46 protein-coding genes and 1 pseudogene (2 of these 47 cut by a window edge) are annotated in these 57,671 nt (G+C 62.3%); 27 read left to right on the top strand and 20 right to left on the bottom strand.

Features of this window, described 5'->3' with window-relative positions; all coding sequences use genetic code 11:
- From C5F70_RS25015 to C5F70_RS24985, 7 genes are all read left to right on the top strand, one after another.
- Nucleotides 1-1,263, top strand: the 3' portion of a protein-coding gene (locus tag C5F70_RS25015; RefSeq protein ID WP_102618756.1) for a sodium:alanine symporter family protein. 189 nt of this gene lie to the left of the window's left edge; only the last 1,263 of its 1,452 coding nucleotides appear in the window; the start codon falls outside the window, past its left edge; its stop codon occupies nucleotides 1,261-1,263.
- A gap of 72 nt (nucleotides 1,264-1,335) precedes the next feature.
- Nucleotides 1,336-2,313 (top strand): asparaginase, encoded by a 978-nt coding sequence (locus C5F70_RS25010; protein ID WP_102618757.1) that lies wholly within the window; start codon nucleotides 1,336-1,338, stop codon nucleotides 2,311-2,313.
- 129 nt (nucleotides 2,314-2,442) lie between these two features.
- Nucleotides 2,443-7,038: a hypothetical protein gene (locus C5F70_RS25005; RefSeq protein ID WP_104904228.1), complete on the top strand. Its 4,596-nt coding sequence runs from the start codon at nucleotides 2,443-2,445 to the stop codon at nucleotides 7,036-7,038.
- A 59-nt stretch (nucleotides 7,039-7,097) separates the two neighbouring features.
- Nucleotides 7,098-8,090 carry an AraC family transcriptional regulator gene (locus C5F70_RS25000; RefSeq protein WP_104904227.1) on the top strand — a complete coding sequence of 331 codons (993 nt, stop codon included), beginning with the start codon at nucleotides 7,098-7,100 and terminating at the stop codon, nucleotides 8,088-8,090.
- A gap of 133 nt (nucleotides 8,091-8,223) precedes the next feature.
- On the top strand, nucleotides 8,224-9,258 hold the full coding sequence (locus C5F70_RS24995; RefSeq protein WP_017850017.1) for a histone deacetylase family protein: 1,035 nt from the start codon (nucleotides 8,224-8,226) through the stop codon (nucleotides 9,256-9,258).
- Nucleotides 9,255-10,346: a polyamine ABC transporter substrate-binding protein gene (locus C5F70_RS24990; RefSeq protein WP_017850018.1), complete on the top strand. Its 1,092-nt coding sequence runs from the start codon at nucleotides 9,255-9,257 to the stop codon at nucleotides 10,344-10,346. Before C5F70_RS24995 ends, C5F70_RS24990 begins: the two co-directional genes overlap by 4 nt.
- A 111-nt stretch (nucleotides 10,347-10,457) precedes the next feature.
- Complete coding sequence (locus C5F70_RS24985) at nucleotides 10,458-15,026, top strand: dermonecrotic toxin domain-containing protein (protein ID WP_104904226.1); 4,569 nt, start codon at nucleotides 10,458-10,460, stop codon at nucleotides 15,024-15,026.
- Here the strand turns inward: C5F70_RS24985 and C5F70_RS24980 are convergent.
- Entirely contained in the window at nucleotides 15,011-16,561 is a 1,551-nt protein-coding gene (locus C5F70_RS24980; RefSeq protein ID WP_104904225.1) for a PLP-dependent aminotransferase family protein, read from the bottom strand. The two genes, C5F70_RS24985 and C5F70_RS24980, sit on opposite strands and share 16 nt — an antisense overlap.
- A gap of 102 nt (nucleotides 16,562-16,663) precedes the next feature.
- Between C5F70_RS24980 and C5F70_RS24975 the strand changes: the two genes are divergently transcribed.
- Genes C5F70_RS24975 through C5F70_RS24965 form a run of 3 tightly spaced genes read left to right on the top strand, consistent with a single transcriptional unit; the run spans nucleotide 16,664 to nucleotide 18,427 of the window.
- A complete protein-coding gene (locus C5F70_RS24975) occupies nucleotides 16,664-17,302 on the top strand; it encodes an FMN-binding negative transcriptional regulator (RefSeq protein ID WP_104904224.1) in 639 nt (212 codons plus the stop codon).
- Nucleotides 17,299-17,745, top strand: coding sequence for a GNAT family N-acetyltransferase (locus tag C5F70_RS24970; protein WP_104904223.1), 447 nt, complete (start codon nucleotides 17,299-17,301; stop codon nucleotides 17,743-17,745). Before C5F70_RS24975 ends, C5F70_RS24970 begins: the two co-directional genes overlap by 4 nt.
- A 10-nt stretch (nucleotides 17,746-17,755) precedes the next feature.
- Nucleotides 17,756-18,427, top strand: a complete 672-nt coding sequence (locus C5F70_RS24965) for a GNAT family N-acetyltransferase (RefSeq protein WP_017850023.1) — start codon at nucleotides 17,756-17,758, stop codon at nucleotides 18,425-18,427.
- Between the two features lie 584 nt (nucleotides 18,428-19,011).
- Here the strand turns inward: C5F70_RS24965 and C5F70_RS24960 are convergent.
- Nucleotides 19,012-19,914: a homocysteine S-methyltransferase family protein gene (locus C5F70_RS24960; RefSeq protein WP_177410567.1), complete on the bottom strand. Its 903-nt coding sequence runs from the start codon at nucleotides 19,912-19,914 to the stop codon at nucleotides 19,012-19,014.
- Nucleotides 19,915-20,026: 112 nt separating this feature from the next.
- On the opposite strand from C5F70_RS24960, the gene C5F70_RS24955 reads away from it, so the two are divergent.
- On the top strand, nucleotides 20,027-20,848 hold the full coding sequence (locus C5F70_RS24955) for an ABC transporter substrate-binding protein (protein WP_017850025.1): 822 nt from the start codon (nucleotides 20,027-20,029) through the stop codon (nucleotides 20,846-20,848).
- Nucleotides 20,845-21,675 (top strand): amino acid ABC transporter permease, encoded by an 831-nt coding sequence (locus tag C5F70_RS24950; RefSeq protein ID WP_017850026.1) that lies wholly within the window; start codon nucleotides 20,845-20,847, stop codon nucleotides 21,673-21,675. The genes C5F70_RS24955 and C5F70_RS24950 overlap by 4 nt, the downstream gene beginning before the upstream one ends.
- A 4-nt stretch (nucleotides 21,676-21,679) precedes the next feature.
- On the opposite strand, the gene C5F70_RS24945 is transcribed toward C5F70_RS24950, so the two are convergent.
- On the bottom strand, nucleotides 21,680-21,961 hold the full coding sequence (locus tag C5F70_RS24945) for a helix-turn-helix domain-containing protein (protein WP_017850027.1): 282 nt from the start codon (nucleotides 21,959-21,961) through the stop codon (nucleotides 21,680-21,682).
- Nucleotides 21,958-22,170 (bottom strand): annotated as a pseudogene (locus tag C5F70_RS24940) (type II toxin-antitoxin system HipA family toxin); the annotation flags it as partial. The gene C5F70_RS24945 and the pseudogene C5F70_RS24940, both read right to left, overlap by 4 nt.
- Before the next feature lie 410 nt (nucleotides 22,171-22,580).
- On the opposite strand from C5F70_RS24940, the gene C5F70_RS24935 reads away from it, so the two are divergent.
- Nucleotides 22,581-23,873: an autotransporter domain-containing protein gene (locus C5F70_RS24935; protein WP_026140406.1), complete on the top strand. Its 1,293-nt coding sequence runs from the start codon at nucleotides 22,581-22,583 to the stop codon at nucleotides 23,871-23,873.
- Between the two features lie 46 nt (nucleotides 23,874-23,919).
- Here the strand turns inward: C5F70_RS24935 and C5F70_RS24930 are convergent, their stop codons facing one another.
- The 3 genes from C5F70_RS24930 to C5F70_RS24920 all read right to left on the bottom strand — a co-directional run bounded on the left by C5F70_RS24930 (nucleotide 23,920) and on the right by C5F70_RS24920 (nucleotide 28,514).
- A complete protein-coding gene (locus C5F70_RS24930; RefSeq protein WP_026139890.1) occupies nucleotides 23,920-25,125 on the bottom strand; it encodes an ISL3 family transposase in 1,206 nt (401 codons plus the stop codon).
- A 153-nt stretch (nucleotides 25,126-25,278) separates the two neighbouring features.
- The gene (gene oadA, locus C5F70_RS24925; RefSeq protein WP_017850030.1) at nucleotides 25,279-27,087 is read right to left on the bottom strand and encodes a sodium-extruding oxaloacetate decarboxylase subunit alpha; all 1,809 of its coding nucleotides are present in this window, start codon (nucleotides 27,085-27,087) and stop codon (nucleotides 25,279-25,281) included.
- Between the two features lie 11 nt (nucleotides 27,088-27,098).
- On the bottom strand, nucleotides 27,099-28,514 hold the full coding sequence (locus tag C5F70_RS24920) for an acetyl-CoA carboxylase biotin carboxylase subunit (RefSeq protein WP_003213442.1): 1,416 nt from the start codon (nucleotides 28,512-28,514) through the stop codon (nucleotides 27,099-27,101).
- A gap of 196 nt (nucleotides 28,515-28,710) precedes the next feature.
- Here C5F70_RS24920 and C5F70_RS24915 point away from each other — a divergent pair, with 196 nt between their 5' ends.
- Complete coding sequence (locus tag C5F70_RS24915) at nucleotides 28,711-29,685, top strand: LysR family transcriptional regulator (protein ID WP_046485919.1); 975 nt, start codon at nucleotides 28,711-28,713, stop codon at nucleotides 29,683-29,685.
- Here the strand turns inward: C5F70_RS24915 and C5F70_RS31260 are convergent.
- The 3 genes from C5F70_RS31260 to C5F70_RS24900 form a co-directional block, all read right to left on the bottom strand.
- Nucleotides 29,615-29,812 (bottom strand): PA3496 family putative envelope integrity protein, encoded by a 198-nt coding sequence (locus C5F70_RS31260; RefSeq protein ID WP_079444958.1) that lies wholly within the window; start codon nucleotides 29,810-29,812, stop codon nucleotides 29,615-29,617. The two genes, C5F70_RS24915 and C5F70_RS31260, sit on opposite strands and share 71 nt — an antisense overlap.
- A gap of 221 nt (nucleotides 29,813-30,033) precedes the next feature.
- On the bottom strand, nucleotides 30,034-30,900 hold the full coding sequence (hexR, locus tag C5F70_RS24905) for a transcriptional regulator HexR (RefSeq protein WP_017850032.1): 867 nt from the start codon (nucleotides 30,898-30,900) through the stop codon (nucleotides 30,034-30,036).
- Between the two features lie 162 nt (nucleotides 30,901-31,062).
- Nucleotides 31,063-33,936: an EAL domain-containing protein gene (locus tag C5F70_RS24900; RefSeq protein WP_017850033.1), complete on the bottom strand. Its 2,874-nt coding sequence runs from the start codon at nucleotides 33,934-33,936 to the stop codon at nucleotides 31,063-31,065.
- 279 nt (nucleotides 33,937-34,215) lie between these two features.
- Here C5F70_RS24900 and uvrD point away from each other — a divergent pair, with 279 nt between their 5' ends.
- From uvrD to C5F70_RS24885, 3 genes are all read left to right on the top strand, one after another.
- Nucleotides 34,216-36,399, top strand: coding sequence for a DNA helicase II (gene uvrD / locus C5F70_RS24895; RefSeq protein WP_017850034.1), 2,184 nt, complete (start codon nucleotides 34,216-34,218; stop codon nucleotides 36,397-36,399).
- 315 nt (nucleotides 36,400-36,714) lie between these two features.
- On the top strand, nucleotides 36,715-37,584 hold the full coding sequence (locus tag C5F70_RS24890; protein WP_017850035.1) for a Tim44 domain-containing protein: 870 nt from the start codon (nucleotides 36,715-36,717) through the stop codon (nucleotides 37,582-37,584).
- A 135-nt stretch (nucleotides 37,585-37,719) separates the two neighbouring features.
- On the top strand, nucleotides 37,720-38,127 hold the full coding sequence (locus tag C5F70_RS24885; protein WP_017850036.1) for an SMI1/KNR4 family protein: 408 nt from the start codon (nucleotides 37,720-37,722) through the stop codon (nucleotides 38,125-38,127).
- Nucleotides 38,128-38,164: 37 nt separating this feature from the next.
- Here the strand turns inward: C5F70_RS24885 and C5F70_RS24880 are convergent, their stop codons facing one another.
- Entirely contained in the window at nucleotides 38,165-39,928 is a 1,764-nt protein-coding gene (locus tag C5F70_RS24880) for a cation:proton antiporter (protein WP_017850037.1), read from the bottom strand.
- 288 nt (nucleotides 39,929-40,216) lie between these two features.
- Between C5F70_RS24880 and C5F70_RS24875 the strand changes: the two genes are divergently transcribed.
- Nucleotides 40,217-40,702 (top strand): acyl-CoA thioesterase, encoded by a 486-nt coding sequence (locus tag C5F70_RS24875; RefSeq protein WP_017850038.1) that lies wholly within the window; start codon nucleotides 40,217-40,219, stop codon nucleotides 40,700-40,702.
- A 68-nt stretch (nucleotides 40,703-40,770) separates the two neighbouring features.
- Here C5F70_RS24875 and pdxY read toward each other — a convergent pair whose 3' ends face one another.
- Nucleotides 40,771-41,643: a pyridoxal kinase PdxY gene (gene pdxY / locus C5F70_RS24870; RefSeq protein WP_017850039.1), complete on the bottom strand. Its 873-nt coding sequence runs from the start codon at nucleotides 41,641-41,643 to the stop codon at nucleotides 40,771-40,773.
- A gap of 119 nt (nucleotides 41,644-41,762) precedes the next feature.
- Between pdxY and C5F70_RS24865 the strand changes: the two genes are divergently transcribed.
- Nucleotides 41,763-42,155, top strand: a complete 393-nt coding sequence (locus tag C5F70_RS24865) for a DUF3301 domain-containing protein (RefSeq protein WP_017850040.1) — start codon at nucleotides 41,763-41,765, stop codon at nucleotides 42,153-42,155.
- On the opposite strand, the gene C5F70_RS24860 is transcribed toward C5F70_RS24865, so the two are convergent.
- Genes C5F70_RS24860 through zigA form a run of 3 tightly spaced genes read right to left on the bottom strand, consistent with a single transcriptional unit; the run spans nucleotide 42,149 to nucleotide 45,008 of the window.
- Nucleotides 42,149-43,111: a GTP-binding protein gene (locus C5F70_RS24860; RefSeq protein WP_104904221.1), complete on the bottom strand. Its 963-nt coding sequence runs from the start codon at nucleotides 43,109-43,111 to the stop codon at nucleotides 42,149-42,151. The two genes, C5F70_RS24865 and C5F70_RS24860, sit on opposite strands and share 7 nt — an antisense overlap.
- A gap of 44 nt (nucleotides 43,112-43,155) precedes the next feature.
- Nucleotides 43,156-43,800, bottom strand: coding sequence for a DUF1826 domain-containing protein (locus tag C5F70_RS24855; RefSeq protein ID WP_017850042.1), 645 nt, complete (start codon nucleotides 43,798-43,800; stop codon nucleotides 43,156-43,158).
- Nucleotides 43,800-45,008 carry a zinc metallochaperone GTPase ZigA gene (zigA, locus tag C5F70_RS24850; protein ID WP_017850043.1) on the bottom strand — a complete coding sequence of 403 codons (1,209 nt, stop codon included), beginning with the start codon at nucleotides 45,006-45,008 and terminating at the stop codon, nucleotides 43,800-43,802. The genes C5F70_RS24855 and zigA overlap by 1 nt, the downstream gene beginning before the upstream one ends.
- 139 nt (nucleotides 45,009-45,147) lie before the next feature.
- On the opposite strand from zigA, the gene C5F70_RS24845 reads away from it, so the two are divergent.
- Nucleotides 45,148-45,516 (top strand): hypothetical protein, encoded by a 369-nt coding sequence (locus C5F70_RS24845; protein WP_017850044.1) that lies wholly within the window; start codon nucleotides 45,148-45,150, stop codon nucleotides 45,514-45,516.
- Here the strand turns inward: C5F70_RS24845 and C5F70_RS24840 are convergent.
- Nucleotides 45,513-46,715 carry an N-acetylmuramoyl-L-alanine amidase gene (locus tag C5F70_RS24840; protein WP_104904220.1) on the bottom strand — a complete coding sequence of 401 codons (1,203 nt, stop codon included), beginning with the start codon at nucleotides 46,713-46,715 and terminating at the stop codon, nucleotides 45,513-45,515. The genes C5F70_RS24845 and C5F70_RS24840 overlap by 4 nt on opposite strands.
- A 129-nt stretch (nucleotides 46,716-46,844) precedes the next feature.
- Between C5F70_RS24840 and folE2 the strand changes: the two genes are divergently transcribed.
- The 6 genes from folE2 to C5F70_RS24810 are packed head-to-tail and all read left to right on the top strand — an operon-like array spanning nucleotide 46,845 to nucleotide 52,054.
- Complete coding sequence (folE2, locus tag C5F70_RS24835; RefSeq protein WP_017850046.1) at nucleotides 46,845-47,735, top strand: GTP cyclohydrolase FolE2; 891 nt, start codon at nucleotides 46,845-46,847, stop codon at nucleotides 47,733-47,735.
- Nucleotides 47,732-48,400 carry a metal ABC transporter ATP-binding protein gene (locus tag C5F70_RS24830; protein WP_017850047.1) on the top strand — a complete coding sequence of 223 codons (669 nt, stop codon included), beginning with the start codon at nucleotides 47,732-47,734 and terminating at the stop codon, nucleotides 48,398-48,400. The genes folE2 and C5F70_RS24830 overlap by 4 nt, the downstream gene beginning before the upstream one ends.
- Nucleotides 48,400-49,266, top strand: coding sequence for a metal ABC transporter permease (locus C5F70_RS24825; protein WP_017850048.1), 867 nt, complete (start codon nucleotides 48,400-48,402; stop codon nucleotides 49,264-49,266). The genes C5F70_RS24830 and C5F70_RS24825 overlap by 1 nt, the downstream gene beginning before the upstream one ends.
- An 11-nt stretch (nucleotides 49,267-49,277) precedes the next feature.
- Entirely contained in the window at nucleotides 49,278-50,156 is an 879-nt protein-coding gene (locus C5F70_RS24820) for a metal ABC transporter substrate-binding protein (RefSeq protein WP_046381599.1), read from the top strand.
- On the top strand, nucleotides 50,153-50,713 hold the full coding sequence (locus C5F70_RS24815) for a DapH/DapD/GlmU-related protein (protein ID WP_017850050.1): 561 nt from the start codon (nucleotides 50,153-50,155) through the stop codon (nucleotides 50,711-50,713). Before C5F70_RS24820 ends, C5F70_RS24815 begins: the two co-directional genes overlap by 4 nt.
- Before the next feature lie 3 nt (nucleotides 50,714-50,716).
- The gene (locus tag C5F70_RS24810; protein WP_104904219.1) at nucleotides 50,717-52,054 is read left to right on the top strand and encodes a dihydroorotase; all 1,338 of its coding nucleotides are present in this window, start codon (nucleotides 50,717-50,719) and stop codon (nucleotides 52,052-52,054) included.
- On the opposite strand, the gene C5F70_RS24805 is transcribed toward C5F70_RS24810, so the two are convergent.
- Nucleotides 52,051-52,572 carry a DUF3617 domain-containing protein gene (locus C5F70_RS24805; RefSeq protein ID WP_017850052.1) on the bottom strand — a complete coding sequence of 174 codons (522 nt, stop codon included), beginning with the start codon at nucleotides 52,570-52,572 and terminating at the stop codon, nucleotides 52,051-52,053. The two genes, C5F70_RS24810 and C5F70_RS24805, sit on opposite strands and share 4 nt — an antisense overlap.
- 130 nt (nucleotides 52,573-52,702) lie before the next feature.
- On the opposite strand from C5F70_RS24805, the gene cls reads away from it, so the two are divergent.
- Entirely contained in the window at nucleotides 52,703-54,142 is a 1,440-nt protein-coding gene (gene cls / locus C5F70_RS24800; RefSeq protein ID WP_046484309.1) for a cardiolipin synthase, read from the top strand.
- 803 nt (nucleotides 54,143-54,945) lie between these two features.
- On the opposite strand, the gene cfaB is transcribed toward cls, so the two are convergent.
- The 3 genes from cfaB to C5F70_RS24785 form a co-directional block, all read right to left on the bottom strand.
- Nucleotides 54,946-56,130: a C17 cyclopropane fatty acid synthase CfaB gene (gene cfaB, locus C5F70_RS24795; protein WP_026140407.1), complete on the bottom strand. Its 1,185-nt coding sequence runs from the start codon at nucleotides 56,128-56,130 to the stop codon at nucleotides 54,946-54,948.
- 87 nt (nucleotides 56,131-56,217) lie between these two features.
- Nucleotides 56,218-57,006, bottom strand: a complete 789-nt coding sequence (locus tag C5F70_RS24790) for a DNA-binding domain-containing protein (protein ID WP_104904218.1) — start codon at nucleotides 57,004-57,006, stop codon at nucleotides 56,218-56,220.
- Nucleotides 56,997-57,671, bottom strand: the 3' portion of a protein-coding gene (locus C5F70_RS24785) for a DUF692 domain-containing protein (protein WP_017850056.1). Its footprint extends 171 nt past the window's final position; 675 of the gene's 846 nt are visible here — the last part of the coding sequence; its start codon lies off the right edge, out of view; the stop codon is at nucleotides 56,997-56,999. Before C5F70_RS24785 ends, C5F70_RS24790 begins: the two co-directional genes overlap by 10 nt.

Raw genomic sequence — 57,671 nt, 5'->3', positions numbered from 1 at the left:
AGCCTGGCCGGCCGCGTCGGTGCCGGTAACATCGCCGGTGTCGGCATTGCCGTGACCCTGGGCGGCCCCGGTGCCGTGTTCTGGATGTGGGTCACCGCGTTGGTGGGCATGTCCTCGAGCTTTATCGAGTGCTCCCTGGGCCAGTTGTACAAGCGCACCGACGCCGAAGGCACCTTCCGCGGCGGCCCGGCTTATTACATCCAGCACGGCCTGCACAAGCGCTGGCTGGGCATGGTGATGGCGTTCCTGCTGCTGGTGACTTTCGGTTTTGCCTTCAACGGCCTGCAAGCCCATGCCGTGACGCATTCGCTGAACAACGCCTTCGGCCTCGACACCACCTACACCGGCCTGGCCCTGGCGGCATTGCTGGGCCTGGTGTTCATCGGCGGGATCAAGCGGATCGCCTCGATCGCCGACCTGCTGGTGCCGGTCAAGACCCTGGTCTACATCGCAGTGACCCTCTACGTGATCGTGCTGCAATTCGACCATGTGCCGGCCATGCTCGCGACCATCGTCAAGAGCGCGTTCGGCCTCGACCAGGCCTTCGGCGGCCTGGTGGGCAGTGCGATCATCATGGGTGTGAAGCGCGGCGTATTCGCCAACGAAGCCGGTTTGGGCAGTGCGCCTAACGTGGCGGCGGTCGCGTCGGTGGAACATCCGATCGCCCAAGGCGTGGTGCAAGCGTTCAGCGTGTTCCTCGATACTTTCGTGATCTGCACCTGCACCGCCTTGCTGATCCTGCTCTCCGGTTTCTACACCCCAGGCTTTGAAGGCGACGGCATTGCCCTGACCCAGAACTCCCTGGCGGCCGTGGTCGGCGACTGGGGCCGGATGTTCATCTCGGTGGCCCTGGCGTTGTTCGTGTTCACCTCGATCATGTACAACTACTACCTCGGCGAGAGCAACCTGCGCTTCCTGGTCGGCAACAACCGCAAGGTGCTGATGGGCTACCGCGCGTTGGTGCTGGTGCTGATTTTCTGGGGTTCGATCGAGAACCTGAGCACCGTGTTCGCCTTCGCCGACATCACCATGACGATGCTCGCGTTCGTCAACCTGTTCGCCCTGGCGTTCCTGTTCAAGATCGCCATGCGTATCCTGAATGACTACGACAACCAGCGTGCAGCGGGGATCAAGACCCCGGTGTTCGACTCCAGCCAGTTCCCCGACCTGGACCTGGACCGCAAGGCCTGGCCGGCCAACCCGGTGAAACCGGAGCCTGCCGCTAAAGCGCCTGCTGAATCGATCGCACTGTCGCAACGCTAAGCGCAGATGACACGCCGCCTGGCCTTGGGCATGCTCTGGGCTTGGCGGCGTTTTTCGTTCAGGAGATTTTCGATGCAAGCAGCTAACAACGTCATGGTGCTCTACACCGGCGGCACCATCGGCATGCAAGCCAGTGCCAACGGCCTGACCCCCGCATCCGGTTTCGAAGCCCGCATGCGCGAACAACTCGCCAACCAGCCAGTGCCTACATGGCGCTTCCGGGAAATGTCGCCGCTAATCGACAGCGCCAACATGACCCCGGCCTACTGGCAGCGCCTGCGCACTGCCGTGGTCGAAGCCGTGGACGACGGTTGCGACGCGGTGCTGATCCTGCACGGCACCGACACCTTGGCCTACAGCGCAGCCGCCATGAGCTTCCAACTGTTGGGCCTGCCGGCGCCGGTGCTGTTCACCGGCTCCATGCTCCCGGCCGGCGTACCCGACAGCGATGCCTGGGAAAACGTCAGCGGTGCGCTGCTGGCCCTGGGCCAAGGCCTGGCGCCGGGTGTGCAGTTGTACTTCCACGGCACGCTGATGGCGCCGACACGCTGCGCGAAAGTCCGCAGCTTCGGGCGTCACCCGTTCGCCGCGTTGCAACGCCAGGGCGGCGTGGCCCGCGCCGCGTCGATTCCTGCAGCGCTGGACTACCGTCAGCCCAAGGCCCTGGCCAATGTCGGCGTGCTGCCGTTGGTGCCGGGTATCGGCGCGCCCCAACTGGACGGTTTGATCGGCAGCGGCCTGCAGGCGTTGATCCTGGAATGCTTCGGCAGCGGTACCGGGCCCAGCGATAACCCCGAGTTCCTCGCCAGCCTCCAGCGCGCTCAGGCGCAAGGCGTGGTCGTGGTCGCGATCACCCAATGCCATGAGGGCGGCGTGGAACTGGACGTGTACGAAGCCGGCAGCCGTTTGCGTGCAGTGGGCGTGCTGTCCGGTGGTGGCATGACCCGTGAAGCGGCGTTCGGCAAACTCAACGCGCTGCTCGGCGCCGGGCTCGACACCCAGACCATCCGGCGCCTGGTGGAACTCGATCTGTGCGGTGAACTGGCCTGAATCGTACAGCCGAACCCGCGTAAAAACCCTCGGCCAACTATATAGTTAGCCTCCTCCCTGCCTTGCCGCTTTCTAGCATGCCGAAGCTGTTCTTCCGGCAGCGTCCATGAAATGGCAAGGCAGGAACCCATGAGCCAACAAACCTCCACCCTTCGTTACAACCCCTCCGATACGCTGGTCACCCAACTCTGCGTCGGCCCCGCCTTCCGGGAAGCCGCCAGCACGCTGTTACGCCGCTCGTTGCAAGAACTCTACCCGGACCTGGGCATCGACCCGGACATCGCCATGGTCGGCACGCCGACATGGGGCATTGTCGACGATGAAATCGTCGCCGGCCCCACCGCGCACCAAACCCTCACTGACATCCTCACCAATCAGGCCATCTCAGGTGAACCCGCGCTCTACATCGAAGGCGCGCACTACCTTATCCAGCCGAAAAACCAGCAACCCACCGCCCACCTGCCGGTACGCATCACGCAGATCGCCACCCTGATCAACCTGCTGGCGCCAGTGATGCTCACCGCCTACCAGGAACAACAAGTGGCGTTCTGGAACTCCAGCAACGGCACCTCCGGCCCCCACTGGCAAGCCTTGTCCAGCACGCTGCGCTCGGTGTGGAACGTGACCCGCGTCGACGGCTGGGACGAGCAGGACTGCGCCATGGCCCGCACGCTGTACGCTGCGCCTGAACTGACACGCCGCCAGAGCGACGATGCATTCGCCTGCCGCGCCTACCTGGTGGACGTCGATCAGATCGACGGCGCGACCGTCACCCACCTGGGCCTGCTGTCGATTGCCGTACTGATCGGCAACCACGACGGCGAGACGCTTATCCTCACGTACTCCCTGTTCAACGGCTACGAGAAATTCGCCACGCTGGAGCAACTGGGCCAGAGCTTGCCCGGCTACGTAGGTCGCCATGCACCCACTGACATCCAATGGCGACTGTTCGAACCCACCGGGCATTTTTTCGATCACCAGGCTTGCACGCTGATTGCCCAACAGCTTGCGTTCATCGGGCAGCTCGACACTCAGCAACTGCGGCGCACCGCCCCCAGCGAATCCTCACTCAACCTGCCACCGGCCACCCAAGAGCTGGTCGGCGAAAAGCAATCCGACCTCAAACCCTACCTCGACGCACTCCCGTCCTGGCTGACGTCCGCCTCCACCACCGACCTGAGTCTCTACGCACGCTACCTGAAAGACCTCGCCGCGCTGCACAGCCTCAACGCGGGCAAGTCCTACGACGATGACATCCCGCACATCCAGACCTACGCGCTCGACAGACTGCACGCCGAAATGCTCAAGGACCACACCGACGCGGCGAACCTGCGCCTGGAGAACATCGAGATTCAGGTACGCAGCCCGATTGTGTGGGGCAGTTTCACCCTGCCGGGCAAGGTCGATACCACCACCTTCAGCCTGGCTGACCTGGCCCTGCAAAACCTGATCGGCCTGCCCCTCGGCGACAAAAGCGTGCGCTTGCGCAACAGCAGCACCGTGCCGGCGTGGCTGACCGTGGCATACATCGAAACGCTGATCCGCAAGGTGGACGTCGGCCAACACTACCCGGCCCTGGCCAAAAGCAAGTTGCTCGACAACCCGCTCGAATCCAGCCGCCGACGCGCCCTGTACAGCAGCCATTTGCGCATCCAACTGCCGCTGCAAGCCTTGCAATACAAGATGAGCCGACACGCCGGGATCGACGAACTGGGGTATCGCTACGTCGCTGCCGTGCTGGCGCCAGAGGCAGCGGACCGTCAGGTCGACGGGCAAGCCATCGTTCTTCGTCCCCTGGCCTTCCTGCCGAAAAACCGCAGCGCCGACACGCAAGACGTGGTGAGCAACATGTTTGTGATTGGCCCCCAGGACGCGAACGCCGGGCCCTGCCTGTTGTATCGCCCGATGGCGGAATTACAACTGCTGCAATATCCGTCACCGGCCGACCTGCTGTATGCGATCCGCCAATCACGCCACCTGCGCGACTCGGTCCTGGCCTGGCTGCCGGACAATGTGCGCGACGACTACGCACGCTACGCATTCCCTGGCGAACTGCCGTCGCCCTGGGCAGTCGTGACGCTGCTGGTGGACCCGGTCAAACTCGTGATGATGAGCGGGCCCATGGACCTGGGCATGCAAGCGCTCAGCGGCGAGCTGCCCGACGAACTGTTCAAGGCCAATGCCAACGCGCTGATCACGCTGGCCGACCGTCAGTCGGCGTCGAATGCCGAAAGTCGCTGGGCCTCGCTCAAGCAGGCGGGCTGGCTGATATTCAACGCAGCCCTGCCGTTCCTGGGCCGCACCGTGAACACCGCCGCCTGGATCTGGCAGATCCTGGATCAGGTGCAAGCGGTCGTCGACGCGCAACAGCAGAAGGACAAACCGGCCGAATGGTCCGCCCTGGCCGGGCTGTTGCTCAACCTGGGCATGGTGTTGACCCTGCACATCGCCAGCCGCGAAGCGCCGTCAGCCCCCGCCTTGAGCAAGGACGAGCCGGCACCGAAACCTGCCGCCAGGCCCGAGGTGATCGCCAAGCCCGTGACAGTCAAACAATTGGCCAACCTTTCGGCAGTTGAGCTGCCAGGCAATCACCCGCATGCACTGCACACCCTGGCCGCGATCAACCGCAGCCCCAGCGACCTGAGCAGCCTGCTGGACAGTTTCAAGGTCGAAAAGCCGAAGGTGCGCAACAAGGCCTCATCGCGCATCGGCCCCCATCGCCACCTCTACCCGCTGCTCGATAAATGGTACGCACAGGTCGGCGAACGCTGGTTCGAAGTGACGGTGGATGAGAATGACGAAGTGCAGATCACCGATCCCCAACAACCCGCGCGCAACGGTCCCTTTCTGATCGGCAATCTCAAGGGCGAGTGGTTCATCGACACCCGGCTGCGCCTGCGTGGCGGCGGTTCAAGAAGCCGGGAGCGCAAAGCCCGGGCGCAAGCCGAACGCCAGGCCAGCCAACTGCGCAGGCAGATCACCGCCTTCGAGCAACAGAAAAAGACCGCCCAGGACACCCTGGAAAAGACTTATCAGGCACTGGTCGACGCACCGCCCACCTCGGCCCAGGCCGCGCAAAGGGCTTACCTCGATCAACTGGAGGCCCAACGCACAGACTACGAGACCGCCCTGAAAAACCTGAAAGAATTGAATGTACTTGCCCCAACGCCGGACTACCTGCACAGCGCCGTGGGGTATCTCAAGGCTCAGTTGAGCCTGAGCTGGGCCGGGCTCAACGAAGTGCTCAAGGCCTTTACGCCCAAACTCCGTACAATCCTCGACCACATCGCGAAGCAGGCCGCCGATGCCCGCGTGCGCAACATCCCCGACGCACTGCAAATGAACGCAATACTGCACGGCATGATCGAGCGCCTGGACTACTTCGAAACGCGGTTCAACGAACTGCGTGACCTGCCCGGCGAAGGCCTGCGCCTGATCAAGAACACCAAAAGCCTGCTGCCTGCCTACAGCAGCGGCGACCTCAAGGCGTTGCAAGTCACCTTGGCCCGCAACCTGTGCCTGCGCGAAACCACCACCCTCAGCGCACCACTGGCATGGGCCGCCATCGACCATATTGTCGACGCCTGCGACATCGCCATCCAGGCCCTGCGCGACACCCTGCGCGAGCGCAGTGACAAGCGCATCGACGAACAGATCGAGACCCTGAGCAGCCTGATCGAACAGTTCACGGTGCTGGGCGAGCGCCTGCAGGACTTTCCCACGGAATTCCCCAGCGTCTCCCTGACGGAACCGTTGACCCGCCTGCGCGACCAACTCGGCGAGTACACCAAACGCGCCAGCACCCATCTTGCGCAAATGGCCGACCGACGCACCGCGCTGAGAGCCACCCCCAGCCCGCCGCCCGTCCCGCCACACCCGCAGAAAAAATTCATCCGCACCCGTTACCACGGCATGGTCGTCGGTGAGCCGCAATTGTCCGCCACAGGCCTGGACACCGGGCTGGTGGATGTTCGCTCGCCCCTGTCCAACACCGTGGTGGCCACGTTTCACGAGAAACCGGACGGCTTTTGGGTGCAACGGGCCAGGAGCGAACAAACGGTGAACACGCCCATCGACCTGCAAACCAGCGTGGACGCCGGCCAGAACCTGCTCGACGGCCTACCGGACTTCAAACAACGGATCACCGGCCTGGCCAGCCAAGCCCAACGCACGCCCATCGGCATCGAATACTTGTACCATCAACACGCCCAGCGTCTGGAGCAAGCCACGCGCAGTATCGAGCAAGCCCTGAGCCAGAAGAACCTCGCGCAAGGCGACGTGGCCCTGGCCAGCACCGTCAAAAAGACCCTCAGCGACGCCACCACAGCCCTCTATCAACAATCCGTAGACAATGTGCTGAGGATGACCCAACAGCACCCGCCGACACCCTCCGGCGTGCAATGGTTGAAGGCCCGCAACGCGATAAGCATCAAAAAAACCATCAGCCGCCGACGCATCAAATCCACCCGGCCGGATTACCTGGACGAATACACCATCACCGACCGCAGCACTCATAAGGTGCTGTGGTATGCACACTTCCACTACTCGACCGACTGGACCACGCCCAGGGCGTTTATCAACGCGCGCCTCAAGACACCGCAGGAACACAGCCTGGGCGCGGCAGCCGACACCACCAAAGACCTGAGCAGCGCACAACGCGTGGCATTCCACCGCAGCGAGATCAACGAGAGTCAGGCCAGTACGCTGTTTTTCAACCTGGCCTGACACACGGCCGACGGCACACAACTTGCTCTTTCACCGTACCTGACACGTTGGAGCCGTCGATGCTGCACGCTCATCTCACCACCCTCAACGCGGTGTCGCTGGTGCTCGACACCTTCAAGGCCCAAGGGCTGCCCAGCGAGGCCTTGCTCGCGGGCAGCGGCATCTGTGCGGCGGACTTGAGCCGCGCCGACACGCGTATTACCACCAATCAGGAAATGCGCGTATGCGCCAATGCCGTGGCCCTGCGCCGGGATGTCGGCCTGGTGCTGGGCCGCCAGATGCATGTATCGGCCTACGGCATGCTCGGTTACGCGCTGCTGACGAGTGCCACCTTCGGTGACGCTTTGCGCCTGGCGCTGCGCTATCCGGCGCTGCTGGGAACACTTTTCAAGCTGAGCCTGGAGGCGGACGGCGAGCGCATCTGGTTTACCGCCGCTGACTATCGCGAAACCCCGGCCATGCAGATGTTCAACGTCGAACTGTGCCTGGCCTCGCTGAAGGTGATCTGCGACGACCTGCTCGGCCAGCCGCTGGCGCTGCTTGGCGCACGCTTTGAATACAGCGCGCCGGATTATCGCGCGCGCTACAGCGAGTGTTTCGCCTGCCCGCTGCAGTTCGACGCCGGCACCAACGCCTTCGCCTTCGACAAGCGCTGGCTGGACCAGCCCCTGCCCCTGGCCGACGCCGTGACCCACCAGGCCATGGCCGAGCGGTGCCGCAAACAGAACCTGGAGTTCACCGGCCGCCAGGCGTGGCTGGGCAGAATCCGCCAGTTGCTCACCAGCCAACTCGGCGCCGCGCCGGGGATCGAAGGCCTGGCCGCACAGATGAACTGCTCGCCGCGCACCCTGCGCCGCCACTTGCACGACCTGGGGTGCAGTTATCAGGAACTGCTCGACGAACTGCGCTTCGAACGCGCCAAACAATGGCTGGCGGCGGATGAACTGCCGATCTACCGCATCGCCGAGCAACTGGGTTTCAGCGAAACCGCCAGCTTCCGGCATGCCTTTGTGCGCTGGAGCGGCGTGGCGCCGAGCCAATTTCGTGCATGACGCCCCATTGATGGGCGAATTGCGGACACACAATTTGGCCCGATTTATCCCCTTTTGGCCGCTCCTGCCGTTCTCATAAAGCGCCCCGCCCGCAAGACTGCAGGCACCGATACCGCCTGCGGAGAACAACAAAATGCTGACGATCTACTCGGACGATCACCACCTGCACCACGGCCGCTGTGAACTGATGGACGGGCAACTGATGCCCTGCTTCGAAATGCCCTCGCGCGCCGACCACGTACTGCAACGGGTCAAAGCCCGTGGGCTGGGCCCGGTCCTTGCCCCGCAGGACTTTGGCCTCGCGCCGCTGCAACGTGTCCATAGTCGCGACTACCTGGACTTCTTCAAAGGTGCCTGGCAACGCTGGACCGCATTCGGCGAGGACGGCGACCTGTTGCCCTACACCTGGCCCGCGCGCACCTTGCGCCGCGTGCTGCCCACCAGCCTGCACGGCCAGCTCGGTTACTACAGCTTCGACGGCGGCGCACCGATTACCGCCGGCACCTGGCAAGCGGCCTACAGCGCCGCCCAGGTCGCGTTGACCGCACAGCAAGCGATCCAGCGCGGCGCCCACTGCGCGTTCGCGCTGTGTCGCCCGCCGGGGCACCACGCCGCCAGCGACTTGATGGGCGGTTATTGCTACCTCAACAACGCCGCCATCGCCGCCCAGGCGTTTCTCGACCAGGGCCACCGCAAGGTGGCGATCCTCGACGTGGACTACCACCACGGCAATGGCACTCAATCGATCTTCTACGCACGCAACGACGTGCTCTTTACCTCGATCCATGGGCATCCGGAGGCGGAGTTCCCGTTTTTCCTGGGCTACGCCGATGAGCTGGGAGAAGGCGCCGGGGAAGGCTTCAACTTCAACTACCCGTTGCCGGCCGGTTCCGGGTGGGCGCGCTGGAGCGCGGCGCTTGACGAGGCGTGCAGGGAGATCGAGCGCTATGACGCCGACATCATCGTCGTGTCGCTGGGTGTGGACACGTTCAAGGACGACCCGATCTCGCAGTTCAAGCTCGACAGCCCGGACTACCTGGCCATGGGCGCACGCATCGCGCGCCTGGGCAAACCCACGCTGTTTGTGATGGAAGGCGGCTACGCCGTGGCAGAAATCGGCATCAACGCCGTCAACGTTCTAGAAGGTTTTGAGGGGTCCATCCAATGAACATGCTCAAGTCGCTCGTCCTCTGCGCCGCCGTTCTCGGTGGCGCGGCCCATGCCGAAGAGAAAACCCTGCGGGTCTACAACTGGTTCGACTACATCACGCCCAAGGCGCTGGAAGACTTCAAGGCGCAGAACCCCGACGTCAAACTGGTGTACGACATCTTCGACACCAACGAAGCCCTGGAAGCCAAGCTGCTCACCGGCAACTCCGGGTATGACGTGGTGGTGCCGTCCAACGTGTTCCTCGCCAAGCAGATCGAAGCCGGAGTATTCCAGCCCCTGGACCGCAGCCGACTGCCGAACTGGAACCACCTCGATCCCAAGCTGATGAAGCTGCTCGAGGCCAACGACCCCGGCAACAAGTTCGCCGTGCCCTACATGTACGGCACCATCCTGATCGGCTTCAACCCCGACAAGGTCAAGGCCGCGCTGGGTGCCGATGCGCCGGTGGACAGCTGGGACCTGATCTTCAAGGAAGAAAACATCAGCAAGCTCAAGCAGTGTGGCGTCGCGCTGCTCGATTCGCCGTCCGAGATCCTGCCGCTGGCCCTGCAGCACCTGGGCCTGGACCCCAACAGCAGCAACCCCAAGGACTATGAAAAAGCCGAAGCGCTGCTGATGAAAGTCCGCCCGTACATCACCTACTTCCACTCCTCCAAGTACATGGCCGATATCGCCAACGGTGACATCTGCGTGGCCGTCGGTTATTCCGGCAGCTTCTCCCAGGCCGCCAACCGCGCCAAGGAAGCCAAGAACGGCGTGATCGTGGACATGCGCCTGCCCAAGGAAGGCGCGCCGATCTGGTTCGACATGCTCGCCCTGCCCAAAGGCGCGAAAAACCCGCAGGACGCCTACACCTTCATCAACTACCTGCTGCAACCGCAGGTGATCGCGCCGATCAGCGACTTCGTCGGTTACCCCAACCCGAACAAAGACGCGACGGAACTGGTTGACCCAGCGATCCGCCACAACCCCAACCTGTACCCCACCGAGGCGGCGATGGCCACGCTGTATACCCTCAAACCCCTGGGCCGCGACGCCGAGCGCGCCCGGACGCGGGCGTGGACCAAGATCAAGTCGGGGACATAGGGGCGGCCCGCTATCTAACTACCACCTCCGGACGGGCACGCGCCCTAACGTGGTCGAGGTCCTGGGTTGCCGTCGGCAACCCGCCTCACCTCGCCCGTCAGGAGCCCGCCCTTGCCCTCATCGCCTCCCAGTGCCAACGACCTGTTGACTCAACTGACCACCGGCCCCTCCTTGCGCGAAGTCGCGGCCGTCACCCTGCGCTCGAGCTTGCGCGAGCTGTACCCGGATCTCGACATCGACCCCGATCTGACCCTTCTGGTGACGCCGCACTGGCAGATCACCGCCGAGGCGATCCTGCCCGGAGCCCCGCGATTTCAAACACTGACTGGCGCGTTGTGCCGCAGCGCAACATCCGGCGCACCTGTCACCTGGCTCGACAGCGAGCACTACCTGATCTATCAATCCGCCACCGGGCCGAACGTGCATCTGCCGGTCAAGGTGGACTCCGTCGGCCGCCTGATCAATGAGCTGGCACCGTTGCTGTGCGTCGCGTACCAAGAGCAGCAACTCACGTTCTGGAATGCCAGCAACCACCCGAACGGCCCACGCTGGCGCACCTTTGCCAACGCCTTGCGCGCGATCTGGAATGTCGACAGCGTGGAGGGTTGGGACGAGGATGAATGCAACGTCGCCAGGGCGGTTTTTCACACGCCGGATTACGCCCAGCGCTTGCCCCAGGACAAATACGCGACCAAGGCTTATCTGATCGACGTCGACCTGGAATACGCCACACAGGTCAAACACCTCAACCTGTCGGCATTGGCGGTACTGGTCGGGCGCCTCGGCGAGCGCGACATCATCCTCAGCTATTCGATCGCCGACGGTTACGCCGCCTTCAAGAGCCTGCAAGCGCTTGGCGACGCCCTGAGCATTCAAGTGGCCACTCCACAGGCGACCAAGCTCCACTGGCGACTCTTCCAACCCTCAGGGGACTTTTTCGAGCAGCAGGCCTGTGCGTTTATTTCCCTGCAGATTCAGGCAATCGGCGCAATCGCGTTCAACAGCGGTGAGCTGATCCCGACCATGGCGCACGACAAGCCAGGCAGCGAAATCGCCCCCCGCGCCCCGCTGAATCAAGACAGAATCGGCTGGGTACATCGTGCCTTGCCCGACTGGATACTCACCGCGTCCTCGTCGGATCAGGCCACCTACGGGCGCTACATGATGGACCTCGCGGCCCTGCACCTGCGGCACGCGGGTAAAGCCTTTGATGACGGGATCAAGCACATCGGCGATTTTGCCCTGGATGCGATCCACACACTGATGGTCAAGGACCACCCCGGCGTGGCCCGCACGACGCTGGACAGCGTGCGGATCAGCGTCACCAGCGTGCAAGCCTGGGGCACCCTGATCGTGCCGGGAAACACCCAGACCCAAACCTTTACCCTCGCCGAGTTGGCCCTGGAAAACCTGATAGCCCTGCCCTTGGGCAACAAAACCGTCGGTTATGAAAACGGCAGCGCGGTGCCCGCCTGGATGACGGCGGCCTACCTGGAGCACTTGATTACCCAGGCGAACGTCGGCATGCACTACCCGGCCCTGGTCAAACGCACGCTGCTTGACGACGCTGCCGAGTCCCTGCGAAGGCAACGTCTCTACACCGCTCAATTACGCCTGCAACTGCCGCTACTGGCGTTGCAGTACAAAGTACGAGGTGTCCACGACCTGAGCGAACAGGGCTATCGCTATGTCTGCGCGGCGATGCATCCAGACAGCGCAGCCCGTGTGGTCGACGGCGCGGCGGTGGTCATCCGCCGCTTGTCCCTGCTCCCCAAACGCCGTCTGGGCTCGGCCGTCGACGTCGTCGGCAACATGTTCGTCATTGGCCCTCAAGACCCGAAAAAAGGTCCTTGCCTGCTCTATCGCCCGCTGTCCAACCAACCGTTGATGCAGTTCCCGTCACCGACCAACCTGCTGTACGCGATCAAACAAGACACGCCATTGCGCCAATCGGTCCTGGCCTGGCTGCCCGATAAGGTGCGAACGGCTTACGCGCAATTTGTGTTTCCCGGCAGCCTGCCCTCGCCGTGGGTATTTACCAGTGTGCTGAACGACCCGCTGAATGCACTGGTGATGACCGGCCCCGTCGAACTGGGGCGGGAAGTGCTGCCAAACGACGACTTCGCCACACTGTTCCGAGCCAACGCCGACGCGCTGGTCACCCTGGCCGACCGCCAATCGGTGTCCAATGCCGAGGCGCGCTGGGAGAGTTTCAAGCACGCCGGGTGGCTGATGTTCAATGCCGTGCTGCCGTTCATGGGCCGCGCCGTGGGCGCCGCGACCTGGATCTGGCAATTGATGGACGACCTGCAACAGATGGTCGACGCCAATGAGGTCGGTGACCATTCCGCCGGGCTCTCGGCGCTGGTGGATATCTTGCTGACGCTCGGCATGGTGTTAACGACGCATGTCGCCACGGCGCATCGGCCCGAGTCGTCCATCGGGAAGCCCGCCAAGCCGCGCGCATTGCCGCCGCCGGAGGTCAAGGTAGAGGTCGTCCAAAAGCCGGATATCGCGACGGCAGAGCTGCCCGTCGACCACGAACACACCCTGCACATCAGTGGCGCCCTGAACCGCAGCGCGCAGAACCTGGGCACGTTCCTCGACAGTTTTGCGCAGGCCAAGCCCGATCAATTGGGTACGCAACAGACCGTGGAAGGCCCCCATCAGCATCTCTATGCCAAAGCCTCACACTGGTATGCCCCGGTGGGTACACGATGGTTTGAAGTGATGGTCGACGAAAACAACACCGTGTTGATCATCGATCCGCGCCAACCAGGCCGGCGCGGCCCGCCGCTGATCGCCAATCGCCTGGGGCAATGGTTCGTCGACACGCGCTTGCGCCTACGCGCAGGCGGCCTGCGCAGCCGGCGCAAAAAAGGCGAAGCCCTCAGGCCGCCGAAAATCACCGATTTACGCCGTCAACTGGCAACCTTCGACAGCGAGCAGGCCCAGCGCCAGCACGGTCTTGAAGCCTTGCAAGGCACCATCGACCGCACGGCGGGTGACGCCAAAGCCGCGGCCAGAACCACCTTTCTCGAACAGGTGGATACGCGTCTCAAAGAATTCGACGTACCGATTTCCCAGCTCAAATCCCTGAATATTCTCGACACGGTGCCCAACTATCAGGACGCCATGGTCGGCTACCTGGAACATCAGCTGTTTCTGGCGCGCTCCGCCATCAGCGAACAACAGATCCCGTTTCGCGAACGACTGGAAGCCATACAGGGCCACCTCGACATCGAGGGCGTTGAAGAAGAAGCCTTGCCCACCGTTCACTACCGCAACATGTATACCGCGACACACGCCATGGCGGAGCGCCTGGGCTACCTTCAGGCACGCTTCAAGGAGGCTCGTGCCCTGGGTGCGCGCGGGGTCAGGCTGATCCAGCAGCATGAGCCGCACCTGCCCGCTTATGCCCTTGATGATCTCAAGGCGTTCAAGATTACCCTGGGCCACTTCCTGTGCGTGGCCGAAGGCGCTTCGGCCACACGCGCCGACGCCAGGGAAGCCTTGCGCCGTATCGTCGATGTGGCGGAGCTGGCGGTCCAAAGTTTCAGAGAGGCCGCACAACCGCGCAACATGGTGCCGCCGGAGCAGTTGATCGAAACCCTGGACAGCCTGATGGATCAGTTTTCCAGGGTTGACCAGAACCTGGTGGATCTGCCGGCCGAGTTTCCCAATGACCTCAACAAGCCCGACCTGGAAAACCTGCGCAAGCAAGTGGACGAGTTCGCTCGGCTCGCAGAGAAACAACTGACAACCCTGCTTCGCGAACGCAGAGCCATGGAGCCCACCGCCGGCCCATCGCGCACCGTCCCCAGGGCGAAGAAAAAATACATCAAGACGCGCTTCAAGGGGATGGTGGTCGGCGAAGAGCGTGAAAGCCCCGACGAAGACGGCAAGACGCTGGTCGACGTAAAGGAACCCCTGACCGGCAAAGTGATTGCAACCTTCCATGAGAAGGAGCCGGGGGTTTGGGTCGAACGCGAGCTGACGCCCAAGCCCGCTTCCCGCAGCCAGGCGCGTAACCTGGCAAACAGCATCAGCGACGGTCAGGCGCTGGTCGATGGGGTCGAAGCCTTTATCGCCAACAAGGAAGCCTGGGCGAAGGAAACCCGGCAACTGCCGGTGGAAATCGAAGAGCGCTTCCACCAGCACGCCAAAAAACTGCAACGGGCCAACCAGGATATCGAAGAGGCGTTGACCTCCAGCAACCAGACCGAAAGCGCCTCGCCGTCAGCTGCGTTGACTAACCGCCGCCTTGATGAGGCGATCACCCAACTTTACCGGGAAGGCAAACGGATCAAGCTCGAGGTGCTCAAGCGCCGCCCACCGGAGGCGGCGCACGTCGAATTGCTGTTGCGCGAGGGCGCCGTCACGGTAGACCCGCCTGTCGGCGCCCGCACCCGACTCAGGGGGCGCGACAAGGGTTTCCTGCAGGAGTATGCGGTGGTGGACGTCAACACGAACCGTCCGTTGTGGTACGCACACTTTCACTACCCCACCCTCACCGGGCCGGAGGAAGCCTACACCGCCGCCCACCTGAAAAACCGCCAACAGCGCCTGATGGGCGGCCGGTTCGAACCCTTGAGCGACATCGCCGTGTACCGCAGTGAAATCGGTCTGCATCTGGCCCGCTCGCTGTTCCTGAAAGCCAAGCCTCAGCCCTCAGCCTGACCGGTCCAGGCCTGGCGCAACCGCGCGAGCGCCTGGCGGATCGCCGCCTCGGGCACTGCGGCAAAGCCCAGCACCAGGCCGGCGCGTTGATCGTCCGGTGGCCCGGCCTGCGCCAGCCAATAGCTGCTCAGGCCATTGACCTCCACGCCCACCGCGCGGGCCTGCGCCACCAGTTGTTGTTCGCGGGCGAGGCTGTCCACCCGCACAGTGAGGTGCAGGCCCGCCGCACTGTTCGGCAGGCTGCCGACCCCCGGCAGCTCGTCCGGCCAGCCGTTCAACAGGACGTTGCGCCGACTGAGCGCAGCGCGACGCATGCGCCGGATATGCCGCTGAAAGTGCCCCGCCGCCATGAACTCCGCCATCACCGCCTGGGTGCTGACCTCCGAGTGCCGCACGTCCACGGCGCGGCGCTGGGCGAATGCGTCGACCAGCGTCGGCGGCAACACCAGGTAACCCAAGCGCAGCGCCGGGAACGCGACTTTGCCGAACGTCCCCACATACAACACCCGCCCGCTGCGATCCAGGGCCGCCAGCGGGGCCAGCGGCGCGCCGCTGTAACGGTACTCGCCGTCGTAGTCATCCTCGACGACCCAGCCACCGCTGCGTTCGGCCCAGGCCAGCAACTCCAGGCGCCGGGCCAGGCTCATGACCACGCCCAATGGGTACTGATGGGACGGCGTGACATAGGCCAGGCGGCAGTTGTCGAGGCCGTTCAATACGCTGCAGTCGATCCCCTCGCTGTCCACCGCCACACCTTGCAGCTGCGCACCGGCCAGGGCGAAGGCATGACCGGCGGCGCGGTAGCCGGGATTTTCAATCGCCACGCCATCACCTGGGCTCACCAGCAACTGTGCACAAAGGCTGATTGCCTGCTGCGCGCCACTGGTGATCACAATTTGCTCAGCCGTACACTGCATGCCCCGCGAGCTGCGCAGGTAGGCGGCGATCAGGCCGCGCAAGCGCTCGTCCCCGGCCGGGTTGCCATAGCACAGTTGATCGAGGTCCGGCTTGCGCCAAAAAGCCGCATTCAGCTTGGCCCAGACGTCAAAAGGGAACAGGTCAAAGGCCGGAACCCCCACCCGAAATGCCCGTGGAGGCCCCGTGGGCGGCAAGGGCAAATGGTTGTTTTCGAGGCGCTCCAGCGCCGCGCTGTGGATAACTTTTTCGCTCGAAATATCGGCGTTTTTCAGCTCGATTGTGGATAAGGCTGGGGATAAGCCTGTTGAAAACCCTGTGGACAGTTTTGTGGATAGTTTTTTTGAATTGGGCAGTTGGGCGACATACGTCCCGTCGCCGACCCGGCTTTGCGTAAAGCCCTCGGCATACAGCTGATCGTAGGCACGTACCACGCTGTTGCGCGAAATCGACAACGCCGCCGCCAAGTCGCGCGTGGCGGGCAAACGCGTGCCGCCGGCCAGTCGCCCGTCCAGCACGCGTTGGCGCAGGGCTTCGTACAGCTGGCGGGTCAGCCCCTGACGACGATCCAGCTCGATTCCCGCAGGGTTGAACGACAACGGCGGCGCAAGGGACGACATTGGGCAGGCTCCGGAATTGGACCCATGAAATGGGTCATAGATGGCTCTTACAACGAACCATTAGCCTGCCTAGGATGCAGGCATTCGCCAAGGAATACTTTTATGTACACACCACGCGCCTTTGCCCTCGACGATTTGCCCGAACTGCAGCAACTGATCCAGCACACGCGCCTGGCGCAGGTGGTGACCGTGGGTGAACACGGCCTGCTGGCCAGCCACCTGCCACTGCTGCTCAACCCCAACGAAGGCCCGAATGGTACGCTCTACGGCCACATGGCCAAGGCCAACCCACAGTGGCACGACCTGCAGAACGGCGGCGAAGCGCTGGTGATCTTTGCCGGGGCCGACGCCTATGTCAGCCCGGCGTTTTACCCGAGCAAGGCCGAGCACGGCAAAGTGGTGCCCACCTGGAATTACCTGGCCGTGCATGCCTACGGCACGGCCGACGTGTTTACCGACGCCGAGCGCCTGCTCGGCGTGGTCAGCGCCCTCACCGACCGCCACGAAGGCCGCCGCGCCCAGCCCTGGAAGGTCAGCGACGCCCCGGCCGACTACATTGAAGGCATGCTCAAGGCCATCGTCGGTTTCGCCGTGCCCATCGAACGTCTGATCGGCAAACGCAAACTCAGCCAGAACCGCAGTGCCGCCGACATCCAGGGCGTGCGCGAGGGGCTGGCCGCCAGCCTCGACGTGCGCGACCAGACCCTCGCCCGTTTCATTCCCCAAGGAGCCCCAGAATGAGCCCGATCGACATCCGCTCCGTCACCGCCGCCGACCACGCCGCCTGGCTCGCGCTGTGGCACGCGTACTTGCAGTTCTACAACACCGAACTGCCAGACGCCGTCAGCCAGAGCACCTGGCAACGCCTGATCGACGCCCGTGAGCCGACCCATTCCGCGCTCGCCTGGCAGGACGGCAAAGCGGTGGGCATGGTCAACTTCATCTACCATCGCTCCAACTGGAGCATTGAAAACTCCTGCTACCTGCAAGACCTGCTGGTGGCGCCGGCCCAGCGCGGCGGCGGCGTGGGCCGCAAATTGATCGAACACGTCTATGCCACGGCCAAAGCCGACGGCTGCTGCAAGGTCCATTGGCTGACCCACGAGACCAATGCCACCGCGATCCAACTGTACGAACGCATCGCCGAACGCCCTGGCTTCATCCAATTTCGCAAAGGTCTTTAAGGAGCGCAGCATGTCCACCTCTCTCGCCGACTGGCAAGGTGCCCCGGCGCCCACGGTCCAACTGCTCGAAGGGCGTTTCATCCGCCTGGAAAAACTCGACCCGGCGCGCCACGCCGACGGTCTGTGGCAAGCCCTCGAAGGCCCCGGCGCCGACCCCAAGCTGTGGGACTATTTGCCGTATGGCCCGTTCAGCGACCGCACCGCGTTCGATGCCTGGCTGAATAACCATGCCCAGCACAACGAGCCGTATTTCTTCAGCGTGATCGACCGCGCCAGCGGCGATGTGCAGGGCATCCTCAGCCTGATGTCCATCGTCCCGGCCCACGGGCGCATCGAAATCGGCCACGTCACCTTCGGCGCGCCGATGCAGCGCTCGCCGAAAAGCACCGAGGCCGTGTATCTGTTGGCCAAGCATGCTTTCGAACTGGGCTACCGCCGCCTGGAATGGAAATGCAATAACGGCAATGCCCGCTCCAAATACGCCGCCGAGCGCCTGGGGTTCAGTTTTGAAGGGGTGTTCCGCCAGCACATGGTGGTCAAGGGGCAGAACCGGGACACGGCGTGGTATTCGATTCTGGACTCGGAATGGCCGCCGATCGGGGCAGGGTTTGAGCACTGGCTGTCGGAAGCCAATCAGGCAGGTTCAGGCCAATTGAAAAGCCTGGCGGAGTGCCGCGCCTAAATCCCACAGACAGCGCAGCACCAGAATATGAGAGCGGGCTTGCCCGCGAGGCGGTGGGTCAGTCGAGATTGATTTTCGACTGGTCTACCGCTATCGCGGCGTAGGTATCTACACATCCGATGACGCTTAAAACCCCGGTCGTATCGCGAGCTGTTGCCTTGCTGTTGCTTTGCTGTTGCTCTGCTTTTGCTCTGCTTTTGCTCTGCTTTTGCTCTGTTTTTGATTTTGATCTTAGGCGCCCCGTTAACCACGCTGGCCGAACGCAGGCTTGAATCCGTGGGCAACCCGGCAGGACGCCGGGTTAGCCGTCCTGGGCCAGGGATGGCCCATGACGGCGGCCCACGGATTCAAGCCTGCGTTCGGGCATGCCGAGCCTAAGCGAGGCACCGAGTGGTGGGGCAAGAGCGTTTTGCTTACTTTTGCGCTTTTCAAAAGTGAGCCGCCGTAAGGGCGGAACCCATAGCGGCCGTCACCTGAATAATGGATATGTACTCATTCCAACCCGAGCGAAGGGTCGGCCCACAGGCCGCCACGGGAGCAAGCCCCCTCCCACACTCGATCCTCAGTGCAATCCGCACTGGGTGTCAGTCGGCAAGCTGCTCGGCCAACACCGCAATATGCTCCGGTCCGATCCCGCAGCAACCGCCCAAATGGCTGGCGCCGCGCTTCTGCCAATCGGCAGCCCATTGCAGGTAGCCCGGCGGGTCGAGGTCGTCGCGCAACGGGTCGAGGCCGTCGTTGGCCGTGGCCTCCTTGGGCTGTGGCGGGAAGGCGTTGGCATAGGCGCCGATCTGGATCGCCACCCCCAGGCGCTCGAAGGTCTGGCGGGCCGCATCAATCGCCGCGCCGATCACCTCCGGCTGGCTGCAGTTGAACAACAACACCTGCACGCCCAGTTGCGCAGCCGCTTCGGCCGCCTCGGCCACCGGCTCGCCGGAACGCAGGCGCGGCACCTCGTCGGTGTCCTCGTCCTTCAAGGTAAACGACAGCCAGAACGGTTTGCCGTCCGCCGGCAGACCGGCATGAATGGCCCGCGCCTCGATGATCGAACTCTGGGTTTCCGCCAGCCACAGGTCGACATAAGGCGCCAGGCCGGTCACCAGGGGCGTCAGCAGTTCGCTGACCCGGTCGGCCTCGAACAGGTCGGGCCGATACGAGCCGAACAGCGGCGGCAGGGAGCCGGCCACGCGCACTGCTTGGCCGGACGTCACCACCGCGCGTCGCGCCAATTCACCGGCCAACGCCGCCAGGGCCTGGCCCTCGGCGGCAAACCGCGCTTCGCCGATATGAAACGGTACGACGGCGTAGCTGTTGCTGGTGATCACGTCGGCACCGCTCTGGATGTAAGCCGCGTGTACCGCTTCCACCGCCTGCGGCGCTTCGCTCAACGCCAGCGCCGACCACTCCGGCTGTCGGAACGGCGCGCCGCGACGTTGCAGTTCGCGGCCCATGCCACCATCGAGAATTACTGTGCGTACTGCGGCCATATGCTTTTTACTCATAAGCTTATGAAAATAACTCACTATGAGAGTCGCTCTTATAACTATTTAATACGGTAAATTCGCTTCATAACAACTTCTTTTTATTCGGGTGCCTCTCTTGAAACTCAAACCGCTACTGGCCCTGGGCCTGACCATGCTGGCTGCCTCCACCCAAGCCTTCGGCGGTGCAACCCTGGACCGGGTTGAGCAAAACCACGAATTGGTCGGCGTGCTGATGGAAAGCTATCCGCCTTTCTCGTTCCTCAACGAGCAGAACCAGCTCGACGGTTTCGACGTCGACGTGGCCAAGGCCGTCGCGCAAAAACTCGGGGTCAAACTGCGCCTGGAAACCCCGTCCTGGGACGTGATCGCCGCCGGCCGCTGGAGCGGGCGCTACGACATCTGCATCTGCTCGATGACCCCAAGCAAGGCCCGCGCTGAAGTGTTCGACTTCCCCGTGGAGTACTACGCTTCGCCCGCGGTGATCGTGGTCAATGCCAAGGATGAGCGCATCCACGGCGCCAAGGACCTGAGCGGCAAGAAAGTCGGCCTCACCAGCGCCTCCAGCTATGAGAGCTACCTGAACAAAAACCTGGTGATCGAAGGCGCCGAAGACACCCAACTGCAGTACCCGTTCGAGAACGTGCAGATTGCCCCCTACGACACCGACAACGTGGCCTTCCAGGACCTGGGCCTGGGCGCCGGCGTGCGCCTGGATGCGATCCTCACCAACCTGGTCACCGCCCAACCGCGCCTGAGCCAGGACAAGCGCTTCAAGCTGGCCGGCGAAGCGCTGTACGCCGAGCCCAACTCGGTGGCCATCGAAAAAGGCGACCCGCAGTGGGACAGCAAAGTGCGTGAAGTCTTCGCGCAGTTGAAGCAGGACGGCACCTTGAGCAAGCTGTCGCAAAAATGGATCGGCGCCGACATCAGCCAATGACCGCGTTCCCCACCCCACCCAAACCACCGGTCAGCGCGTCGCGGCTACAACGATTCTTCGGTTTTCGCACGCGCCTGTACCTGACCTGGGCCGCGCTGTTCTGCCTGTTCGCCAGCTTCTTCCTGAGCTTTGACCTGAAGTTCTCGATCATCCTCGACAAGCTGCCCAATCTGGTCGGCGTGCATCTGGCGCCCAACGGGTTTCTGCAAGGCGCGGCGCTGACGGTGTTCCTGTGCCTGTGCTCGATCGTGGCGTCATCGATACTGGGCTTTATCACCGCCCTGGGGCGCCTGTCGAAAAGCGCGGTGGCCTTTGGCGTCGCGAGTTTCTATGCCTCATTCTTCCGTGGCACACCGCTGCTGATCCAGATCCTGCTGATCTACCTGGGCCTGCCGCAACTGGGCCTGGTGCCGGGGGCCATCGTCGCCGGGATCATCGCGCTGTCGCTGAACTACGGCGCCTACCTGAGCGAAATCTTCCGCGCCGGCATCCTCGGCGTGCCCCACGGCCAACGGGAAGCCGCCCTGGCCCTGGGCATGCGCGACAGTGCGATCTTCTGGCACGTCACCCTGCCCCAGGCCATGCGTACCATCGTCCCGCCCGCCACCAACCAGTTCATCTCGATGCTCAAGGACTCCTCCCTGATCTCGGTGATGGGCGTGTGGGAAGTGATGTTCCTCGCGCAATCCTACGGCCGCTCCAGCTATCGCTACATCGAAATGCTCACCACGGCGGCGATCATCTACTGGGTGATGTCCCTCGGCCTGGAACTGATCCAGGCGCGCATGGAGCGGCATTACGGCAAGGGGTATGTGCGACGGGGGTGAGGACTCAGTCATCCCACTCGCGACGCACCTTGACCACGCCCATCTGTAAGCCAAAGGGGCGGAACACGGCGTTCAGCGATTTCAGGGTTTGATTGCCCTCGCCGTGTTCGATATGCACCAGGGTACGCACAGAAATTTTGCACATCTTGGCGAACTGGCTTTGGTGCAGGCCCGTGACTTCGGTGCGCAGGCGGCGCACGGCTTCGCCAATTGCAAGGGAACCATCAGCCAGCCCCTGTTCGACACGTTCGATTAACAGGGCGCGGGCATCCAGGGTAATGGTCATTTCAGCCCCCATTGCTTCAGACGCATGTCCAGTTTCCCCAACGGGACGCTGGGGTGGTTCAAGGTGACCGCTGGCAAACCGCCTGCAGCCAAGATGTCCGGCAGAGCTCGCAAGTGTTCGGCGTCTTGTCGCAGCCGCTCAAAACTTTGCTCAGGGTCAATAATCTCGACCAGTGCATCGCAGACCCCTCGCCAATTGATATCACCTGCCCTGCAACGTCCATCAAAACCCTTTTCAGGCTCCGAGAACTCCAACCGCATAGCGTCACGCCAATGACCAGCGGTGAAAATCTGCAGTATCAAAGAGTAGGTCGTTTCCATCTGCATTTAAGTGCACCTGGCAAGCAATGTTCGGGACGCGTACTGCAATATAGTGCATTTCCCGCTCAGCAGACGACCAGATTTACGCATTAAAATGCATTTGTATCGCCAGAATTATTCTAAAAATGCATTTTAATGCAAATGAGATGGCCATTTATCCTGTCGCGGACAAAGCCCGATGCGTTTTTAATCGCACCGCACTACAGACAACTCCCGCAAACCAGGGGTCGATAGCCTGACAGTTATCGCCCCGCCATCTCGCTAAATTTCCGGCCTCATTCATCAGAGGTTGGGATCACATGCCCTTTACACCCCCACGATTTGCACTTGTCATGGCGCTTGCGATCAGCGCCGCCAGCCTTCAACACGCCCAGGCGCGGGGCGATATCGAATACCGGCCGTACCATTTCCAACCCTATGAGGCGCTTGATAATGAGTGGGCAGACGCAGCGTCTGAAAAAGCCGAACCCATCGACGGTTACCTCACTCAGCGCGCCACCACGCACAATGGCCTGCAGCTCGCCAAGGCCCTGGAACCTGCGCTGGTTCAGTTGCTGGAGTCCGGCGAACTGACCTCCGAACAGATCAAAGCCCTGGAAAAATTCGCCGACGCGCTGGACAAGCAGCCCGGTGGCATCGGCGCAGCCCTTGAGCAATTGGCCGCCAGCCAGAACGCCAACCTCGCCGCCGCGACCCAGAACACCACGCAGCAACTGAGCAGCCAACTGCTGTCGATCCTGCGCACCCTGCCCGCCGACGACGCTGGCCACTTCTGGGTGCAAAGCCTGGGCAACGACGGCACGCTCGACAAAAAAGGCGGCAGCGCCGGTCTGAAACATGGCACCCAAGGCCTGTTGCTGGGGGCCGACTGGGCGCTGGACCACGCCTGGCGTGTCGGCGTGATGGGCGCCAAATCCAGCAGCCACCTCGACGCCGCGCGTTTTTCCGCCGACCTCGACAGCTGGCACCTGGGCAGCTATGCCGTGCGGCAGGACGGCCCGTTGGCCCTGCGCCTGGGAGCGATCTACAGCAGCCATGACGGACAGAACAAGCGCAGCGTCAAGTTGCTCGATTACACCGAGCAGCTCAGGGCCAATTACAACGCCAACAGCCAAACCGTCTTCTCCGAAATGGGCTACCAATTGGGCACTGCGGATTTGAGCGTGGAACCCTTCGCCGGCCTCGGTTACCAGCGCTATCACCGCGACGGTTTCAAGGAGCGGGGTGGCCTGACCGCGCTGAACGTCGGCTCGCAAAACCAACAGAACCTGAGCAGCACCTTCGGTCTTCGCCTGGCGTCGCTATATCGGTTCGATAACCAGATGAGCCTGGCCCCCCACCTCAGCGCCAGTTGGAAACACCTGTACGGCGACGTCGACAGCCGGGTCAGCCAATCCTTTCGCGCTGCGCCGGGGCTGATTGACAGCTTCACTGTCCAGGGCACGTCGCTGGACCGCGACAGCCTGAACGTCCGAGCCGGCCTGGACCTCGCACTCTCGCCGCAACACACCGTGGGCCTGACCTACGCCAGCGAAACAGGCAACCATAGCCGCAACCAGGGCCTGATGGGCCAATGGCAAATGCGGTTCTGAGCCCACGCTGCGCGCCGGCCAAATTACAGGCGAAAAAAAAGGTTCTTCACGGATTGCCGGGAAAGACGCTCTTGATCTTCATGAAAAAGAATTCGCTGTCCCGGTAACCGTACGCCATTCGTTTGATGACCTTTATTCGATTGTTTATTCCTTCCAACTGACCGGTGTGCATTGGCCAGCGTACCCGGCTCACGATGCCCCGCCAGTAGCCTTTTAGTCGCTTTGCGAACTGGATCAGTGCGGGTATTTCGCTTTCTTGAGCATGACGCAGCCACTGCTTCCAGGCTGATCTCCAGTCCCAGGCATCGCTCGGCGCCCAGAGCATTTTGAGCTCGGCCTTCATCAAGTAGACCGTCATTAACGATTGGTTAGCGGCCAGCAGATCCTGTAAATGAACCTGCTGTTCCGGCTTTTTCAGGTTCTCCGGGTTACGCAATAGCAACCATCGCGCTTGCTTTATGATCTTTCGAGCGGGCTTGTCATGGCGCAATCGGTTCGCCTCGTCAACGCGAACACGATCAATCACTTCTCGGCCATATTTGGCGACCACATGGAAAAGGTCATAAATCACCCGTGCTTTTGGGCAGTGTTGGCGAACCTCCAGGTCATAAGCCGTGTTCATGTCCATCGCTACCGCTTCAATTCGGGCGCACCCTTCTGGCCCCAGCTCTTCGAAAAACGGTCTGACTGCCGCTCGGCTACGGCCTTCGCCGATCCAAAGCACTCGCCGAGTATCAGCGTCCAACACCACGCTGGCGTAGCGATGACCTTTGAATAACGCGAACTCGTCCATTATCAAGCGCCGTGGTTGGGCCTTGGGTAAGGCACTCAACGCCGCTTGCAGAGCGCGCCGCTCCAGCAACCGAACGGTGTCCCAGTGCAGCCCGAACATTTGCGCAACATGCAGTGTAGGAAGGCGTTCGCAGGCTTGAATAACGGCCTCTGCCAGCCGGCGCGTCATGCGGGCATAGCGATCCAGCCAACTGACGACCTCCATGCGCTTGCCACAATCACGGCAACTAACACGCCTGAGCTGCACGTTGAGGCGGACTGCACGACCGAGAATCGGCAAGTCACGCACGACTCGATCGCAGTACTCATGAGTTGTTGAACAGAGCTTTTGGCAGCCACCACAGGTGGGAAATCGCGTGGCCTGGGGGATCAGATCGATTTGAAGGGCATCGCCGTCAGGTTTGATCGCAACGACAGAAAAGCCCTCCCAAAAAGGAAGGAAAGTATTAATATTGCGCATAAGAACGCCGGTTTTTTAGATGTGTTTGCTCGCACGAACATCATCCATCAAATCGGCGTTCTTGTTTCTGTGTTTCCCGGGATTCCGTGAAGAACCAAAAAAAAGGGGAGCACCTGCTCCCCCGAGGATTAAACGGTAGTGTCGAAGGCTGGATCAGCCTTCGATTTCAATCAGGATTTCGCCAGGGTTCACCCGGTCGCCCTTGGCTACATGAACGGCGGTCACCTTGCCAGCAATCGCGGCCTGCACTTCGGTTTCCATCTTCATCGCTTCGGTGATCAGCACCGCCTGGCCGGCCTTGACGACGTCGCCTGGCTTGACCAGCACGTCGACGATATTGCCCGGCATCGTGGTGCTCACATGGCCTGGCTCGGTGGCTTGCTTGCGCTTGCTGCCGCCACCGCCGACGAACTCGTTGAGCGCTTCGAACACCACTTCTTCGGGCATGCCGTCGATGGACAGGTAGAAGTGACGCTTGCCTTCAGCTTTCACGCCAACACCGGTGATGTCGACGCGGTAGCTTTCGCCGTGGACGTCGATGACGAACTCGGTCGGTACGCCTTCGCCACCCGCACGGGCCACGCCGCCGGCTTCCGGGATCGGCAGCAACACTTCCGGAGTCAGGGTGCCGGCGTCGCGTTCTTCGAGGAACTTGCGGCCAATGTCCGGGAACATGGCGTAGGTCAGCACGTCTTCTTCAGATTTGGCCAACGCACCGATTTCGCCGCGCAGCTTGTTCATTTCCGGCTTGAGCAGGTCGGCCGGGCGCACGTCGATCACGTCTTCGCTGCCGATGGCCTGGCGACGCAGTTGCCCGTTCACCGTGCCCGGCGCTTTGCCGTAGCCGCCTTGCAGGTAGAGCTTCACTTCGTTGGTGATGGTCTTGTAGCGCTCGCCGGCCAGCACGTTGAAGAACGCCTGGGTGCCGACGATCTGCGAGGTCGGGGTGACCAGCGGCGGGAAGCCCAAGTCTTCACGCACCCGCGGAATTTCAGCCAGCACTTCGCCCATGCGGTTGAGTGCGCCCTGCTCTTTGAGCTGGTTGGCCAGGTTGGAAATCATCCCGCCCGGCACTTGGTTGACTTGCACGCGCGTGTCGACCGCGGTGAATTCGCTTTCGAACTGGTGATACTTCTTACGCACGGCGTAGAAGTACAGGCCGATTTCCTGCAGCAGTTCCAGGTCGAGGCCGGTGTCGAATTCGCTGCCTTTAAGGGCGGCGACCATCGACTCGGTGCCCGGGTGGCTGGTGCCCCAGGCGAAGCTGGAGATCGCGGTATCGATGTGCTCGGCACCGTTTTCGATGGCCTTGAGTTGGCACATCGCAGCCAAACCCGCCGTGTCATGCGAGTGGATGAACACCGGCAGGCTCTGCTCGGCTTTCAGTGCCTTGACCAGCTCGCCGGTGGCGTATGGCGTGAGCAGGCCGGCCATGTCCTTGATCGCCACCGAGTCGCAGCCCATGGACTCCATTTGCTTGGCCTGGGCCACAAACGCGTCGATGGTGTGTACCGGACTGGTGGTGTAGGCGATGGTGCCCTGGGCGTGTTTGCCGGCGGCCTTGACCGCTTCGATGGCCACGCGCAGGTTACGCACGTCGTTCATCGCGTCGAAGATGCGGAACACGTCGATACCGTTGACGGCGGCCTTGGCGACGAAGGCTTTGACCACGTCGTCGCTGTAGTGGCGATAGCCCAACAGGTTCTGGCCGCGCAGCAGCATTTGCAGGCGGGTGTTAGGCAACGCAGCGCGCAATTTGCGCAGACGCTCCCACGGGTCTTCTTTCAAAAAGCGCACGCAGGCGTCGAAGGTCGCGCCGCCCCAGACTTCCAGGGACCAGTAGCCGACTTTGTCGAGCTTGTCGCAGATCGGCAGCATGTCGTCGGTACGCATGCGGGTGGCCAGCAACGATTGGTGAGCGTCGCGCAGGATGGTGTCGGTGACAAAGATCTTCTTGCTCATTGTTATATTCCTCACAGGCCTGCGTGGGCGGCGATGGCGGCGGCGATGGCCAGGGCCAGCTCTTCGGGTTTGCGCTTGATCGAGTAGTTGGTCAGCTCAGGGTGGCTTTCCACAAAACTGGTGTTGAACTGGCCGCTGCGGAATTCCGGGTTGCGCAGGATTTCCTGGTAGTAGGCGGCGGTGGTCTTCACGCCTTGCAGGCGCATGTCATCCAGGGCACGCAGGCCGCGGTCCATGGCTTCTTCCCAGGTCAACGCCCACACCACCAGTTTCAGGCACATGGAATCGTAGAACGGCGGGATGGTGTAGCCGGTGTAGATCGCCGTGTCGGTACGCACGCCGGGGCCGCCGGGCGCGTAATAGCGGGTGATCTTGCCGAAGCTGGGCAGGAAGTTGTTCTTCGGGTCTTCGGCGTTGATCCGGAACTGCAACGCAAAACCACGGTGCTGGATGTCTTCCTGCTTCACCGAGAGCGGCAGGCCCGAGGCGATGCGGATCTGCTCGCGAACGATGTCGATCCCGGTGATTTCTTCGGTGATCGTGTGTTCCACCTGCACCCGGGTGTTCATCTCCATGAAGTACACCTCGCCCTCGGCGAGCAGGAACTCCACGGTGCCGGCGTTTTCGTAACCCACGGCCTTGGCTGCGCGCACCGACAGGTCGCCGATGTAGGCGCGCTGTTCAGGGGTCAGTTGCGGGCTCGGGGCGATTTCGATGAGCTTCTGGTTGCGGCGCTGGATCGAGCAATCGCGCTCGAACAGATGCACCACGTTGCCAAAGCTGTCACCGAGGATCTGCGCTTCGATGTGCTTGGGGTTGACGATGCATTTTTCCAGGAACACTTCCGCCGAACCGAAGGCCTTGGTCGCTTCGGAGATCACGCGGGGGAAGGCTTGTTCGAGTTCTTCACGGCTGTTGCAACGACGAATGCCGCGACCGCCGCCACCGGAGGTGGCCTTGAGCATCACCGGGTAACCGATGCGGTCGCCTTCGGTGAGGGCTTCGGCGATGTCGGCGACGTTGCCTTCGGTGCCGGGGGTGACCGGTACGCCGGCCTTGATCATGCTGCGGCGCGCTTCGGTCTTGTCGCCCATGCGGCGGATCACTTCCGCGGATGGGCCGATGAATTTAATCCCACGTTCGGCACAAATGTCCGCCAGTTCCGCGTTTTCCGAGAGGAAACCGTAACCGGGATGCAACGCATCGCAACCGGTTTCCACGGCCAGGTTCACCAGCTTGCGCGGGTTCAGGTAACCGGCCAGGGGTTCGGCGCCGATGCTGTGGGCCTCGTCGGCACGTTTGACGTGCAACGCGTGGCGGTCGGCGTCGGAATAGACCGCGACCGAGCGAATGCCCATCTCGGCGCAGGCACGCACGATTCGCACGGCAATTTCACCACGGTTGGCGATCAGGATCTTTTTTATCACTTGGAAATTCCCTTGAGCCGATTGCTGCGTTCTTCGACCCGCTAGACTCGGGTCGGCGCGTGACTAAATGTTTCAAGCCAGTCGCGAGGCACACACTAAGCCTGCTGAGGGATTAACAAAAATCAATAATTATTGGGTCATGCATAAGTAAAGACTTATAGTTGGCGGACCGGACGCCGCCAAGAGGCTTTAAAAAATGCGTAAGTCATTGATGAGGCTGACATTACGTCAACTGCAGATCTTCAATGAGGTGTGTGATTTGCGCTCCTACAGCCGGGCGGCCGAGGAAATGTCCCTCACCCAGCCGGCCGTCAGCCTGCAAATTCGTCAGCTGGAAGAGCTGATCGGCCAGCCGTTGTTCGACTATGTCGGTAAGAAACTTTACATGACCGAGGCGGCCGAAGCGCTGCAACGGGCCAGTCGCGATATTTTCGGACGCCTGGAAAACCTCGATATGCAGCTGTCGGATATGCAGGGCTCGCTGCAAGGCCAACTGAAACTGGCGGTGGAGTCCAGTGCCAAGTACTTCGTGCCACACCTGTTTGCCGCGTTCAAGCGCCAGCATCCGGAGGTGCAATTGCATCTGACGGTGGTCAACCGCGCCCAGGTGATCCGTCGACTGTCGGACAACCGTGATGACTTGGTGATCATGTCCATGGTGCCCCAGGACATGGGCCTCGAATTCCTGCCGTTCCTCAACAACCCGATTGTCGCCGTGGCGCTGCCCGACCACCCCTTGAGCCAGCAAGGAGCGCTGCGCCTGCGCGACCTGGAGCCTTACACGCTGTTACTGCGCGAACCGGGTTCCGGCACGCGGCAGGCTTGCGAGGAGTACTTCAAGGAAAAACGCGTTCACTTCAGCCAGACGGTGGAAGTCGCCTCGGCCGAGGCGCAGCGTGAATGCGTGTTGGCCGGGTTGGGCGTGGCCTTGTTGACACGCCACGCCCTGAACCTGGAACTGGCCACCGGCGGGCTCAAGGAGCTGCCGGTGGAAGAACTGCCGCTGTACCGCAGTTGGTGCCTGGTGCAGGCCAAGGCCAAGCGCCTGTCACCGGTGGCCCATGCGTTCCTGGGCTTTATCCGCAGCGAGCGGGTGCAAATCAGCGCGCTGGCTGAGCGCTTCGCTGGGCAGCCGCGGGTGCCTGCCAGTGCAGTTCCGGGTAGTCCGTGATGCTTTGCAGCAATTGGCGTTGATCACAGCGGTCTTCGATTGCGCGACGGAACGCCATGCGGCGCTGGTCTTCCTGCTGACGACGGGTCTTGACGGAGCTGTTGCTATCTTCGTAGGGCCGGGCCATTTGGAGTCTCCCAATGCGAGTGCGGGGAGTTCAGGATGGGCGCGAGGGATGACGGTTTGGCGGCGCGGGGATGACAGGACGATGAATCTTCTGGACAGGTGAGACATGCACATATGAGAGGGGGCTTGCTCCCGATGGCAGAGTGTCAGTCGATGCATATGCGACTGAACCACCGCTATCGGGAGCAAGCCCCCTCCCACATTTGGATCGCTGTATCGCGCTCAGTCGTCGAGGGCTTTGACGGACTTGGGCGACAGACGAAGGCTGCGCAGGCTGCGCTTGACGCTCTTGAGGTGGTTGACCAGGCTCGGCCCGCGCGCCATGGCCACGCCCATCGCCAGCACGTCGATCACCACCAGGTGGGCGATGCGCGAGGTCAACGGGGTGTAGATTTCGGTGTCTTCGTGGACATCGATCGCCAGGTTGACCGTGGACAGTTCCGCCAACGGCGTCTGGCTCGGGCACAGGGTGATCAGCGTGGCGCCGCTTTCACGCACCAGGTTGGCGGTGATCAGCAAGTCCTTGGAGCGGCCGGACTGGGAAATACAGATGGCCACGTCGGTCGGCTTCAACGTCACGGCCGACATCGCCTGCATGTGCGGGTCGCTGTAGGCCGCCGCCGTAAGCAGCAGTCGGAAGAATTTGTGCTGGGCATCGGCCGCCACCGCACCCGACGCGCCAAACCCGTAGAACTCGACACGCTGGGCCTGGGACATCGCCGTCACGGCCTTTTGCAGCGCCACCGGGTCGAGCTTCTCGCGCACTTCCATCAGGGTGTGCAGCGTGGTGTCGAAGATCTTGAGGCTGTAGTCGGCGACGGAATCGTCTTCGTGAATCGCAAACTGCCCGAAGCTCGCGCCGGCGGCCAGGCTTTGGGCCAGCTTGAGTTTCAGGTCCTGGAAGCCGGAACAACCGATGGCACGGCAGAAGCGCACGATGGTCGGCTCACTGATGCCCACGCTGTGGGCCAGGTCGGCCATGGAACTGTGCATTACGGCCGCAGGGTCAAGCAGCACGTGGTCGGCAACCTTGAGTTCCGATTTGCGTAACAGGTGGCGCGACTGGGCGATATGTTGCAACAGGTTCAAAGGACAGGACTCTTGTTATTGGCAGACGCCAGGGATGTAGCAAGCTTGTAGTTATACTACAAGAATTGCCGTTTTGCCCGTCCGATGCATCACTAAATCGCCCTGCTGCCCTTTGAATCTAAGGGCAGCCAAGTTGTAGCCACAATGGCTGAAGGCACGTCTCTAGGAAAAATCCGCATTCTTCCGTAACAAATCTGCCAGCCCTTCGGCCTTCATCGGCCGGCTGATCAAGTAGCCCTGCACCTCATCGCAACGCTCCCGGCGCAGGAAATCCAGCTGCTGCTGATCTTCCACGCCTTCGGCCACCACCTTGAGCGCCAAACCGTGGGCCATGGCGATGATCGCACGGGTAATGGCCGCGTCTTCCCGCCCCTGGCCGAGGCCGCGGATGAAGGTCTGGTCGATCTTCACGTAGTCCACGGGAATGCGCTTGAGGTAACTGAGGGACGAATAGCCGGTGCCAAAATCGTCGATGGCCAACTTCACCCCCAGGTCGCGCAGTTGCTGGAAGGTGGCGATGATGTGCTCGACACTGTCGAGCAGTTGGCTTTCGGTCAGCTCCAGCTCCAGGTATTGCGGGTCCAGGCCGGTTTCTTCCAGCACCTGGCGCACCAGGCTGACCAGCTTGCCTTGACGCAGTTGATGCACCGACAGGTTCACCGACACGCGTATCGGTGCCAGCCCCTGACGCTGCCACTCACAAGCCTGCCAGCAGGCCTGGCGCAGGACGAATTCGCCCAACGGTACGATCAGGCCGGTTTCTTCGGCCAGGCCGATGAAGTCGCTTGGCGGCACCGTGCCCCACTGCGGATGCTCCCAACGAATCAACGCCTCGGCGGCGTTCAGTTTGCCGCTGGCCAGGCACAATTTCGGTTGGTAGAACACCGACAGCTGGCGCTCGTCGATGGCCTTGCGCAGCTGGTTTTCCAGCTGCAAACGCTCCAGGGTGCTGGCTTGCAGACTGTCGGTGTAGAACTGGAAATTATTCCCGCCCAGGTGTTTGGCGTGTTGCATGGCCATGTTCGCCTGGCTGACCAACGCCGAAATTTCCCGCGCATTATCCGGAAGCAGGCTGACGCCCATCGAGGCGCTGACCACCAACTCATGCCCTTCCACCGTCACCGGCACGCGCAACTTGGCCAGCAGGCGCGTGGCCACCCGCGCCAGGCTTGAGAGGTTGCCGTAGGCATCGAAAAGCACGGCGAACTCATCTCCGGACAAACGCGCGATGGTGTCGGCCTCGGGCAGGGCATTGATCAAACGTCGCGCCATTTTTTGCAGCAATTGGTCGGCGACGTCATGGCCCAGGCTGTCGTTGAGCAACTTGAAACGGTCCAGGTTGATATGCAGCAACGCCAGGCTGCGCCCGCCCTGGCGCACCCGCTGATGCGCTTCGCGCAGCCGCTCGCGAAACAACGAGCGGTTGGCCAGGCCGGTCAATTCGTCATAGTGCGTGAGGTAGCGCATGCGCTCCTCGGATTCGCGCCGCGCCGAGAGATCGGCGAAGAAGCCTACGATATGGCTGACGTTTCCTCGAATATCGCGCACCACGTTCAGTTGCAGCCACTGCGGGTACAGTTCGCCGTTCTTGCGCGTTTCCACCAGCTCGCCCTGCCAGGTACCGTGACTGAGCAGCGCCTGGCGGATCAGCGGAAAGTGCCGCCGAGCGTCGCGGCTGCACGGCAACTCCACCACATTGCGCCCGAGCATGTCGTCGATATCAAAGCCGGTGACGCGACTGAAGGCCTGGTTGACGGCGAGCAGCGCGTAGTCCGGGTCGAGGATCACAATGCCTTCGCTGGCCGCTTCGAATACGGTCGAGGCCAGGCGTTGCTGTTCCTCCAGCGCCTTGCTTGCGCTGATGTCGCGGCGCGTGCCGAGCATGCGCGTCACGCGACCGCTGGGCGCACGCTCCACGGCGCGGCCGCGGTCTTCGATCCACACCCAGTGGCCATCGCCATGGCGCACCCGGTATTCCACCAGATAGTCCTCGCTGCGGCCCTTGAGATGCTCCACCAGGGCACGCTTGAGCAGCGGCAAGTCGTCGGGGTGCAGGCGCGGCTTGAGGTGGCTGAGCATCGCCGTGACGAACTCGGGCTCCAGGCCGAACAGTTCCTTGAGCTGGGTGTGGTGGACCTCGTCGGTTTGCAGATTCCAGTCCCACAGGCCCAGTTCGCTGGCTTGCAGGGCCATCGCCAGGCGCGCTTCGCTTTTATTCAGGGCCAGGCTGGCGGCGTCCAGCTCCTGGCTGCGTTGCGCCACGCGGTCCTGCAGGCCGATTTGCGCTTCGCGCAGTTCCTGCTCGACCTGGCGGCGTTGCTCGACTTCGCGCACCAGCTCCTGATTCAACTGTTCACTGCGCTGCTGTGCCTGTTGCAGATGCTCGATCAGCGCCTGGTTCTGAAAGCGCCGCAACAGCCCGTGCTGGATCAGGCGGTTGACCTGCCACGCCACCACACTCAAGGACGCCAGCAGGATCAGGCCGAGTACACCCCAACCCTGTTGCTGCGCGGCGCCGTTCCAGAAGAGATAGACAATGGCCGGCACCAGGCACGGCAGCGCGAATGACAGGAACGCCGGCAGGCTCACCGCATAGGCGACGCTGGCGGACAACGTCGCCGCACCGATCAGGCCGAACACCCAGGCTTGCTGCGTAAAGCTGTCTGCCGGCACCAGGGCGATGGCGGCGATGGCCAGGGTCAGGCCGCTGACCGCCGAGCCGAGCATGAACATGCGCCGCCAGATCGGTTGGGCCTGGCGGCTGGGCATCGCCGAGTCAAAGGCGGCCACCTGGATCACGCGCAGCGCGACCAGCGCCAGCAGCCAGACCAGCCAGATGCTGTCGAGCAGGTAATGTTTGGGGTTCCAGATCAACCAGGCGCAGACCAGGCCGTTGACCAGCATCAATAAGGTCGGCAGCAGCGAACCCTGGTAGAGCAGGCGCGTGCGTTCGACCGCCATCTCGGTAGCGTAGTGTTTTCGGATAACCTGCGCGGGCGCCGCCATGGGGCTAAACAGGTCGGTGCTGAGGGTCATAGGCAGTGTTCTTATAATGGTGAGCCCGAAACGTCGACGGAGCATACACAAGCAAGCGCTCGGGCCAAACTGCTGCGCGTCATAAAAACCAGCGTGGCGTGCCGCGCAAATCTCGGGGCCAGACGGCTTGAGCGAGACGCGCCGCGGCCTGTGGCCCATGACCAACCAGTCATCAGCCCCGCCGGAACGCGTGCTCGCCCCGGCACGCGCCGCAGGTTTTCCGTCGGCCATCCGCCAATGGGATTTGCCCCACTCCCCCGCGGGCCATAGAATGCGCCGATGCGCGATGATCTCTCCCTTTTGCTGAATTCCCTCAACGATGCCCAACGCCAGGCCGTAGCGGCCCCCGTTGGCCGTCAGTTGGTCCTGGCCGGTGCTGGCTCCGGTAAAACCCGAGTGCTGGTACACCGTATCGCCTGGTTGATCCAGGTCGAGAACGCGTCCCCGCATTCGATCCTGTCGGTGACCTTCACCAACAAGGCCGCTGCCGAGATGCGTCACCGCATCGAGCAGTTGATGGGCATCAGCCCGGCCGGCATGTGGGTGGGCACCTTCCACGGCCTGGCGCACCGCCTGCTGCGGGCGCATTGGCAGGAGGCGGGCCTGGCCCAGACCTTCCAGATCCTCGACAGCGATGACCAGCAACGCCTGGTCAAGCGCGTGATCCGCGAGCTGGGCCTCGACGAACAGCGTTGGCCGGCGCGCCAGGCCCAATGGTTCATCAACGGCCAGAAAGACGAAGGCCTGCGCCCGCAACATATCCAGGCCAGCGGCGATTTGTTCCTGGCCACCATGCGCAGCATTTATGAAGCCTACGAGGCGGCCTGCGTGCGCGCCGGCGTGATCGACTTCTCCGAGCTGCTGCTGCGCGCCCTCGACCTGTGGCGCGATAACCCCGGCCTGCTGGCCCATTACCAGAAACGCTTCCGGCACATCCTGGTCGACGAGTTCCAGGACACCAACGCCGTGCAGTACGCCTGGTTGCGCCTGCTGGCCAAGGGCGGCGACAGCCTGATGGTGGTGGGCGACGACGACCAGTCGATCTACGGCTGGCGCGGCGCGAAAATCGAGAACATCTACCAGTATTCCGAAGACTTCCCGGACGCGGTCACCATCCGCCTGGAGCAGAACTACCGCTCCACCGCCGGGATCCTCAAGGCCGCCAACGCCTTGATCGCCAATAACACCGGGCGCCTGGGCAAAGAGCTGTGGACCGACGGCGGCGAAGGCGAAGCGATCAACCTGTACGCGGCGTTCAACGAGCACGACGAAGCGCGCTACGTGGTGGAAACCATCGAAAGCGCATTGAAAACCGGCCTGGCGCGCAGCGACATCGCGATTCTGTACCGCTCCAACGCCCAATCGCGGGTGCTGGAAGAAGCCTTGCTGCGCGAGCGCATCCCGTACCGTATTTACGGCGGCCAGCGCTTCTTCGAGCGCGCCGAAATCAAGAACGCCATGGCCTACTTGCGCTTGCTGGAAGGTCGCGGCAACGACGCGGCGCTGGAGCGGGTGATCAATATCCCGGCCCGCGGCATCGGCGAAAAAACCGTTGAAGCGATTCGCGACCATGCGCGCCACGCCGATGTGTCGATGTGGGAAGCCATGCGCTTGCTGATCGCCAATAAAGGCCTGACCGGCCGTGCTGCCGGGGCGTTGGGTGTGTTTGTCGAGCTGATCGAGAACCTGGCGGCCAAGTGCGCGGACATGCCCCTGCATTTGATGACCCAGACCGTGATCGAGCAGTCCGGGCTGATTGCCTATCACGAAGCGGAAAAAGGCGAGAAAGGCCAGGCCCGGGTGGAAAACCTTGAGGAACTGGTCAGCGCCGCCCGCGCGTTTGAAAACACCGAGGCCGATGAAGAACTGACCCCGCTCGCCGCGTTCCTCGGCCATGCGTCGCTGGAAGCCGGTGATACCCAGGCCGATGAGCATGAAGACAGCATCCAGCTGATGACCTTGCACAGCGCCAAGGGCCTGGAATTCCCGTATGTGTTCCTGGTGGGCATGGAAGAAGGCCTGTTCCCCCACAAGATGAGCCTGGAAGAGCCCGGCCGCCTTGAGGAAGAACGCCGCCTGGCCTATGTGGGCATTACCCGGGCGATGCAGAACCTGGTGATGACCTACGCCGAGACCCGTCGCTTGTATGGCAGCGAGACCTACAACAAGGTGTCGCGCTTCGTGCGTGAAGTGCCGAAGGGGCTGATCCAGGAAGTGCGCCTGTCCAACAGCGTCAGTCGCCCGTTCGGCGGCGGCCAGCAGCAGAACTCCAGCAGCCTGTTTGCCGGCTCCGAAATTCCGGAAACCCCGTTCAGCCTTGGCCAGCAGGTCAAGCATGCGATCTTCGGCGAAGGGGTGATCCTCAACTTCGAAGGCGCCGGCGCCCAGGCACGGGTGCAGGTGAACTTCGCCGAGGGCAGCAAGTGGCTGATGATGGGTTACGCGAAGCTCGAAGCGGTCTGACACGCTGACCCCTTCCCCCTGTAGGAGCGAGCTTGCTCGCGAAAAACCCTCAGACAACGCGTCTCATCCAGGATGCCCGCGTTATCGTTGGCGATCTTCGCGAGCAAGCTCGCTCCTACAGACAGAAGGACGGTTCAGCATGAAGGTTTCGCGTCCACCCTTGTTTTTGATGCGTGCGGGCCAATATCTGTAACTAGTCCTACAGACCCTTCGGATTCTGTCTTACGCAAAAGCCCGAAACATTATGTCGCTAGCCACTGTCACGACACCTGTGCAACATGGCGCGCGTGCAATCCACAAATGGGAATTCCCTTTATGAAACGTTTTCTTAGCATCGCCATGGCGCTGTGCATTGGCCTGACGATGAGCCTCGATGCCAACGCCAAACGCTTCGGTGGCGGCAAAAGCATAGGCTCGGCACCAACTCACCAGACCAGCCAAATGGCTCCGTCCGCCGGCGTCGGCGGTGCAGCCGCCACTGCCGGCGCGGCCGGTGCCGCTGGCGCAGCCGCCAAGGCCGGCGGTGCTTCGCGCTGGTTGGGCCCTCTGGCCGGTATCGCCGCCGGTGGCCTGCTCGCATCCATGTTCATGGGCGGCGGCTTCCAGGGCATGCAGATCTTCGACATCCTGATCATGGCGGTCATCGCCTTCCTGATCTTCCGCTTCATCGCCGCCCGTCGTCGCAAGCAGCAGGAGCACATGGCTCCAGCCGGCGCGCCGATGCAGCGTGAAGTGTTCGAGCAGAAGCCAGCCATGGGTTCGATCTTCGGTGGTTCGGCCGCGCCTGCTGCTGCCCGCCCGGTGATCAATGCGCCAGCCTGGTTCAACGAAGAGCGTTTCGTCGAAGCGGCCCGCAGCCACTTCCAGTCCCTGCAGCAGCACTGGGACGCCAACGAAATGGATAAAATCTCCGAGTTCGTGACCCCGCAACTGCTCGAGTTCCTCAAGCGCGAACGCGCCGATCTGGGCGACGGCTTCCAGTCGACCTACATCGACGACCTGCGCGTGCAGCTCGAAGGTGTGGACGATCGCGCCGACAAGACCATCGCCACCCTGACGTTCAGCGGTGTGTCGAAGACCTCGCGTTTCGACCAGGGCGAAGTGTTCAGCGAAAGCTGGAACATGGAACGCGCCCAAGGCGACAACCAGCCTTGGCTGGTCGCCGGTATCCGCCAGAACGGCTGATAGCCACACGCTGAACAAGCCGTAAGCAAAACCCCGGACATGTTCCGGGGTTTTCTATTTCACGGTTGCACTTATAGCGAGCTACTGTATAAAACGCCCCTGTAAACCGCGCCATCTAGCAAGAGGATCCCGGCCGTGGAAGAAGTCATCGAACAATTGCGTGAAGCCAACGAACCGGTTCCGGTTCCTCTGGAACTGCCTGATGAAGACCAACTGGTGGAAATCGAGGAACAGCTGTTCATCGACATCCCGTTTGTCTTCCGCGAATTCCTGCTAACTGTCAGCGACGTGGTGTACGGCAGCCTGGAACCGGTGACCGTCACCGACCCGCAGTCCCACACCTACCTGCCGGATGTGGCGGCCAACGCCTGGGATGCCGGTGTTGACCGCAGCATGATCCCGATCTGCCAGGACGGCGACGACTACTACTGCGTCGAAGAAGACGGCACCGTGGTGCTGTGGTGCGGCGAAGAAGAACTCGTCACCGAAGAAACCTGGGAGTCGGTGTGGCACTGGGCACGGGACGTCTGGCTGGAAAGCTGACACCTGCGGCCTGCTCGCGCGGGGCGGCCCAGCCTCCTCAGTGTTCCGGCGTATCCTTGTGGTTATCCAGAGTCTCCAGCAAAGCGACCTGCATCCGCGTATGCACGCGGATGAACCACCGCCAGAGCACGGCCGCCACCGCCGCCGCGACCACGGCGATCAGCACCAGCAACTTGTTGGTCGGCAGAATACTCGCCGACAACGCCGCCAATAGCAGGAAGATCACCAGCAGCGACAAAATCGGGATCACCTCGGCGATCACCCGACGCACGCGCTGGGTATGCCGCCCGGCCATTTCCGGCTTGACGCTCATCTCTGCCAGCAGCATCGACAGCGCCTTGAGCTTGCGGTACGCCGCAATCAGGAACGGCAGCGACAACAGCAACGCCGCGCCCCAGATCAACGCCTTCTGCCAGCTTGGATCACTGATCCAGCCCTCCAGATACCCGCCGATTCGCAGCGCGAAATAACTGCCGGTAAAGAAGATCGCCACCACCAGCGCCAGGTTCACCCCCACTTGCAGCACGATTTTGCGGATCATCGACGCCAGCAGCGCCCCCTCGCCGTGGGGCTGAATGCTGCGCAGCCATTCGCCATAGAGGCCAAATACCCGGCTCATGCGCTTGGGCATCACGGCAGCAATCTTCAGCGACAATGGGTCGGCGCCGCGAATCAGGTATGGGGTGAGCAATGTGGTGATCGCCGACACCGCGACCGCCACCGGGTAGAGGAAGTCGCTGGTCACCTGCAAGGTCATGCCGAGCGCCGCGATGATGAAGGAAAACTCACCAATTTGTGACAGTCCCATCCCAACGCGCAACGACGTGCGGCCGTCATTGCCGGCGATAAATGCGCCCATGCCGCAGGACAACATCTTACCCAGCACCACGGCCACGCTGATCACGGCAATCGGCCAGGCATATTGCAGCAGGATCTGCGGGTCGATCATCAAGCCAATGGCGACAAAGAAGATTGCGCTGAACATGTCGCGAACCGGCTCGATCAGGCGCTCGATCTTAATCAACTGGCGGGATTCGGCCATGATCGCGCCGATCAGGAACGCCCCCAGCACCATGCTGTATTCCAGCTTGACCACCAGCAGGCAAAAACCGAAGCACAGGCCCAGCACGGTGATCAGCAGCATTTCATTGCTGTCGAACCTGGCCACGTAGGCCAGCAAGCGCGGCACCAGCAAAATCCCGATGACCAGCGCGACGATCATGAACAGCGAGAGCTTGCCGACCGTGGAAAACACTTCACCGGAGCTGACCGTGCCACTGACGGCGATGCTCGACAGCAAGGCGATGATGCCGATGCCGAGGATGTCCTCGACGATCAGCACGCCAAAAATCAGTTGGGCGAAGCGCTGGTCTTTCATCTTCAGGTCGTTGAGCGCCTTGACGATGATGGTGGTCGAGGAAATCGCCAGGATCGCGCCGAGGAACAGCGAGTCCATGGTGTTCCAGTCGAACCAGCGGCCGATCTCGTAGCCGATCCAGATCATCAGCACGATTTCCAGGAAGGCCGCGATAAACGCTGTGGCTCCCACCTTGAACAGCTTGCGCAGGCTGAACTCCAGGCCCAGGCAGAACATCAGGAAGATCACCCCCAGTTCGGCGAGGGTCTTGATGGTGTCTTCATCGTGGATCAGGCCGAACGGCGGCGTGTGGGGGCCGATGATGAACCCGGCGACGATGTAACCGAGCACCACCGGCTGCTTGAGGCGATGAAACAGGATAGTCACGACCCCAGCCACCAACATGATCACGGCCAGATCCTGGATAAAGCTGATGGCGTGCATGGCGAGGGGCTCCTTGAGGGTACTGGCGCTTTTCCCACGTCCACCGCGCCTTTGAAACTTCGTAAAGAGCGGAAGGAAAAGTCTGCCTTGATCGTAAGAAATGCCCTTAGAAAGGCTTTTGAAGGTTAACACCGCGACTTCCGCCGAAAAGCCGGTGCAATATATGGAAACAGATCGCTGCAGGCGTGACGGCAAGCCGCCTACCGGCGTCCCGTAAGAGATGGCGCTGCAATGACTCGAGCATCCACAGAGGTGCCTCCCCACCAATGCCTAACCCGTGAGTGTGCTATGGAACCCGGAAACGCCCAGCTGTCGATGACGGTACTGATGACCCCTGATATGGCCAACTTCTCAGGCAATGTCCATGGCGGCACCCTGCTCAAGTACCTCGACGAAGTGGCCTACGCCTGCGCGAGCCGTTATGCCGGGCGTTATGTCGTGACCTTGTCGGTGGACCAAGTGATTTTTCGTGAACCGATCCACGTCGGCGAGTTGGTGACCTTCCTCGCATCGGTCAACTACACCGGCCACACCTCGATGGAGGTGGGCATCAAGGTGGTGACCGAAAACATCCGCGAGCGCTCTGTGCGCCATACCAACAGTTGCTTCTTCACCATGGTCGCCGTGGACGACCAGCGCAAACCCGCCGCCGTGCCGCAACTGCAACCGCACAACAGCGAAGACCGCCGCCGGTTTGCGCAGGCGCAGCAACGCCGGCAGATCCGCCAGGAGCTGGAAAAGCGCTACCAGGAAATCAAAGCCGACGCGCTGTAAGCACCAGGCTGTATACCCAAGCAAAATGTGGGAGGGGCTTGCTCCCTCCCACATTGGGTGTTGTGTCGTTACAGGCCGATCGGCGTGGCCTCGAAACGCACGCGGGGATGGGCGATGCGATCCTGGGCACGCACCAGCTCCAGTTCATAACTGGCGCAGGCCTGGGTTTCCAGCAGCACTTCATGCACCGCCGCCGCGGTGAACTCGAAAGCGGCCACCAGGCTGTCGCCCAACAATACCCGCGCCAGGAACAACCCTGAGGTCAGGTCGCCCACGCCCACCGGCTGGCGGGGAAACGCCAGCAGCGGCCGACGCAGGTGCCAGCTGCCTTCGGCTGTCACCAGCAGCATCTCAAAGCCTTCCGGCAATTTGCCGGGGTAATCCAGGTGCTTGACCAGCACGGCCTTGGGCCCGCGTGCCAGCAGGGCTTTGGCCATGCCCAGGCAGTCGAACAGCGATTGCGGCTTGCGCCCGGAAAAGCTGTCCAGTTCCAGCTGGTTGGGGCACAGGAAGTCGGCCATGGCAGCGGCTTCGTCCAACAGAAAATCACTGACTTCCTGCGGCACGATGCAGCCCTTTTCCGGGTGGCCCATCACCGGGTCGCACAGGTACAGGGCCTTGGGGTTGATCGCCTTGATCCGCGCCACGCCGGTGAGGATCGCCCGGCCCTGGGCCGCGCTGCCCAGGTAGCCGGAGAGTATGGCGTCGCAGTTGCCCAATTCACCGATGGCCGCAATACCCTCCACCAGCGCTGGAATCTGCTGCGGCGCTAACACTTCGCCCGTCCACTGGCCATACTGGGTGTGGTTGGAGAATTGCACCGTGTTGAGCGGCCACACGTTCACCCCGACCCGCTGCATGGGGAACACGGCGGCGCTGTTTCCGGCGTGGCCAAAGACCACATGAGACTGGATCGCAAGCAGATGAGGTGTGCGTTTCATGCAGGGGATTTCCGTAAAACCATTGAAATTCTGGTCGCGCAGTATGCGACCAAACACAGCCTGTACGACAGGCCGACGACACAGTTAAGCTGCTCTCACTTCGTTGGAGTTTTTTTCGCATGCTGACCCTGGGAAACATCTTCGTGTTGATGCTGCTGGCGACCGGCGCCGCCTGGGTATGGCACAACCACGGCCTGCGCGAGCGCGCGTTGGAGCGGGTCAAGCAGCATTGCGCCAAGCTCGATATCGAGTTGCTCGACGGTGCCGTGGCCCTGAAACGCATCGGTTTTGTGAAGGATGCCAAAGGACGGCGACGCCTGGCGCGCATCTACAATTTCGAATTCACCGTGACCGGCGAAACCCGCCACCCCGGGACCATCACCCAGTTCGGCGCCCACAGCGCGCAGATCGAACTGGCGCCCTACCCGTTCGAAATCAAGACGCCGCTACCCAGCGCCGACGTGATCGAACTCAGCCAGTGGCGCCAGGACCACGCCAAGCACCGTCAATGACGGCAGGCGGCCAGCGCCTGCTGTAGCGCGGCCACGTCCTGTGGCGCGCTGAAAATCAGTTCGATACGCGAATCACGCCGCCATTCGCTGGGTTGCCAGACGAGTGGGCTGTTATCCACAGCGTTGCCGGAGATCCAGCCGTCGGTGCTGTGGATAACCAGTTTGGCACGGCGCCAATCCAAGCGTGTCAGCCATTGCGCCAGGCGCTGGTGATCGAATGACTGGCTCGGATGCCAGCGCCAACCGATGCTCCAGCCGCCCTCCTGGGCCTGGCTCAAGCAGATCGGCAACGCAGGATCGCTCCACACCGCCGGCATTTGCGCCACGCCCTTGGGCGCCACAAAGTTATCCACAGCCGCTGCAGCCTGTGCGTTCAGGCCTGGCAAAAGCTGCAGTGGCAATTGCGCCTGACGCGTCCAGTAAAACGGAACCTCGGCTAACTGCCGTTCGATCGCCTCGCGCTGTGCGGCGTCCAACGTCTCATCCTTGTTCAGGACCAACAGGCCGGCGCTGGCGAGTGCTTCGCGCTGCGCCTCCGGCAACGGTTTGCCCGCCGCCAGGGCTTGCGCATCCAGCACCAGCACGCAAGGCTGAACCGCAAGCACATCCTGCCATGGCGCCTCGCGCAATTGCTTGAGCACCTGCACCGGGTGCCCGAGCCCCGAAGGCTCGATAAACAGGCGGTCCGGCTTGGCCTTACGCAGCAAGCGGCCCAGTCCGACCTGGAACGGCGCACCATTCACACAGCACAAGCAACCGCCCGCCACTTCGCCCAGGGCAATGCCGTCGTCGGCCTGGGTCAGCAAGGCCGCATCCAGACCGATCTGCCCGAATTCGTTGATCAACACCGCCCAGCGCTCGTTGGCCGGGCGTTGGGCGAGCAGGTGTTTGATCAGGCTGGTCTTGCCGGCGCCCAGGGGCCCGGCAATCACATGAGTAGGAATGTTCTGCAGCATAGAGGGCATCATTCAAGCCGTGTAGAGCGTTTGATCCTACGCGGTTATGCCAGCCAATCCAGCGTCAGAATTAACCGTCGCTCATCGGCTTTAAGCTGCGGCGAGCGGTGAATCAGGCCGTGAGCTTCGTTGCCATGCCACTTCGTCCCTTTGAGCAATGCCACTTCGCCGCAGCGAATCTGCTCGATACGCTCGCTGGGCTCGGCATCCGCCTGGCCCAACTGGCGGCGGTCCATCACGCCTTCGCGCAACCATTGGCTGCCGATGCCGGCATAGGTGGTGATCAGCCGCACGGGCACATGGTCGACGTGAAAGCGCGGGCACATGGCTTTGTCCAACAAGCGCAAACGCACGCCGATCCGACGGGCGCCGAGCAGGCAGGCAAACGCGCCGATCAGCCACGACACATCGGCGATAAACCCTTCGTAACCCTCAAGATCGCGGCAACAGGCGGCTAATCCCTGCACGTTCGGCACCGCGTCGTCGCTGGCCAACTCGATGACCAGCGACTCGGCCAACGGCTCGTCGAGCGCCACCAGCAAGGCGCCGAACTCGGCGATGTGCAACGGCAATTGGCGCTGCCACAGCGCCAGGTTGACGCCGTCTTCGAGAATCTCGGACAGCGCCAGCGGGGTGTCGCCGCAGGTCTGGCGGATCACCGGGCGCAGGGGGATGAGCGGTGCCAGCATCAGGCGGCCGCCTCTTCATACCAAGGGCCAAAAGGATCGGCCAGCAAGCGCCATGCGTCGACGCCCAGGGCCATTTCTTCATCAGTCAGCAGGCAGGCGTCCAGTTCGGCACGCATCTGCGCGAAGTCGATGTTCTGCCCGATGAACACCAGTTCCTGACGGCAATCGCCAGTGCTTGCTTGCCAGTGGCCCATGATCGCGGCGACGCTTTCTTCGTCCTGCGGCCACTGGCTTTTCGGCACAAAACGCCACCAACGTCCGGCAAAACCATGGCGCATCAGGCCGCCGGCCTGGGACCAACTGCCGGCGTCCTGCGGCTTGCTGGCCAGCCAGAAAAAGCCCTTGGAACGCAGGAGTTTGCCGTTCACCCAAGGGCGGTCGATAAACTCGAAAAAGCGCTGCGGATGGAACGGACGGCGCGCACGGTAAGCCGTGGAGGCGATGCCGTACTCTTCGGTTTCCGGCACATGCTCGCCGCGCAGTTCCTGCAGCCAGCCGGGGGCCTGGGCGGCGCGTTCGAAGTCGAAGCGGCCGGTGTTGAGGATTTTGTTCAGCGGCACTTCGCCCATGACCATCGGAATGATCTCAGCCTGGGCGTTCAGGCGTTCGAGGATGGCCATCAGTTCCTCACGCTCGTGGCGGCCGATCAGGTCGATTTTGCTGATCAGGATGACGTCGGCAAATTCGATCTGCTCGATCAACAGGTCGGTGATCGAGCGTTCGTCTTCTTCGCCAAGGGTTTCGCCCCGCGACGCGAGGCTTTCGGCGGCCTGGTAGTCGAGCAGGAAGTTCATGCCGTCGACCACGGTGACCATGGTGTCCAGGCGCGCGATATCGGCCAGGCTCTGCTCGTTTTCATCGCGAAAGGTGAAGGTTTCGGCCACGGGCAACGGCTCGGAGATGCCGGTGGATTCGATCAACAGGTAATCGAAGCGACCGTCCCTGGCGAGTTTTCCGACCTCTTCGAGCAGGTCTTCACGCAAGGTGCAGCAGATGCAGCCGTTGCTCATCTCTACCAGTTTTTCTTCGGCGCGGTTGAGGGTGACGTCGCGCTGCACCTCGCCGCCGTCGATGTTGATTTCGCTCATGTCGTTGACGATCACCGCCACCCGCAGGTTGTCGCGGTTGCGCAGGACATAGTTGAGCAGCGTACTTTTACCGGCGCCGAGAAAGCCGGACAACACGGTAACGGGGAGACGATTGGGCATCAGGTCATTCTCATCAGGCCGCCCGTTCAAGCCGGGCTGTACTTAATGTTATATTATAACAACACAAATAAGCCAATCCCCCGCTTGCTCATCATGACCAACGGAGCAATGCTGGCGCCTGTCTACGTCGAGAAAGCCTATGAAATATCTACTGTGCAGCCTGCTGTTGCTTATCACGACCCAGGCCTGCGCCCAGGTGCCGCGCCTGTCGGCCAATTGCACGCGCAGCGCCAACCTGCTGGCCTGCGTCGATCCGCTGGGCAATGCCTACAGCGTGGCGACGGTTGGCAGCACCACGTATCTGCGCGGTTTCGAGGCGATCGGCAGGCGCTATTGGGCGCAAACCAACAGCCGCTACGGGCAACTGACGTTCTTCACCGGCTTGGCCTCGGACGGTGAAGCGTGGGTCGGCTACACGCGGCGTGTGGGCTGGACCACGATCAACCGGTTTTCCAGCTCCGGTGGCGCCAGCGCCACGTTCACCTGCAGCCGTGTGACCGGCTGTTAGGCCTGGTTGTGTTTCTGTTCCTGGACCCAAGCCATGTAGCTGTTCACCGGCGGGTTCTTCTGGAAATAGCGCTGCAGGCCGAGGAACAAACCCTCCGCCACCGCCTGTTGATGCCGCGCCGTGACCAGCCGCGCACTGTCCCGCGCATTGGAGATAAACCCGGTCTCCACCAGGATCGACGGGACATCCGGTGACTTGAGCACCGCGAATCCGGCCTGTTCCACACGCTTTTGATGCAACGAGGTGATGCCTTCCAGGCTGCCCAGGATCGAGCTGCCCAGTTGCAGGCTGGAGGCGATGGTGGCGTTCATCGACATGTCGAGAATCACCCCGGCCAGCATCGGGTCCTTGTCCTTGAGGTTCAGCAGACTGGTGGCGCCCAGCAGGTCGTCGCCGTTTTCCCGTTGCGCCATGAACCGCGCCGTGGCCGAGGTGGCACCGCCTTCGGACAAGGCATACACCGAAGCCCCCGACGCGCTGATCCGTGGTGCCGCATCCGCATGCACCGAGATAAACATGTCGGCGTTGTGTTTGTGGGCGATCTCCACGCGCTTGCGCAGCGGCACGAAGAAGTCATCGTTGCGCACCAGCTTCACATCGAACCCTTTCTCGCGCTTCAAGCGTTTGGCCAGCAATTGCGCAATGGACAGCACCACGTCTTTTTCGCGCTGGCCCTTGGAACCAATGGCGCCGGGGTCCTTGCCGCCGTGGCCGGGGTCGACCACCACGATGATGTCGCGCTTGGGGTGCGCCCTGTCGACCAGCGGCCGAGGTGCGGCCGCTATCGGGTGAGGCACCTGGGTGGCGCTGGTGAGATCAAGCACCAGGCGGTGCCCTTGCCCATCCTGGGGCGGCAACAAAAAGCTGGTGAGCTGCATCGGCGTGGCGAGGTCCAGCACGATGCGCGTATCCGCCTTGCCGAAGTGCCCGGAGCGAATCGAGGTGATCCCGCTGTTCTTCAAGACCAACTGAGAGAAGTCGCCACTGAGCCCGGCGCCGCTCAGGTCGATGATCAGGCGTTCCGGCGCGGTCAGGGAAAAAGTCTTGTAGTTCACCGGGCCACTGAGGTCGAACACCAGCCGCAGCTTGTCGTCCGAGCGCCACAGGCGGGCGTTGCGAATCTGCGTGGCCGACGCGGTGAAGGGCAAGGTGAACAGCGGGCTGACCAGGAGCAGGTTGAGGAGCTGACGTCTGTGCATGACAAATACCGCAAATAAAGGAGCGTCCTTACTCGACATGACTGAAAAAAGGCCGGAGCAGAAAATTCATCGTCGACTCAATCGTTATAATATAACATGTCTTTTTTATCGCCAACGATGGACCTGCTCATGAATGCGCTGACTCTGCCGGATATCGCCGCGCAGGCTTCACGCCAAGCCTTGCCGCTCGACTGGGTGGGCATGTGCGGCATCGCCTTGCCTATTTTGATCGACGACCAACGCCTCGCCGCCACGGCCGATGCCGGCGTCAGCCTGGACGACGGTGCCGCCCGTGGCATTCATATGTCGCGCCTGTACCTGGCGCTGGAGATGCTCGACCAGCAGCCACTGACTCCGGCACTTCTGCGTAAGGTACTGCAGCGTTTTCTCGACAGTCATGAAGGTTTATCTAATAACGCCTACCTGCGTATCCACACCGATCTGCTGCTCAAGCGCCCGGCATTGGTCAGCCCACTGGCTGGCTGGAAGGGCTACCCGGTGAGTATCGAAGCGCGCGTGGAAAACCAGATGTTCCACGTGGAACTAAACATTGAGGTGACTTATTCCTCAACCTGCCCGTGCTCGGCGGCCCTCGCCAGGCAGTTGATTCAGCAGCAATTTCTCGAAGATTTCGGCAACACGCCGTTGCAGCATGCCGATGTGCTGACCTGGCTCGGCAGCGCCAACGGCATCGTCGCCACGCCCCACAGCCAGCGCAGCAGCGCGCAACTGCGCGTCCAGTTGCGCGGCGAGCAGCTGGCGCTGACCGAGTTGATCAATACCGCCGAAGCCGCCCTCGGCACCGCCGTGCAAACCGCGGTGAAACGTGCGGACGAACAAGCCTTCGCCCTGGCCAACGGGCAGAACCTGATGTTCTGCGAAGACGCCGCCCGCCGCCTGAACCTCGCCTTGAAACGCTCGGATGCCGTCCAAGCCTTCCACCTCAAAGTGATCCACGCCGAAAGCCTGCACGCGCACGATGCCGTGGCTGAAAGCCGTTGGACGAGACACTCAGCATGATCACCTGCACCGCTTTGCGCTGGGGTGCCCCCGGCCAACCCCTGACACCCGCCGTGGACTTCACCCTGGAAACCGGCAGCCTTACCGGCGTGATCGGCCCCAACGGCTGCGGTAAAAGCAGCCTGCTCAAAGTCATCGCCGGCCTGCAAAAGCCACTGGCGGGCAAAATCCGCGTGGATGTGCCGCGTCGCGGCGGCGTGTCCTTCCTGCCCCAGCAACAACACCTCGATCGGCAGTTCCCCATCAGCTTGCAAGAGCTGGTCGCCGCCGGTTTCTGGGGCACCCGACTCACCCCGCAACAACGCAGCGAACGCCTGCACGCCGTATTGGAAGACTGGTGCCTCAGCGGCCTGGAACAGCGCCCGTTGATGGCCTTGTCCGGCGGCGAACTGCAACGCGCCCTGCTCGCCCGCATGAGCCTGGCCGAAGCGCCGGTGTTGCTGCTCGACGAACCCCACGCCGCCCTCGACGAAGACGGCCAGGCCCTGTGCTGGAAACATATCCACGCCTGGCATGACGAGGGCCGCACGGTGGTCGTGGTCTGTCATGACTTGGCCTCCGTGCGTCAACACACCCAGCAAGTGGTGCAGATCAAAAGCACGGGCTGCCGGTTCGGGCCGAGCAAAGAACTGATCCGCCCGCAACCGCACATGCAGGTGGCCTGATGCACTTCACCGCCCACCTGTGGATGCCGTTTCTCGACTTCGTGTTCATGCGCCGCGCCTTGATCGGCGGCCTGGTGCTCGCTTGCAGCACCGCGCCGCTGGGGGTGTTCCTGATCCTGCGGCGCATGAGCCTGATCGGTGACGCCGTCGCCCACGGCATCCTGCCCGGTGCCGCCCTGGGTTTCTGGTTCGCCGGCCTGAGCCTGCCCGCGCTGACCATCGGCGGCCTCGGCGCCGGCCTGAGCATGGCGGGGTTGGCCGCGTGGATCACCCGTCGCACCGGCCTGCGCGAAGACGCCAGCCTGGCCGCCATCTACCCCATCTCCCTCGCTGCCGGTGTGCTGATCCTCGGCCTTGCCGGCAAGCGCCTGGACCTGCTGCACCTGCTGTTCGGCTCGGCCCTGGCCGTCGACGAAACCACCTTGACCGGCATGCTCTGGGTCTCTGGTTTCAGCCTGGTCGCCATGGTGCTGATCTACAAACCGCTGTTGCTGGACACCCTCGACCCGCTGTTCCTGCAAACCGTCAGCCGCCTCGGCCCATTGGCCCACGGGCTGTTTTTGACCCTGGTGGTGCTGAACCTGGTGATCGGTTTCCAGGCCATCGGCGCGCTGATGGTGGTGGGTTTGATGATGTTGCCGGCCATCGCGTCCCGCTTCTGGAGCCGGCGCTTGCCGGTGCTGATTGCGGTATCGGCAGTGCTGGGATGCCTGTCGGTGTGGCTTGGCTTGTTGCTGTCGTTCTACTACTCACTGCCCAGCGGCCCGGCGATTGTGCTGGTGGCTGGCGGTGGGTACCTGCTGTCCGTGATCTTCGGTCCGGTGCATGGCTTGCTGCGCCGCCCGCCCTTGCTGTCATCCCAATGAGGTGTATCCCGATGCGTGCTCTACTCGTGTTGTTCAGTCTGCTACTGCCGTTGTCCATGGCCCAGGCCGCCGACAAACTCCAGGTGGTGACCAGCTTCAGTATTCTCGATGACATTACCCACCAGATCGGTGGCGAACACATCCAGATCAGCAACATGGTCGGCCCCGACGCCGACGCTCATACCTACGAGCCGACCCCGGACGATGCCAAGGCGCTGCTCAAGGCCAAGCTGATCATCAAAAATGGCCTTGGCTTCGAGCCGTGGCTGGACCGCCTGGTGACCAGCACCGAAACCCGCGCCACCGTGGTTACCGCCAGTAAAGGCGTGATCTCCCACACCATGGAAGAAGACGGCGAAACCATCCCGGACCCGCACGCCTGGCATAACCTGGCCAACGCCGAAATCTATGTGAACAACATCACCAAGGCGCTGGTGGCCGCCGACCCGGCCAACCAGGCCGACTACCTGCGCAACAGCCAGGCGTACCTGAAAGACATCTACCGTTTGCTCGCCGAGGCCAAGGCCAAGTTCGGCGCACTGCCAGCGGGCAACCGCCGCATCGTCACCTCCCATGACGCGTTCGGCTACCTGGGCCAGGCCTATGGCATCCAGTTCCTCGCGCCTCAGGGTTTGTCCACCGAGCGTGAGCCTTCCGCCGCCGAAGTCGCCGCGCTGATCACTCAGATCCGCAAGGACAAGGTCAAAGCCGTGTTCATTGAAAACATCAAGGACTCGCGCCTGCTCAAACAGATCGCCAGCGAAAGCGGCGCGCAGATCGGCGGCACGCTGTATTCCGACGCCCTCGCCGCAGAAGGCCCGGCCAGCACCTTTCTCGGGTTGTTCGAATACAACCTCAACACCCTGTGCGCCGCGTTGGGCAAACCATGATCCGCAAGAACCCATCCGGTGATCTGCCGGTGATTGCCGAATCGGCCTACGTCGATAAAACCGCGATCATCTGCGGCAAGGTCATCATCGGTGAGAACGTATTTGTCGGCCCCTACGCCGTGATCCGCGCGGACGAGGTCGACGCCAGCGGCGACATGGACCCGATCACCATCGGCGCCAACTCCAATATCCAGGACGGCGTGGTGATCCACTCCAAATCCGGCGCGGCGGTGACCATCGGCGAGTTCACTTCCATCGCCCACCGCTCCATCGTCCACGGCCCCTGCAGCGTCGGCGACCGCGTGTTCATCGGCTTCAACAGCGTGTTGTTCAACTGCGCCGTCGGTGACGGCTGCGTGGTGCGCCACAACTCGGTGGTCGACGGCCGCGACTTGCCCGCCGCGTTCTACGTGCCTTCGACCACCCGCATCGGACCCAACACCGACCTGTCGCAATTCCCGCCGGTGAGCGTCAGCGCGTCGGAATTTTCCGAGGACGTAGCGCGTACCAACGTCGATCTGGTGCAGGGTTACAAAGCCCTGCAAAACGAGTTCTGAACCATGAGCCGCCTGTTGATCCGCAACGCCCGACTGGTGAATGAAGGCCAGGTATTCGACGCCGACATGCTGGTCGCCCACGGCCGTATCGAGAAGATCGCCAGCAGCATCACGGGGCACACGGCGCCTGTGGAAATCGACGCCCACGGTCAATGGCTGCTGCCGGGGATGATCGATGACCAGGTTCACTTTCGCGAACCCGGCGCGCCGGACAAAGGCGGTTTCTACAGCGAATCCCGCGCAGCGGTGGCCGGCGGCATCACCAGTTTCATGGACATGCCCAACACCCGGCCGGCCACCCTCACCCTGGAAGCGCTGGCCGACAAAAAACGCCGCGCCGTCCAGCACTCGGTGGCCAACTACGGTTTTCACTTCGGCGTCAGCAACGACAACCTCGATACCGTCGCCGCGCTCGACCCGCGGCAAGTGGCCGGGGTCAAAGTGTTCATGGGCGCGTCCACCGGCAACATGCTGGTGGACGATCCACGGATTCTGGAGCGCCTGTTCGCCGATGTGCCGACGATCCTGCTGGCCCACTGCGAACACACGCCAAGTATCCAGGCCAACGAACAGCGCTTGCGCGAGCGTTTCGGCGACAACATCCCTGCCGCCGCCCACCCGCTGATCCGCGATGCCGAAGCCTGTTATCGCTCGTCTTCACTGGCGGTGGAACTGGCCAAGCGCCACGGCACGCGCCTGCATGTGTTGCACCTGAGCAGCGCCCGCGAGTTGGCGTTGTTCGAAGACCAGCCGCTGGCGCAGAAACGCATCACCGCCGAGGTCTGCGTCCATCACCTGTTGTTCGACGACCGCGACTATCACCGCCTGGGCCACCAGATCAAATGCAACCCGGCGATCAAGACCCGCGCCGACCGCGACGCCTTGCGCCTGGCCCTGCTCGGTGAGCGGCTGGATGTGATCGGCACCGACCATGCGCCGCATACCTGGGCGCAAAAGCAGTTGGCGTATGGTGAGGCGCCGTCGGGTTTGCCCCTGGTGCAACATGCGTTGCCGGCGTTACTGGAGTTGGTGGCCGATGGGCTGCTGCCGCTGACCACCCTGGTGGCGAAAACCAGTCATCGCGTTGCCGACCTGTTCGCGATCCCGGACCGTGGCTACCTGCGCGAAGGCTATTGGGCCGATCTGGTGCTGATCAAACCCGAACCCGAAGGCAAGCCGGTCCGCAGCCAGCCGATCCTGGCCCGCTGCGGCTGGACACCGTTCGCCGAGCACCGCTTTCGCCACAGCGTCAGCACCACTCTGGTGTCGGGCCAGTTGGCCTGGCACAACGGCCAGGTGGTCGACAGCTGCCAGGGCCTGCCCCTGCACTTTCAGCGTTAAGCGCGCGGTTTGACGCTGCCGCAGTTTTCCCCCAGCCACTGGGCGTGACTGTCCAGGCTGCCCTTCTGCTGAATGCCGGTGGCATTGAAGGTGCCGTTGACCGTGGTGGTGAATTCCTTCTGGCTCTGGAAGGTGGCCACGCCGGTGCCCTGGGCTTTCGGGCAGCTGAAACGGAATTTCCACTGGTTGCCGCTCTTGTCGGTCACTTGCTGTTTGCAGCCCGACTGCGGATCGGTCAGCGGGATCGCGTCGGAGGCGACCTGGGCGGGGGTGAGGCACACCTGCACGCCTTTACCGGCCATAGTGATGCCTTGTTTCTCCAGCATGGCGCGCTGTTCGGGGGTCATTTGTTGCTTGAGCTGACCGAGGATCAATGACAAATCCGGCAGGTCCTGGTTATCCACTTTCATGTTGCTCGTGGTCAATTCCCACAAACCAGGCGCCAGCATCTGCGCCTGGGCCGCCACGGGCAGCGACAAACCAATAACCATGGCCAAACCTAGCAGACGAGCATTCATCGGGTAACTCCTGGATAATTGTGGGCATTAGACGCCACAAAAGCGCCAGTGTTGCACGGCAAATAAAATAGCGACATTCCTGACCGAACATGGTCTGTTAGGCACTGGATTGCCTGGAGTACCATCGTCCATGGATTTTTTTGGCCCGCACCTGCTCGCCTACTTCATCGCCACGCTGCATTTTCTCGGGACGCTCGCCGCGATCCATGCAGTGCTGACCGTCAGGACCGCCCAAGGCTCGATTGCCTGGGCGTTGTCGCTGATGTTCATACCCTACCTCACGCTGATCCCGTACCTGATCTTCGGCCGCAGCACCTTCGATGCGTACATCCAGGCGCGGCGCCAGGCCAACCAGGAAATGCACACTGCGATCAACGAGCTGAACTGGCGCCCGTGGGTCGAGGAAGCCCTGGCCGCCCGCAACTCCAGCGCCTACGCCTCCCTGCGAGCGATGCCGAAGCTGGGCCGCATGCCGTGCCTGGCGAATAATGAAGTGCGTTTGCTGATCAATGGTGACGCCACCTTCAGTGCGATCTTCGAGGCGATTCGCCGCGCCAAAACCGCCGTGCTGTTCCAGTTCTTCATCATTCATGACGACGAGCTCGGTCGGCAGTTGCATGCCTTGCTGAAGGAAAAAGCCGCCCAAGGCGTCGCCGTCTACGTGCTCTACGACCGCATCGGCAGCCACGCCCTGCCCTCTCACTATGCACAAACGCTGCGCGACGCCGGGGTGCAGGTCAAGGCGTTCGCCACCCGCAGCGGCTGGCTCAATCGCTTCCAGGTCAACTTCCGCAACCACCGCAAGATCGTGGTGGTGGATGGCATCACCGGGTTTGTCGGCGGGCATAACGTCGGCGATGAGTACTTGGGCAAAAAGCCGCCGCTGGCGCCGTGGCGCGATACCCATGTGCAGGTCACCGGCCCGGTGGTGGCGTGCCTGCAGGAATCGTTTGCCGAAGACTGGTTCTGGGCGGCGCGGGAACTGCCGCCGCTGATCCTGCCGGACACCTACCCCGAAAACGGCGTGCTCTGCCAATTGCTCGCCAGCGGCCCGGCCGACCCTTATGAAACCTGCTCGCTGTTTTTTGTCGAAGCGATCCACGCCGCGACCGAGCGGGTGTGGATCACCAGCCCGTATTTCATCCCGGATGAAGCGGTGTTTGCCGCCCTGCGCCTGGCGGTGCTGCGCGGGGTCGACGTGCGCCTGCTGCTGCCGTCGCGGCCCGACCACCGCATCGTGTATGCGGCCTCCAGCCTTTACGCGATCGAAGCGGTGCGCGCCGGAGTGCGGGTGTTCCGCTATACGCCGGGGTTTCTGCACCAGAAAGTGGTGTTGGTCGACAGCGAAATCAGCGCCATCGGCAGTGCGAACATGGACAACCGTTCGTTCCGCCTGAATTTCGAGGTGATGTTGCTGACCGTCGATGAAGCCTTCGCCCAGCAAGTGGAACACATGCTGCTCGATGACTTCGCCCTGGCCCATGAAGTCAGCCAGGAAGAAAGCCGCGAAACCCGCCGCCTGCAACAACTGGGCATGCGGGTCGCGCGGCTTATCTCACCGATTCTCTAACAGACACTGCTGTAAAAATGTGGGAGGGGGCTTGCCCCCGATAGCGGTGAATCAGTGCCCAATCCGCTAGCTGACACACCGCCATCGGGGGCAAGCCCCCTCCCACATTTGGATCTGCGGGGCTGTGGGAAAATGCTTCAGCGGTAGATATCTTCCCGCATCCACGGCAGTTCATGGCTGCCATCGGCGAAGGGTTTTACCGCCAGTATGCAGATCGCACGGCGTGTTTCACCGCTTCACCAACAGACGCCGCGGTAAAAAGTGGGAGGGGGCTTGCCCCTCCCACATTTGGATCTGCAGGGCTGTGGGAAAATGCTTCAGCGGTAGATATCTTCCCGCGTCCACGGCAGTTCATGGCTGCCATCGGCGAAGGGTTTTACCGCCAGTATGCGGATCGCACGGCGTGTTTCACCGCTGCACCAACAGACGCTGCGGTAAAAATGTGGGAGGGGGCTTGCCCCCGATAGCGGTGAATCAGTGCCCAATCCGCTAGCTGACACACCGCAATCGGGGGCAAGCCCCCTCCCACATTTGCATCCGCGGGGCTGTGGGAAAATGCTTCAGCGGTAGATATCTTCCCGCGTCCACGGCAGTTCGTGGCTGCCATCGGCGAAGGGTTTTACCGCCAGTATGCGGATCGCACGGCGTGTTTCACCGCTTCACCAACAGACGCTGCGGTAAAAATGTGGGAGGGGGCTTGCCCCCGATGGCGGTGAATCAGTGCCCAATCCGCTAGCTGACACACCGCAATCGGGGGCAAGCCCCCTCCCACATTTGCATCTGTGGGGCTGTGGGAAAATGCTTCAGCGGTAGATATCTTCCCGCGTCCACGGCAGTTCATGGCTGCCATCGGCGTGGGGTTTTACCGCCAGGATCTGGTGCAGGTTGATCCAGCCCCGCGCAAACGCGTAGGCGCAACCGGCCAGGTACAACCGCCAGATGCGCAACGCCTGCGCCGGCACCATCTTCGCCGCCGCTTCCAGGTTGTCTTCCAGGCGTTCGCTCCAGTGGTCCAGGGTGCGTGCGTAGTGCAGGCGCAGGCTTTCCACGTCGACCACTTCAAGCCCGGCTTCGCTGAGTTCGGCGGTCATCATCGCCAGGTGCGGCAGTTCGCCGTTGGGGAAAACGTAGCGCTCGATGAAATCCCCGGCGCCGCGGCCCACGGGGCGTCCGTCGGTGTGCTTGGCGGTGATGCCATGGTTCATCACCAGCCCGCCTTCGCGCACCGCGCCAAACAGGGTTTTGCAGTATTGCGCCAGGTTGGCGTGGCCGACGTGTTCGAACATGCCCACGCTCACCACTTTGTCGAAACGACCGTCCTGGGGCAGATCACGGTAATCGAGCAGTTGCAGGTCCACCTGATCGTCCAGGCCCTCGGCTTTCACGCGTGCCTTGGCCAGGGCCAGTTGCTCCTTGCTCAGGGTGATGCCGAACACCTTTACCCCGAACTCCCGCGCCGCATACCGCGCCAGCCCGCCCCAACCACAGCCGACATCAAGCAAATACTCCCCCGGCTGCAAGCGCAACTTGCGGCACAGGTGGCGGAATTTGTCTTGTTGGGCCTGATCGATGGATTCGCTGCCGGTTTCGAAATAACCGCAGGAATACGCCATGTCCTGGTCGAGCCACAGCTGGTAGAACTCGTTGGACAGGTCGTAATGGTAGGAAATCGCTGCTGCGTCAGTGGCCTTGTCGTGGAACGAGCGCACCGGACGATTGCCCCCATCGTCATCGACCAGGGCGTGACTCAACTCGTCACACACCCGGATCACCTCGGAGATGGAGCCTTCCAGCTCCAGTTTGCCCTCGACGAAGGCTTCGCCCAATGAATCGAGCGTGGGATGGGAAAGCTTGGACACAATCGTGGGGTCCTTCACCACGATGGTCACACTGGGCTCAGGGCCCAAGTTGAATTCATGGCCGTCCCAGAGTCGAAGACGCAGCGGTAGCTGAAGATTCTGTAAGGCCGGTGGAAGTTGCGCGAGCATGAGTAGTCCCCCCTTGTTTCAGACGTCTGGAAAGAGGGTAGACCATCCGACGACCGGGTAGGAAGCTATCGATCTGATAACCTGCGCTTATGGAATCCGGCGTTCGAGCAAACCGTCCTGAACCCACTGTTTCAGCCATGAGACTGCTTGCAGGGGCGCACCCTCTCCATGACTGACCGCCAAGCGTTCGCACAGTTCTGAAAAACACCAGCCGGTGCTCACCATGCCCGCCAGGGCGCAGGTTTGCGCGGGTTCCAGGCTGCGGTAGCGGCATATCTGCTGATCGCGCCACACCAGGCAGATCTGCGGCGCGTCCAGAGGCTGGCCGGCGTGCAAGGCCGATTTAGCCTTGGCGGCACGCCAGGTTTCGACGGTATTGAAGCGGCAGAATATCTGCTGAACGGTCGGCGCCAGGTTGACCTGCAAGCCCGGCCAGTCGGGCGGCGGCAGTCGCGCCATGTCGTCCAGGGTCAGCGGCGTGCCCGGCGGCGCATCGAACGCCAGGGTAAACGCCCACTCCAGCCGTGCCAGCTCGGCCAACGGCGCGCTTTGTTCAGCCACCAGGTGCTCCTGGATAAACCCCGCAAACCGCTCGCCCAGCCAGCGCAGGCTGTAATGGGCGGACGGATAGCGACGCACGTAGGCCTCAGTCAGCGAGGCGAATTCGTCATCGCCCAGCCAATACCAGAGGGCACCGAAGTCCTGCCGTAATACGTCCTGCAAGCGCGACAGGTAGGCGTTGTGATAAATCGCCAGGCCGGTTTCCACATCCAGCGTAGGACCACCCAGCAAGGTGGCGGCAAAGCCAGTACCGGCCACGGGCGTTTCGGCTAATAAATGCTCTTCGAAGGCCCGTTGCCAATCCGTCAGGCGCATAGCGTTCTCCTGAGCAAGGCGCTCGCCCCCAGCGACCGGGCCTTGTCCAACTCGCTGAGCAAGTCTTCGAACGGCGGGAAATGGTCGTCGCGCTCGAGCAACGTCGAGACCGGGCCCAGGTGCTCCAGGGTCTGTTGATACAGCGCCCACACCGGATCACACACCGGGTGGTCATGGGTATCGACCACGTAATCGCCGTAGTCCATATGCCCCGCCAGATGCAGCTGGCGGATGCTCTGCGGCGGCAGGTTGTGAATGAACGTCCAGGCATCGAAGCCATGATTGCGCGAGCTGACGTACACATTGTTGACGTCCAGCAGCAACTGGCACCCGGTCAAGTGGGTCAGGGCGTTGAGGAATTCCCACTCGGTGAATTCATCCGCCTTGGCGCGCACATAGCTGGAGACGTTTTCCAGCACCAGCGGACGCTGCAACACATCCTGTACCTGAAGCACGCGACTGGCCACGTGATACAAACTTTCTTCGGTGTACGGCAGGGGCAGCAAGTCATGCAATTGATGCGCGCTGCCGCGGCTCCAGCACAGGTGATCGGAGATCCACGCCGGTTGGATGCGCGCGGCGAGTTGCTGGAGTTGCTTGAGGTAATCGGTATCGAGCGGATGGGGCCCGCCGATGGACAGGGACACGCCGTGCATCACCAACGG

Origin of the sequence: Pseudomonas sp. LH1G9, from assembly GCF_002949975.1 — a bacterium.
GTDB lineage: Bacteria > Pseudomonadota > Gammaproteobacteria > Pseudomonadales > Pseudomonadaceae > Aquipseudomonas > Aquipseudomonas veronii.
The sequence above is the reverse complement of the archived record's forward strand: the minus strand, read 5'-3'. Positions and strand labels throughout refer to the sequence as shown.

Excerpts from the sequence above, each read along its gene's own strand:
- C5F70_RS25005 (WP_104904228.1), top strand. The coding sequence starts at position 2,443 with ATGAGCCAACAAACCTCCACCCTTCGTTACAACCCCTCCGATACGCTG.
- C5F70_RS24880 (WP_017850037.1), bottom strand. The coding sequence starts at position 39,928 with ATGCACGCCATCAGCTTTATCCAGGATCTGGCCGTGATCATGTTGGTG.
- C5F70_RS24815 (WP_017850050.1), top strand. The coding sequence starts at position 50,153 with ATGATCCGCAAGAACCCATCCGGTGATCTGCCGGTGATTGCCGAATCG.
- C5F70_RS24995 (WP_017850017.1), top strand. The coding sequence starts at position 8,224 with ATGCTGACGATCTACTCGGACGATCACCACCTGCACCACGGCCGCTGT.
- C5F70_RS24820 (WP_046381599.1), top strand. The coding sequence starts at position 49,278 with ATGCGTGCTCTACTCGTGTTGTTCAGTCTGCTACTGCCGTTGTCCATG.
- C5F70_RS24900 (WP_017850033.1), bottom strand. The coding sequence starts at position 33,936 with ATGACCCTCAGCACCGACCTGTTTAGCCCCATGGCGGCGCCCGCGCAG.
- C5F70_RS24980 (WP_104904225.1), bottom strand. The coding sequence starts at position 16,561 with ATGTCGTCCCTTGCGCCGCCGTTGTCGTTCAACCCTGCGGGAATCGAG.
- C5F70_RS24840 (WP_104904220.1), bottom strand. The coding sequence starts at position 46,715 with ATGCACAGACGTCAGCTCCTCAACCTGCTCCTGGTCAGCCCGCTGTTC.
- C5F70_RS24805 (WP_017850052.1), bottom strand. The coding sequence starts at position 52,572 with ATGAATGCTCGTCTGCTAGGTTTGGCCATGGTTATTGGTTTGTCGCTG.
- oadA (WP_017850030.1), bottom strand. The coding sequence starts at position 27,087 with ATGAGCAAGAAGATCTTTGTCACCGACACCATCCTGCGCGACGCTCAC.
- C5F70_RS25010 (WP_102618757.1), top strand. The coding sequence starts at position 1,336 with ATGCAAGCAGCTAACAACGTCATGGTGCTCTACACCGGCGGCACCATC.
- C5F70_RS24975 (WP_104904224.1), top strand. The coding sequence starts at position 16,664 with ATGTACACACCACGCGCCTTTGCCCTCGACGATTTGCCCGAACTGCAG.
- C5F70_RS24790 (WP_104904218.1), bottom strand. The coding sequence starts at position 57,006 with ATGCGCCTGACGGATTGGCAACGGGCCTTCGAAGAGCATTTATTAGCC.
- C5F70_RS24935 (WP_026140406.1), top strand. The coding sequence starts at position 22,581 with ATGCCCTTTACACCCCCACGATTTGCACTTGTCATGGCGCTTGCGATC.
- C5F70_RS24860 (WP_104904221.1), bottom strand. The coding sequence starts at position 43,111 with ATGCTGCAGAACATTCCTACTCATGTGATTGCCGGGCCCCTGGGCGCC.
- C5F70_RS24970 (WP_104904223.1), top strand. The coding sequence starts at position 17,299 with ATGAGCCCGATCGACATCCGCTCCGTCACCGCCGCCGACCACGCCGCC.
- uvrD (WP_017850034.1), top strand. The coding sequence starts at position 34,216 with ATGCGCGATGATCTCTCCCTTTTGCTGAATTCCCTCAACGATGCCCAA.
- C5F70_RS24930 (WP_026139890.1), bottom strand. The coding sequence starts at position 25,125 with ATGCGCAATATTAATACTTTCCTTCCTTTTTGGGAGGGCTTTTCTGTC.
- C5F70_RS24825 (WP_017850048.1), top strand. The coding sequence starts at position 48,400 with ATGCACTTCACCGCCCACCTGTGGATGCCGTTTCTCGACTTCGTGTTC.
- C5F70_RS24890 (WP_017850035.1), top strand. The coding sequence starts at position 36,715 with ATGAAACGTTTTCTTAGCATCGCCATGGCGCTGTGCATTGGCCTGACG.
- C5F70_RS25000 (WP_104904227.1), top strand. The coding sequence starts at position 7,098 with ATGCTGCACGCTCATCTCACCACCCTCAACGCGGTGTCGCTGGTGCTC.
- cfaB (WP_026140407.1), bottom strand. The coding sequence starts at position 56,130 with ATGCTCGCGCAACTTCCACCGGCCTTACAGAATCTTCAGCTACCGCTG.
- C5F70_RS24855 (WP_017850042.1), bottom strand. The coding sequence starts at position 43,800 with ATGCTGGCACCGCTCATCCCCCTGCGCCCGGTGATCCGCCAGACCTGC.
- C5F70_RS24960 (WP_177410567.1), bottom strand. The coding sequence starts at position 19,914 with ATGGCCGCAGTACGCACAGTAATTCTCGATGGTGGCATGGGCCGCGAA.
- C5F70_RS31260 (WP_079444958.1), bottom strand. The coding sequence starts at position 29,812 with ATGGCCCGGCCCTACGAAGATAGCAACAGCTCCGTCAAGACCCGTCGT.
- C5F70_RS24865 (WP_017850040.1), top strand. The coding sequence starts at position 41,763 with ATGCTGACCCTGGGAAACATCTTCGTGTTGATGCTGCTGGCGACCGGC.
- C5F70_RS24945 (WP_017850027.1), bottom strand. The coding sequence starts at position 21,961 with ATGACCATTACCCTGGATGCCCGCGCCCTGTTAATCGAACGTGTCGAA.
- cls (WP_046484309.1), top strand. The coding sequence starts at position 52,703 with ATGGATTTTTTTGGCCCGCACCTGCTCGCCTACTTCATCGCCACGCTG.
- C5F70_RS24990 (WP_017850018.1), top strand. The coding sequence starts at position 9,255 with ATGAACATGCTCAAGTCGCTCGTCCTCTGCGCCGCCGTTCTCGGTGGC.
- C5F70_RS24950 (WP_017850026.1), top strand. The coding sequence starts at position 20,845 with ATGACCGCGTTCCCCACCCCACCCAAACCACCGGTCAGCGCGTCGCGG.
- C5F70_RS24845 (WP_017850044.1), top strand. The coding sequence starts at position 45,148 with ATGAAATATCTACTGTGCAGCCTGCTGTTGCTTATCACGACCCAGGCC.
- C5F70_RS24875 (WP_017850038.1), top strand. The coding sequence starts at position 40,217 with ATGGAACCCGGAAACGCCCAGCTGTCGATGACGGTACTGATGACCCCT.
- C5F70_RS24915 (WP_046485919.1), top strand. The coding sequence starts at position 28,711 with ATGCGTAAGTCATTGATGAGGCTGACATTACGTCAACTGCAGATCTTC.
- zigA (WP_017850043.1), bottom strand. The coding sequence starts at position 45,008 with ATGCCCAATCGTCTCCCCGTTACCGTGTTGTCCGGCTTTCTCGGCGCC.
- folE2 (WP_017850046.1), top strand. The coding sequence starts at position 46,845 with ATGAATGCGCTGACTCTGCCGGATATCGCCGCGCAGGCTTCACGCCAA.
- pdxY (WP_017850039.1), bottom strand. The coding sequence starts at position 41,643 with ATGAAACGCACACCTCATCTGCTTGCGATCCAGTCTCATGTGGTCTTT.
- C5F70_RS24830 (WP_017850047.1), top strand. The coding sequence starts at position 47,732 with ATGATCACCTGCACCGCTTTGCGCTGGGGTGCCCCCGGCCAACCCCTG.
- C5F70_RS24965 (WP_017850023.1), top strand. The coding sequence starts at position 17,756 with ATGTCCACCTCTCTCGCCGACTGGCAAGGTGCCCCGGCGCCCACGGTC.
- C5F70_RS24810 (WP_104904219.1), top strand. The coding sequence starts at position 50,717 with ATGAGCCGCCTGTTGATCCGCAACGCCCGACTGGTGAATGAAGGCCAG.